The sequence below is a fragment of the Halomonas sp. AOP22-C1-8 genome, assembly GCF_052378905.1.
GTDB classification, from domain to species: domain Bacteria; phylum Pseudomonadota; class Gammaproteobacteria; order Pseudomonadales; family Halomonadaceae; genus Vreelandella; species Vreelandella citrativorans.
Window position 1 is genome coordinate 57672 of sequence record NZ_JBQSYD010000014.1, and the last position, 42916, is coordinate 100587.

A 42916-nucleotide genomic window follows, 5' to 3' on the forward strand; every position below is an offset into this window, starting at 1 on the left:
ACGCACGTTATCAACTACGATCTTCCGCAAGATGCAGAAGCGTATACGCACCGTATCGGCCGTACTGGTCGTGCTGGTCGTAGCGGCATCGCGATTACCTTTGCTGGTTTCCGTGAAGGCCGTAAAGTAGGTTGGATGGAGCAGGCAACTGGTCAGAAAATGGCCGAAATGCCGCTGCCTGACGAAGCTGCTATTCGCGCTCACCGTGACGAAGTGTTCCACCACCGTGTGGTGGCAGCGCTTACCAAAGGTGCCGAAGAGCAGCAGGCACTGGTAGAGCGTCTGGTAGAAGAAGGTCATGACGCTATTCAACTGGCCTGCGCCTTTGCTGCCATGGCTCGTGCTGATGAAGCGCCGATTGGCCGCTTGCAAGCGCCGCGTAAAGAGCGTGCCCCGCGTGAAGGTGGCAGTGCCAAGCCTGGTGCTCGCCGTGAGCGTGGCGAACGTGGTGAGCGTCCGCGCGCACCTAGCGAAGGCATGACTCGCTACCGTGTATCCGTTGGCCATAAAGACGGCGTTAAGCCAGGCCAGCTGGTTGGCGCGTTAGCGAATGAAGGCGGCATTGAAGGTGCGCGTATCGGTCGTATCGATATCCGTAACGCCTTCTCAGTGGTTGAGCTGCCTAGCGGTTTGCCTTCCACTATTCTGACCAAGATGGCCCGTGCTCGTGTCGCCGGTCGTCCGTTGGAAATCAGCGAAGACCGTGCGCCTGAGCGTGCTCCGCGCCGTCGTCGTGATGATGGCGATGCGCCGATCCGTCGCCGCGAAGCGTAATCGCTTAAGCATGCGATAGCGGTATTAACCGCGCCTAAAATGCCCTCGTACCGGTTTCCGGTGCGGGGGCATTTTTTTGCTACGCTAAAAGATGACACGCCAAAAAAGCGACAGGGAGTCGACAGTGAAAGCAGCCTTGCATGAATGGAACCTGGCGCCTAAAGAGGCTATCGCGCTTCAGAAAGAGCTTGCTACACGGTTAGAGTCTGATGACCGTATTGCGCCGGTAACGCACATCGCCGGGATGGATATTGGCTTTGAAGACAACGGGGATACCACGCGGGCAGCCGTGGTGGTGCTCAAGTGGGACCCACAAACAGCACCTGACTTAACGCTTGTTGAGCGCGTTGTTCATCGTGAGCCGACGCGAATGCCGTATATTCCAGGGCTGCTCTCTTTTCGCGAAATACCGGCGGCTCTGGGCGCCTTTGAGCAGCTCAATATACTGCCCGAATTAATCATGGTGGATGGACAAGGGATCGCCCACCCCAGAAGGCTCGGGATCGCCGCGCACTTGGGGTTATGGCTGGACTTGCCTACCATCGGCGTTGCCAAGTCACGCCTTTACGGCAAGCACGATGAGGTAGGCGAGGTACGTGGGGATTGGGTGCCACTGCGAGCCGGTAATGAGACGATTGGTGCCGTACTGCGCTCGCGTGACAAGGTGAAGCCGGTATTTGTCTCGCCTGGCCACCGAATTAGTCTTGAAACATCGCTTGATTGGGTAATGCGTTGCCTGGGGCGTACCAAGTTGCCAGAGCCTACCCGCTTGGCCGACAGGTTGGCTTCAAGGCGCGACCAGCATGTCAAAAAGCCACAGAATTCGCTGTTTTAAGATGTCTGGCTCACGTGACCATGTGATGAGCGTTTTATAAAAGCGTGATAAAGCGCTTGAGTAAGCTTGTAGCCTCCTGTGTTTCAACCACCTGAGCGGCAATTGCCTCTGCGTCTTGTTGCTGTTCAAGCAGCACTTCGCGCTGATGCGCTATATAAGCGCGCATGAGAGGTACAGTGAACTCAGGGTGAAACTGCACGCTCCACTGGCGCGGTCCGTAACGCAGTGCCTGGTGCGCATCGTGGGAATTACAGGCCAGCACCTGGGTATTGGAAGGCAACCCTAACACAGACTGCGCATGAGTCAGGTGGGCCATAAAATGCGCGGGTAGCTGGCTAAATAGGGGGTCTTGAAGGCCCGCATCCGTCAGCGTAACGCTATGCGTACCCAGCTCACGCCCCTTGGGGTGGAAGTCGCTGACACCTCCAAAAGCCGCTGCCATTAACTGATGACCGTAGCAAACGCCTAACATGGGAATGTCCGCTTGAAGCGCCTCCTGTAGCCAGGGTTTTAAGCGTTCGCTCCAGGGCTCTTGGTGGCTCACCATGCTATGTGAGCCAGTAATGAGAATACCTGCCAGCGCGTTTAGCGGTAGCGGTGCAGTTTCCTTTCGGGCATCCCATACGCGAAGTGTTAAATGCTCAGGCAGCGTATCGCTTAGCTGTTGCTCAAAGAGGGTTTCAAAGTCACCGTGCTGTTCGGCAACGTCAGAAAATGCATCGCCGGTTTTAATAATGACGACAGAGGCCATATTGATTCCTGTGAAAAAAGGCAGCCTGGTGCGCACACTGTTGATGCGAGCACCAAGGGGATAAAGCATGTCATTATGCGACAGGGCGAATAGGATGTAACCGCCATTCAGTGAGTAACGCCAATAATGAGCGATCCTGCTCATTAAGCTTTAATAAGGAGATGACAATGCAACACGTGACGCGTGCCGGTGAACCGATGGGTGTGGCCGGGGTAATACCTTCCGTTGATCAAACCGCGCCAGAGATGGTATTAACCGATGGCAATCTTCAAGACGTAACGCTGGATACCTACGCAGGCAAGCGGAAAGTCCTCAATATAATTCCCAGCGTCGACACGCCGACCTGCGCCATGTCGACACGGCGTTTTAATGAGCTTGCCTCTAATTTGGACGATACCGTGGTGTTGGTAGTATCAGCTGATTTGCCCTTTGCCGCTCAGCGATTTTGCGGTGCGGAAGGGTTGGATAATGTTAAAACGCTTTCCACCTTCCGCCATCCCGAGTTTTTAGAAGCCTGGGGTGTCGCGCTGCGTAATAACCCTATGGAGGGCTTATGTGCACGTGCCGTGGTGGTGCTGGATAGCGATAATCGCGTACTGCATAGCGAGCTGGTCAGCGAAATTAAAAACGAACCGAACTACGATGCGGCGCTGGCCGTACTTACGGCGTAGCTGACTGCTGACAACGTTTAGCGGCCTCCAGCAGCGCACTAATCAGGCGTTGCTGGGGGCGGTTAAATATCAGCCATTCGGGGTGCCATTGAACCCCGATTAAAAAATCATGTTCGCGCGATTCGATGCCTTGCACCAGGCCATCACGGTCACGCGCGACAATCTCTATCCCTTGGCCCGCTTGGTTAACGGCCTGATGATGAAGGCTATTTACCCGGCACCAAGTGACGCCGAGTAGTTGATACAGTTGGCTTGCCCCCACGATATCGACCGTCTTACGGGGAAGCACCGTGCGTCGACGTTTTAAGCCTTCGTGGGTGGTGTAAATATCGGGGTCCAGCGTGCCGCCTAAATGCACGTTGATTAATTGCGCACCTCGGCAAATACCCAAAACGGGTGTGTTTAAGGGAATGAATCGTTCGAGTAAGGCAAGTTCCAGGGCGTCGCGTGCTGGGTCAAGGCGTACATCCAACTGGAGTTCACCGCCGTAAAGGGTCGCCTGAATATCATCACCACCGCCAATAATTAACCCATCCAGATACGCTGGTAACGGGCGGGAAGGAGATAGCCGTAAGGGTTTTCCGCCATGCCGCCATACGGCAAACCAGTCAAACCACCAGGCAAGGTGGCTTTTATAATCCGAGGTGGTAATTCCAATAAGCGGCCGTTGCATTCAGGTAAGTTCTCTTGAGTCGTCAAAAATAGCCGTGCTGCTGACATGGAACGCTGTCTTAACGGCGCATCCACGTTGTCAGTTTGTCTTTTAAGCGCATCATGAACGGTCGATTTTGCTTGGCGATATATTCATCGCAGCGTGTTTGAAGAAGCTGAGTGTCCGCCGCGAGTTGTTCCACTTCAACCCAGCGGTTCCATTCCACTACTGCCCCCCAGCCTGGCTGAGAGAGCTGTGCATTGGGTAATCGGTAATGAAACGCGGGACGCGGCTTTATAAGTTTGGTATGCAGCAGCGCGTGAGGATGCTCTGGACACAAATAGGCAAATAATGGCAGTAGGTCAAACTCACGATTGCGCGTGGCGTTATAGTGCAGGTAATCGTTAATAAACGCTGCAAGGTCTGGCTGGTAGCGCCTATCCAGCACCTTTAACGCGTACTCCTTGGGGAAAGGATTAGCATGGGGCAGCACTTCACGGGTGATATCCACTTTGATCTCATCGCGCAGCCAATGGGCCAGCAAGAGATAAGCACGCAGCACCGCCAGCAGGTAGTCAACGTCCAGACGCGCTACCTCCAAATTAAGATGCAAACCAAAACCATACAGCAGGCTAGCATCTGTGCCTTTTGCACCCTGGTCGCGTAATGCCTGAAAAATAGTATCCAGCTCTTCAAGTTCATTCCACGGCACCGGCGGACAAATAAGCTCGGTGGGCACCAGGCCTGTTACCATGTCGCCAATAAATTCGCGGGTCTTTTGGTGAAACTCCAGGCGGCGCTGGTGCCGATGGCGCTCCCATTCGCTATCCTGGTTGGCCTGCTCTTCAAGCAATGCCTGATCGGGGTGGGCATACTGGGTATCAAGCTCAATGCCAAATACACCCCAGCGGGTTCCCTCAACCAGTAGCCGGTGGGGGCTTACCACGTTAAGCTCACCTTTAAACAGATCGCGGACCACTAATGCAGTGTCGTGGGGGGGCAAGCCGGCAAATTCGATCTCAATGCCCACACGGCGTACCTTACCGTCGCTATTTAACCGGTTCGGGGGAGCTTGCAGCGTCATCTCGGCATCCTGTGAGGTGAACGTTTAGACTATCAGCCTATCATAGTCGCGCAGATAGGCTGAGCGGATTCCGGGAGGCGAGAGGGAGTAGGCGCGGTGTCATTTTTGAGTCCATTTTAGGAGCATGGTGTGCGACAGCACTGGATAATTAACACTGCCATTTACATTGCGTTAACGGTACTGGTCAGCGTAATGGCGGCTCAGGTTCAGGCCCAGGTCGTCTCGCTTTCCGGTTTAAGTGGAAATGAGCCTAACCAGGAAGAAGAGGTCAGCAGTGATGAATTCCAACGCTCGCTGAATGATGTTATCGCCATGCTCGACAATGAAGAGCAGCGTACGGCGCTGCTTAACTCGCTGCGCGAGCTACAGGTAACAACGGATGCTACTCAAGAGGAAGGCATCGTACGCCAAGGGCTGCTGGGCGCGCTTGCCGACACGCTAACGGATCTCGGTGAGCAGGCCCAGGCAGGCAACTCACCGATTGATGAGTGGTCACGGCAACTGGTGCAAGGGGCCGCTGATCTGCGTGCCTTAAATGCTGGCACGGACCGCGGGCAGGCGATCCGTGAAGTTGTTGACGGCGCAGTGATGGGGATTATCTGGGTCACGCTGCTGGTACTGATGATTGCCTTTGGCCGCTTGGTTGCGACGCGCCGAGAGTGGCCCCTGGATTTGCCTCGTGACCCCAAGGCGTGGCTGCTGGCGGCGCATTTTCTACGCCGCATGCTGCCTTGGGCACTGGCCTTTGCGATTATCCTGGGCATTGCCCAACTGCTGCCCTACAGCCCAGGGCGCACGGTGGTGTTGGTTATTGCGTATGTCTGCCTGTTTGGGCGTGCGTTATCGGTAGTGTTCGAGACCGTCATTGCCTTCTTTAGTCGAGGGCACCGCTTTACCGCTGTGCAGCTGTTGCAGCAGCAGGCACTGCGTGGGCTGTTTGTGATCGGGGCGTTGATCGCTTTGGGCGATGCGGTAAATTCAGCACGCTTGGTGGATCTACTGGGGACCGAACTCTCAAGCCTTGTCTCGATGTTGTCCAATATGCTGGCCGCGCTGCTGGCTGCGCGCTTTATTATCAAGTTCAAGCAGCCAGTACGCCATCTCATTTGTAATCGGCCCTATAAGCAGCGCCGGGAGGCCAGCACGGCCGTTGAGATGGTTCGTACCCTGGGCGGCTTATGGCATATCCCGGCACTGCTACTGGTGGGCGGCTCGTTATTGGCGATTTTTATCACCGTGGGCGATGTCGGGACCGCGCTGGCACGTTCGATAATTTCTGCGAGCTTGCTGGTACTTACCCTGGTGGTTACCGGGTTGATACGCCGTCAATCCGAGCGCTTGAGTAAGCGTCGTCGTCGGCGCTTTAGCCAGTACCGAAAACGCCTCGAGCGCTTTGGGTTTGTGTTGGCGCATATCTGTTCATGGATGGTATTTGCTGAACTCTCCATGCAAGTGTGGGGAGGATCGCTGTTTGGGCTAGGTCAAGAAGCGGTGGCCAGTACGCGTATCGGCCAAGCGCTGGTTAGCCTTGGGGCGACAATTTTGTTGGCATGGCTGGTGTGGATATTTGCCGACACGGCCATCCAGCGGGCGCTGACTTCCTCGGGCCGCGCTCGCGGTCGGCGGGTTAACCAGGCGCGGGCGCAAACCATCACGCCGATGATTCGCAACGTAATCTTTGTCGCCATTTTGATTATCGCGTTTATTGTCGGGCTGGCTAACCTGGGGGTGAACGTGACACCGCTGCTGGCGGGTGCCGGTGTGATCGGTTTGGCGATAGGCTTTGGCGCACAGACGTTGGTTCAGGATTTGATTACCGGCATCTTTATTCTGATTGAAGATTCGTTGGCGGTAGATGATTTTGTGCGCATCAACAACCATATGGGGACGGTAGAAGGGCTGACTCTGCGTACCGTGCGGTTACGCGACCTGGATGGCGTGGTACATATTATTACCTTTAGTCGTATTGAATCGATCCACAATATGTCGCGTCAGTTTGGTATTGCGCTAATGCGGATACGCATTCCCTATGACATGAAAATTGATGATGCCATTACGCTAATGCAGGAAACCGCCCTGGAGCTGCGCAATGACCCGATGATGCGTCATTACATCTGGTCGCCGCTTGAAATGCAGGGGGTCCAGGGATTTGAAGAGGGCTGCCCTATCTTGCGCATGCGCTTTCGGACCGCTCCTGAAATGCAGTGGGATGTTTCGCGGGCTTTTAATCTACTGCTTAAACAGAGGATGGAAGCGCAGTCCATCGATTTGGGTGTGCCGCGTCTAAGTGTCAGCATGGAAGCGCGCTCAGAAGACCATATGGAGCCGACCGGAGGCACCGACCTATCGCTTGATAATGGGGAAGCCACAACGGGTGAGTACGAGGCCAATAAAAAGCCTGCACCGCCCAAGCCCGCCCCGCAGCCTACTCAAGCAGAGATAGAGCGTGATGAGGGGAGGACGTATCGCGGCTCACCTTAAGCCGCAATCGTCTGGCTTAAGGTGAGCCCCAAAGCAATCCCCAAGCCTGTACCGATGGTGAAAATCGCAATGAGTAGCCAAGCGCCGCGCAAGCCACGCCAACGGTTGTAGAGTTTTACGACGTGGCTGACGCGGTCGACCAATTTATCGTGACGGGAAACTATCTCGTCAGGCGGTACTGAAAAATCGTTGGCAACATCATCCTGCCAATGGGCGCCGTGGGTTAGCCCAAGCTGAGTACGCAGCTGCCCAATGTCGCTCAGCGTGGCGTGCAGCTTATCGTAGTCTGCACGCCGCTTGGCGATGGCGAATGCAGCTTCCGCATCCTGGCGCAAAGCGCTGTTGGGGCAGCGAGCAACGGCTTGCTGTAGCTCTTCATCGTTTGCTTGGGGTGGAACGTTGAGGCGTTGGTACAAATCCCGCATAGGTGCATTGTTCTTTTAGGGTTGGAGGTTAACACCAGAGAGTGTGCCTATTTTACCGATAGGTTTGCATCAAGTAATCATAGGCGCTTTTTATACGTTGAAAACGTGCTGAAGCAAGGGCAATTTGATGTTCACTTTGGGTATAGAAGCGATCCGGATGGTGTAGCTGTGCCATGCGCCGGTAGGCACGGCGCACTTCTGCTTGGGTAACGCCAGGTGATAACTCCAGTACCGCCAAAGCGCGGGTGGTGCGATCAGGTGGCGGCGGTGTGGACGAGCGCTGTTGATGGCTGTGCTGATAGCCGTTCTGATAGCCCTGGTGTGAACTCTGGTATGAACCCTGCTGTGAGCCTTTTTGTGAACCGCTTTTCGAGTTTTGTTGCTGGCGCTTTGTGCGCTCACGCTCTTCTTTGCGTCGAGCACGTTCCTGCTGCTGTCGGGCCTTGTCGTTATGAGCTTGGTCTTTACGCGCCTTGTCGTTGCGAGATTTGTCGCTGCGGGCTCTCTCACGCTCGGCCTTTTCCTGGGCTTTCGAATGCGCGCGTTGGGCTTCTTCTTCCTGGCGCCTTTTTTCCTGCTGTTCGGCTTCTTCCTGCGCCTCGCGGGCCTGGCGGGCAGCCTCTTCAGCCTTGCGTGCTTGCTGCGCGTAATAGTCAGCGTCATGGACACGCCAATAGGCATCGCGACTGGGATCTTCCGGCAGAGCGAGCGCGCGTCCTGTAAGCTCTTTAAATAGCGTGCCAAGTGTTGTGGGCAGCACATTGAGCAAATCTGCCACGAACCGCAATATATAATGGTTCGACAGAGAAAGATCGCCATTGTCGGTTGCCACTGTGATGGCTTGATGCATGACGCCAAGGCTATGCTCTTCAGAGCACTCCTTGCGAATGACTTCAGCGGCAAGCTGAATAGCCTTGAGGTCGCGCTGCCGCGCAATATGCATGACTGGCGCCAGTTCATGCCCATGACGAAAGTGCGCACACACCTGGGCCAAACGGCGTCGCCGTTGACCTTCTGAAACGTGTTGGCGGTGTACCAATATCCAGGCCAACAGCAGTAGCTTTGCCGTATCCACTTGGCTGCGGCTTTGCAGTAGCAGCAGCTCAAAGGGGGAGAAACGGGCAATGGGCATTCCCAGGCTCCAAAGGGTAAAAGTAAACCATCCCCGCACGAAGCGGACCACCATGACAATTGGTGTCATGGTATATCATCGCTCAAGGCAATGAAGTAGGAGATTGACCAGGTGATTAACGTCGAGCGTAAAAATAGCTACCAGCTACGCCTTACACGGCGGCTCAAGGAAGAGACATCGCATAGGCTTGACGTCTATCTTTTTGTACCTGGCGAGCTGGGTTTAAATGCTCACGTCATCTCGGAAGAGGCATTTTATCACTCATCCATTAGTGTCTCGCGGACGTACTATAGCGATGCCTACCACCTGCCGCTAGTGCATAGCCGGCTCGCCAGCCGTAATCAGTTGGGCAGCGAATCCTACCGATTAAGCTTAAGTCTTTATGCGTATCAGTATGTGACTGCCATGGAGCGGACGACTCAAAAAATGCTGGTCCGCGAGCGCAAACTGCGTAGCGAGCGGCAAAAAGAGTCCAGCGATGTGCAGACGCTAAGAGAAGAGCTGTGTGAGCAACTGAATGAAATGCAGAAGCTCAGCGAAAGCATTTTAAGGAAGATGCGCCGCAACCAACCCACGGACGAGCGCTTATACAAATATTTTGCCAATATCGACAACTATCTCTCCTGGTTTACTGAGCAGCAGCTGCTTTCACTAGTGGCCTATATGCCAAGAGGTGGCGAGTTTAGTGATATCAAGCGCCAGTTTATCAATGTGTGCGAACGTGAAAGTGAGTATCGACGCGAACAGAAGTACAACTCAGAGCGTGTGATGGAAGACCCGACACGCATGTCGAATAAAATGCGCTTGCTACGCCGCTTGATTGAATATCCGATTACCTTGAAGCAGGAGGCGCTGGAGTTAGGCGGCGGTGAGCAAAAAGCCGTAAAAGCGTTGGCAACCGCACTGGTAATGGCCTGTGTCACGCTGGGAGTATTGCGCGTACGCGAAGTCGTTGGCGATATTACGGCGCTGTTTGTGCTTGCCATGGCGCTGCTGTATGCCTTGCGTGAAGTGTTTAAGGATGACCTGCGCAATACGCTTTGGCGCCTGCTGCGTCGGGGACGGCCAAAATGGCGTCGCCAATACGTTGACCCCACGCGTAATGCACTGGTGGGGCGTCAGCTTGAATGGTTTGATTACAAGCGCTACACCGCCCTGAATGAAGACATCAAGCAGATGCGAAGACGGACCGTGGCTGAGCGGGAAGAGGATGTGCTGCATTACCGCTCCAGTTCGCGTATGTCGCCCACGCGGTTTTTGAGTGGTTACGAGCATACGCGAGAGACGCTGTATATTGATCTCTTGATGCTGACCCGCTTAATGAGCAAAGAGAAGCATCATATCTTTCGGTTAAAAGATGGCCAGGCCGTACGTGAAAGCGTTGAGCGGCGCCATTTGTTCAACCTGGTGGTGCGTGAAACCGGCAGTGAAGATGCCCCCTACCTGGCGCGCTGGAAGGTGGTGGTTAGTCGTTCGGGCATTGTCGATGTCGAAAAAGTTGCTGAAAGTGGCGTCTCAGAAGGCACATCCAGTGAGCTCAGTCCTTAAGTGCAGCCTCTGCGCATACGAGTGCCAGCCAGCTGCAAGCGATTCACTCAGAGGCGCCCGAAAAGACGCTTCTGAGTGGAATAGTCAGTGTTAAGCAACATGTAATGGCTGATTAATTGAACGAATTAAGGGCCTTTTCCAGGTTGTCCACACTGCGTTTAGTATGATGCAGCTTATCCAGCCCAAACAGGCCGATACGAAAGGTCTGGAAGTTATCACCTTCATCGCACATTAAGGGCACACCGCCCGCCACTTGAATGCCCGCTTGGGCAAACTTGCCGACAAGCCCGGCGTCGTTGGTGTAGCTGACCACGACACCCGGCGCTTCGAAGCCGTTGGCGGCGACACTGATAAAGCCATGGCGCGAGAGCATATCCCGTACGCCCTGACCAATCGCCTGCTGCTCTTGCTTCACCTTGGCAAAGCCGTATTCGCGGGTTTCCTGCATGATATCGCGCAGCTGGCGCAAGGCATCCGTTGGCATGGTGGCGTGGTAGGCATGCCCACCGTTTTCATAGGCCTGCATGATCGCGTGCCATTTGGCTAAATCGCAGGCAAAGCTGTTGCTTTGCGTTTCGCTTAAGCGCTGTGTGGCGCGCTCGGAAAGCATGACCATGGCGCAGCAGGGTGAACCGCTCCAGCCCTTTTGCGGAGCGCTTACCACCACATCGATGCCCAAATTCTGCATATCTACCCATAGGGTGCCTGCGGCAATGGCGTCCAACACAAACAGGCCACCCACCTCGCGCGTCGCTTGCGCCACGGTACGAATGTAGTCATCGGGCAGCAGTAGACCCGCAGAGGTTTCTACCTGGGGGGCAAACACCACGGCGGGTTTTTCCTGGCGGATACGCTCGGCGGCTTCTTCCGCAGGTACGGGCATAAACGGCGACTGCGGGTCATCGGCAGTCACGCGGCGTGCTTTGAGTACCGTGTGTTGGTCGGTTAAACGGCCCATCTCGATGATCTGCGTCCAGCGGTAGCTGAACCAGCCGTTACGAATCACCAGGGTTTTCTGATCCAGGGCGAACTGACGTGCGACCGCTTCCATGCCAAACGTCCCGCTACCGGGAACAATGGCCGTTGCATGGGCGTTATAGACCTCTTTCAGCGTGGTCGAAATATCGCGCATGACGCCTTGAAACTGCTGCGACATGTGATTGAGCGAACGGTCGGTATACACCACCGAGTATTCAAGCAGTCCGGTGGGATCAACGTTGGGCAGTAGGGCCGCCATGGCGTTCTCCTTAATAAGTAAGCGTGCGAGATAAAGTGCCTTACAGGGTTTGGGGAATTAGAGCCCGAGGAAATAGAGTACGAGGAATTGTTAGGCGAGGCCAGTGCTGGCAGTGTGGTTCGCAAGGCAATAAAAAACCGCCGTCATGAAGACGGCGGCAGAGTGACAACCAGCCTGATGCGGCTAACCGCAGTAATGAATGCGGCCTAGCGTTGAGGCAATTGCTCGGGGCCAAAGGCGTCCGGCAGTAATGTTTCCATGGTGTAGGTTTTGAGCACCTCACCCTGGCGGGAGATAACCATGATTTGCGTATCGGGGGTAGCGAACTCACGAATACGCTGACGGCAATCCCCACAGGGCGTGCACAGGTGCTCGCCTGGCCCCATTACATACACCTTGGCAAGCTCGCGCTGGCCAGCGGTTACCATCGCGCTAATGGCCGATGCTTCCGCACAAAGCCCCTTGTAGTGAGCGACTTCGACGTTAGCGCCTACGAACTGCTGGCCGTCCGGGCACTCCATGATGGATGCCACCGGGTGGTCGGAGTAAGGGACATAGGCATTATTCAATGCATCAAGCAGCGTGTTGACCAGCGCAGAGTCTGCTTGGCTCATAGATGATTCCTCGGTTTAACCCACTTAGGCATTGTGAACCACTTGGGCATTGTGACCCACTTAGGCGTTGGCGGCGTCATCACGCAGGACGGTATCCAGCGCGATGATCATCATATCGTTGAACGTCGTTTGACGATCGGCGCTGGAGAGCGCTTCACCTTTCAAAATATGATCCGATACGGTGCAGATGGTCAGCGCGCGGGCACCGAACTCGGCGGCAACGCCGTAAAGGCCAGCCGCTTCCATCTCAACGCCTACAATGCCGTAGCGCTTCATCAGCTCGGCCATATCGGTCTGCGGGTTGTAAAACAGATCGGCGGAGAAAATGTTACCCACTTTCACTGGCACGTGTTGCGCTTTGGCGGCGGCCACGGCGTGGCTTGTCAGCTCAAAATCCGCAATCGCGGCAAAGTCGTGGTCGTTAAAGCGCATGCGGTTCACCTTGGAGTCCGTGCACGCACCCATGCCGATCACCACATCACGAACGTTAACGTCGTCGCGTACCGCGCCGCAGGAGCCTACTCGAATAATCGACTTAACGCCGTAATCGGTAATCAGCTCTTTGGCATAGATGGACACTGATGGAATACCCATGCCGTGGCCCATCACGGAAATTTTGCGGCCTTTATAGGTGCCGGTATAGCCCAGCATGCCACGCACGTCGTTCACCTGACGCACGTCATCAAGGTAAGTTTCGGCAATGTACTTGGCGCGCAGCGGGTCGCCGGGCATCAACACCGTATCCGCGAAATCACCCTGTTCAGCATTAATATGCGGAGTAGCCATGTGGTTTCCTTATGTCTTGTTAAATAGCGCCATCAGGCAGCATAAGAGAGAAAGCTTTTGCCATCGTCCATTGCGGGAAGGGCGAAGTAATCCGCCAGTGTCTGGCCAATATCGGCAAACGTATCGCGTGCGCCCATCGGCCCTGGCGCAAACCCCGCGCCGCTGACCATCACAGGAATGTATTCGCGCGTGTGCTCAGTACCTTCCCAGCTTGGGTCGCAGCCGTGATCGGCGGTAAGAATCAGCAGATCGTCACTGTTCAACGCAGCCAGCAGCTCCGGCAGGCGAGCATCAAAGTGCTCAAGGGCGGCCGCGTAGCCCGGCACGTCACGGCGATGGCCGTAGACCGAGTCGAAATCGACAAAGTTGGTCATGATCATGGTCGGGCGGTCGCTGGTTTCAGCAGCGGTGCGCGCCACTTCACCCAATGTCGCGTCCATCAGCGCATCGTGGCCGCTGGCTTTGACCTTGTGGGTAATGCCGCAGTGGGCGTAGATATCGGCAATCTTGCCAATCGATACCATTTCACCACCGGCATCGGCGAGCTTTTGCAGTACCGTGGGCGAAGGCGGCTCTATGCTGTAATCGCGACGGTTACCGGTACGCGCAAAGCTTGCGCTGTCTTCACCTATAAACGGGCGGGCAATTACCCGGCCGATATTGTAAGGCTCCAGCAGCTCACGCACGGTTTCGCACAGCGCGTAAAGGCGATCCAGGCCAAAGTGCTCTTCGTGAGCGGCAATCTGGAAGACCGAATCCGCTGAGGTATACACAATCGGTTTGCCGGTTTGCACATGCTCATCACCCAGCCGGGCGATGATCTCGGTGCCTGAAGCATGGCAGTTGCCGATCACGCCGGGCAGGTCGGCTGCCTGAACAATCTTGTCCAGTAGCTCTTGTGGAAAGCTTTCAGCCTTGTCGCTGAAGTAGCCCCAGTCAAAACGTACCGGCACGCCAGCGATTTCCCAGTGGCCGGACGGGGTGTCCTTGCCGCTGGAAATTTCCTGGGCGTGGGCGTAGGCGCCTTCAAGCACCTCGGGGAGGGCAACGCCTTCGGCAACCGTGCTGGTGCTATCCCGGTGGGCGTGAAACAGGCCAAGTTTGGCCATGTTGGGCAGCTTCAAGGGGCCTGAGCGTTCAGCCGTATCGGCGTCGCCACGCGCGCAGGCAGCGGCAATATGGCCCAGGGTGTCCGAGCCTTCATCGCCAAAGGCGGCAGCATCGGCAGCGCTGCCAATGCCGAAGGAGTCTAGTACCAGCACAATTGCACGTTTCATGGCGTTTTCCTCGTCAGGCGGTGCTCATTAAAGCGCTTCACCGCGATAGGTTTCCTGGAGCAGTGAATCAATCGTCGCTTCGCCCGTGCCAATGGTGATGGTAGCACGCAGCTGGGCAGCGGCGCGGTCAGCCTCTTCAGCGCTACGCGCGTGAACGAAGGCTAGCGGCTGCTGGCTATCCACTTGGGTGCCCAGCTCGGCAATCGCACTAAAGCCCACGCTATGATCGATACTGGCGTCATTACGCAGGCGGCCACCGCCCAGCTCGACAACGCTCATGCCCACTGCGCGAGTATCGATGCGCAGCACATTGCCCGACTGCTCGGCATATACGGGTTTAACCACGTTGGCTTTGGCAAGATAGCTGTCAGAGCGCTCCATAAAGTCACCCGGGCCGCCCAGCTCACGTACCATGCGCGCGAATACTTCGGCTGCGGCACCCGAGGTCAGGGCTTTTTCAAGCTGGCTCAGGGCATCTTCACGGCTCTTGGCCAGTTTGCCCGCCATAAGCATTTCAACCGCCAGCTCACGAGTGACTTGCATCACGCGGCTGTTGGGGCGCTCACCGCGCAGCAGTTCCAGCGTTTCGACGATTTCAACCGCATTGCCCGCGCACGGTGCCAGCGGCTGGCTCATGTCGGTCAATAGGGCTGTCGTCGGCGTACCGGCCTGGGTGGCCACCGAGGCGATGCTTTTGGCAAGCTCGTGGGATTTTTCGGTGGTGGGCATAAACGCGCCACTGCCGACTTTGACATCCATAACCAGTGCATCGAGGCCGGAAGCAAGCTTCTTACCCAGAATGGACGCGGTAATCAGCGGAATGGACTCAACCGTGGCGGTAACGTCACGCACGCCGTAAATGCGCTTATCCGCCGGTGCCAGGTTGCCGGTCTGGCCGATGATCGCCACACCAGTGGACTTCACCACATCACTGAAGCGCTCAGGAGCCGGGTAGGGGTCGTAGCCGGGGATCGACTCAAGCTTGTCCAGCGTACCGCCGGTGTGACCAAGGCCACGGCCTGAAATCATCGGCACGAATGCGCCACATGCTGCGACCCACGGGCCGAGTACCAGAGACACTAGATCACCCACGCCGCCGGTGGAGTGCTTGTCGACCACCGGGCCTGGCAGGTTTAAGGAGTCCCACTGCATCACATGGCCGGAGTCACGCGTGGCGGTGGTTAGGGCTACGACTTCCTCACGGCTCATGCCGTTAAGAAATACCGCCATGGTGAAGGCGCCAATCTGAGCATCGCTGATACGGTCATCGGCAATGCCCTGGACAAACGTTTTGATGTCCGCTGCTGCCAGCGGGTTGCCATCACGTTTTTCGCGAATTAATTCCTGTGGGAGCATATTAGTAGCCTTCCTGTGGTGCTGCGCTTTCTACGCCGCCCAGTGTGTTTAATAAATTGGCTAAAAGACTCGATGCACCAAAGCGAAAATGTGCTGGTGTAATCCATGCACTGCCCATGATGTTGCTTGCCAGTGCCAGGTACTCAGCGGCTTCTTCTGTGGTGCGCACGCCGCCTGCGGCTTTAAAGCCAACGTCTTTGCCGCTTGCCTTAATCGCGTTCAGCATAATTTCGGCGGCTTCCAGCGTGGCGTTGGTGGCCACTTTGCCGGTAGAGGTTTTAATAAAGTCGGCGCCGCCTTCAATAGCAAGCTCGCTAGCACGTTTGATAAGCGCTGGGTCTTTGAGTTCGCCTGACTCGATAATGACTTTTAACAGGGCCTGGTCTGCGCAGGCGGCTTTACACATTTCAACCAGCTCAAGGCCGGTTTCTTCGTCACCTGCCATCAGCGTGCGGTAGGGGAACACCACATCGACTTCGTGGGCGCCAGAGGCAACGGCATCGCGGGTTTCACGGGCAGCCGCCATAATGTCATCGCCGCCATTCGGGAAGTTGGTGACGGTCGCGATTTTTACCAGCTCGTTGAGTTTGTGGGCAGTTAGCGCACGCTGAGCGGTAACAATAAACTGCGGATAGACGCAAACGGCGGCCGGATTGCCGTAAGGCGTTTTAAGCTGCTGGCAAAGCGCTTCAATCGTGCTGTCGGTGTCGCTGTCATTCAGGCTGGTCAAATCCATTAAGCTCAGCGCTTGGCGGGCGGCCTGGATGGCGTGGGGAGAGGCTGTCGCGGTCATTGGATTCTCACAAAATTGATAAAAGACAAAACGGGCACTGCGAGATCAAACAGCAGCGCCCGTTGCATGGTGTCGTACTCGCTGTGTTATGTCGTAATACTGCTCAGCGAGATGAAGAAGCCAGCAATAGTGGCTGACATTAAATTGGACAGTGTACCGGCCAGAACGGCTTTGCCCCCAAAGCGGGCAATTTCAGCGCGACGGCTCGGTGCAATACTGCCTAAACCGCCCAACAAAATAGCGATTGAGGACAGGTTGGCAAAGCCGCACAGGGCGAAAGACAAGAAGGCCGTGGTATGAGGCGTCATTAATTGACCCGTCGCGGCAACCACCTGCTCCCCATCAATGTAGGGGGCCAGGTTAATAAAGGCGACGAACTCATTAACCACTAGCTTCTGGCCAATAAAGGAGCCCGCAACGGTGGCTTCAGCCCACGGTACACCCAGCATGAAAGCCAGCGGGGCAAACAGCCAGCCCAGGATCATTTCAAGGCTCAGCGACTCAAATCCAAACCAGCCGCCAACGCCTCCTAAAATGCCGTTGATCAGTGCGATCAAGGCAATAAAGGCTAGTAGCATGGCGCCAACATTGGCCGCCAGCATCAGGCCAGAGGTGGCGCCTGAGGCAGCAGCATCCAGCACGTTGGCGGGTTTGTTTTCCTGCTCTTGGAGCTCTTCCTCGACTTTAGAGATGCTGTCGCTGTCAGTTGCGTCCTGGGTTTCCGGCATGATCAGCTTGGCGAACAGCAGACCCCCCGGGGCTGCCATAAACGACGCCGCGACCAGATACTCCATGGGAATGCCCAGCTGCGCGTAACCGGCAAGTACCGAACCCGCTACCGAGGCAAGGCCGCCGCACATAACGGCGAAGAGCTGAGAAGGGGTCATGCGAGCAATAAACGGGCGTACCACCAGCGGCGCTTCGGTTTGGCCTACGAAGATATTGGCGGTCGCAGAAAGCGACTCCGTACGCGACGTGCCGAGCGCCTTTTGCAGCCCGCCACCCAGAATACGAATCACCCACTGCATGATGCCCATGTAGTAAAGCACGGCGATCAGCGAGGAGAAGAAGATAATGACCGGCAGGACCTTGATCGCGAAGATAAAGCCAACGTTATCCACATCAGCCAGGCCACCAAACAGAAAGCCAATACCATCGTTGGCGTAAACCAGTACCTGGCTCACTCCCATGGAAATGGTTTGCAAAATGGTTTGTCCAAACGGCACATAGAGGACAAACGCCCCGATGGCTGCCTGGATGCCAAAAGCGCCCAGCACGGTACGCAAGCGAATTGACTTGCGGTCGTAAGAAAAAATCAGAGCGATAGCCACCAGAGTGACCATGCCAACCAAGCTCATAAGGAGGGTCATATGAAAATCCTTTGAGTCCGCTAAGGGGGCTCGTTTAAAGTAAGTTGAGCCTGCTTAAAGTATGTTGAGCTTGATAGAGTAAATCATCGCGTTTTGATAAGCATTCGGCGTGCCGAGCTTATTCTCCGAGTAGCGATACTGAACGCCCGTTGTGATCAAATCGCTGGGGTGCCACCACAGGCTCAGCGCACCGTTGGTGCCTACGCTTCCGGCTTTGCCACCTACATAGTTCTGTTCCAAGTAGTCACTGTCGCGGCCAAACGTTTGCTCGTGCCAGTTGGTGACGCTGAAGTTTTGATTAAGGGCGGCGAAGTCATAGCCCGCGACCCAGCCAGCCATGTAGCCGTTCATGCCAGTATAGCTTTCGCTCTGAACGCGTGCTGCGCCAATAAAGGGTTTAAACCATAAACCGTTGGCGAACGTGGTGCGGTAGCCCAGGCCCAGGATTTGGTCTTGTTCGCGGCTGTTATAGCCGTAGTCACGGAAGTCGTACACGTGGGCGTAAAGCGACAGCGGGGTATCCCCCAGATAAATGTGTGACGTTACCTTGCCTGCCGTGCGGAAGTTATCTTTACCGCCGCTTGATTCATCGAACTGGTCATTGGTCGGGTTTTCGAAATCAAAGAAACCGTAGAACTCGCCCCAGCTAAAGCCCGCGCCGCCTTCTATCTCTACGTAGGTGAAGTCACTTTTTGCCGCGTTGGAGGCCGTGCGGCGCTCGGTACCGTTAGACCAGTCGAGGTAGTTAACCGAGACATTGGCAAAGGACCAAAGAGGTGTCGTCGGCTGGGGCGGCGCATCGGCAGCCATTGCCGGTGTTGCCAGTGCCAAGCCAGCGGCTAAAACGCCAACGCTGGTGGTGAATGAAAACGTACGCATTGAGATCGGAGCAGTCATGTAAGCCTCAAGAGGGGTTGCCACAGTTTGGCCGTCGTTAGAATTATGTGGGCTGGCGGAAATGTTATAATTATAACATTGCATGTTATTTTTTTAACGCCCATTTGCAATAAACTCACACCAACGCTTATTGGATGCTGCTATCGGGGTATCGCAGGAGGGCTTGCATGTTCCAGGCGTTAAGCTTGTGGCTTTAATGTCACGGCCATAGGCTAAGCACGCCGTTGGGTAACAAGGGTCATGGCACCCGCCATGCACGACACATTATAAAGTGAATAATAATGGAATTGAGGAGACGCCTGGTATGAGTGACCGTAGCGTCCAGCGGTTGGCATTGCTTCAGGAAACGCTTGCCGGTGGTGGTACGTTGCATTTACGTGACGCCGCTAGTTTATGCGGTGTTTCAGAAATGACCATACGCCGCGACCTTTCAATGCAGCCTTCTGCGTTAACGCTGCTGGGCGGAAGGTTGGTAATGGCAAGTTACCCAAGTAACACTCCTGCGTACGATTTGGCGGAGCAGCAAGCCAACGACTATCCGTTAAAGCACTTGCTCTGCAAGCGGGCCGCAAGCTTTATTGAAGAGGGCGATACGCTGTTTATTGATTGCGGCTCAACGCTGGTGCCGCTTTTGGGGCAGCTGGGGAATTTTCATGAGCTAACGGTGGTGACCTATGCGTTAAATGTCGCCACGGTGGTATCGACGCTACCCAATGTGCGTTTGGTGCTATTGGGCGGGCTATTTTATGCGTCATCACAATCATTTGGCAGCGATGACATGCGCGCCGCCATTGAGCGTATCGGTATCAATAAGGCATTTATTTCCGCTGCTGGGGTTGATTGCACGCGAGGCGTTAGTTGTTTTCACTTTCATGAAGTAGCCCCCAAGCAGGCGGCTATTGCCTGTGCTGCGCAGCGCTTATTAGTGATCGACGCGAGTAAAATCGGCATGATTCGCCCCGCTTATTTCGCATCATTGAACGATTTTGACATTGTTGTGACTAATGAGGGTGCTGCGCCCGCATTATTTACCCATTTTACGGGGCGTGTGCTTACCCACCTTTCTGTTTCATCTACTTATGAACAACCGCGTTAAGAGATTGCGGCTAGGTGCGTCAAATCGTCGCTTTGATTCGTTGCCTGGATCAAAGGAAGATACGCCGGTTAGAGCGGGCCTCCTTCATGTTAGGATGTCGGTTCAATCCGCTACCTGCTTCTAATCCCGGTAGCGCATGTTTTTCCCGGAGCACAGGCAGTACCTTTGGCAGAGTGTTTTGGGAAGAGTATGGGGTGTTAGTTAGCTGACATATGGCATATCGTTTGGCTTGCTGTTTGACGGCTAGTTTTGTAACGCAACTCTGACGAGATCGCACCATGCAACAACCTTCCTACTGGCGCAGGTCAGGCACTCTGGTGCTCATTGCGCTGTGCTTGCTGCTTGCAGGCTGTAGCTCGGCCTTGATGGACCCAAAAGGTGTCGTTGGTGAAACCCAGCGTTCACTGATCCTGAGTTCATTTGGCTTGATGCTGATCGTGGTCATCCCCGTTATTGTTATGACGATAGTGTTTGGCTGGTACTATCGCCGTAGCAATACGATGGCTGAATACCTTCCTGACTGGGCGCACTCTAACTGGATCGAGGGCATTGTTTGGCTAGTTCCTGTCGTAATCGTCGCTATTTTGGGCGTAATTACCTGGAAAAGTTCACACGACCTTGACCCCCATCGCGCACTAGAAAGTGATACACCTGAGCTTGAAATCCAGGTCGTGGCACTTGATTGGAAATGGCTGTTCATTTATCCCGAGCAAGGTATTGCAACGGTAAATGAAGTGGCGTTCCCGGTTGATACGCCCGTCCGCTTCCGAGTGAGCTCCGGTTCGGTGATGAACTCTTTCTTCATTCCTCGACTAGGCAGCCAGATTTATGCCATGGCAGGAATGGATAATGACGTTTATCTCGAAGCTAATGAGATCGGTACCTATAGCGGTCGTTCGACCAACTATAGCGGTGCAGGTTTCTCTGGAATGATCTTCGATGCTCACGCGACATCAGATGAAGACTTTGATGCGTGGGTAGAAGAGGTTCGGCAGTCACCACAAACGCTGACCTACCCAGAAGGCTACTCACAATTGGCTGAGCGCTCTTCGTTCAACCCCGTTGAGTACTTCGCAAGTGTTACACCTGAGTTCTATGAGCGTCTGGTCTCCAGCTTCCGTACTGGCAGCGATCCTGAAACCGACACTCAAGATGCGCCTCGCGCACCAGCTATCGATAGCAATGAAGCCTATCAAACGACCGACAACCAAGCGAGTGGCGAGGCTGAAGAAGGCCAACCTGTGAGCAATGAGGCGGGAGAGTAACCGTGTTCGGTAAATTAACCCTAGAAGCAATTCCCCTTCACGAACCCATTCTGGTTCTTGCGGGTCTCGTGGGGATTCTAGGCGGCGCGGCATTGTTAGGCGCGCTGACCTATTTCCGTAAGTGGGGCTGGCTATGGAACGAGTGGTTCACCTCCGTTGACCATAAAAAGCTCGGTATCATGTATTTCATCGTGGCGCTTATCATGCTGCTGCGCGGTTTTGCTGATGCCTTGATGATGCGTGTGCAGCAGGCGGTCGCCGCAGGTGGTTCGATGGGCATTTTGCCGCCTGACCACTACGACCAGATCTTTACCGCCCACGGCGTTATCATGATCTTCTTCGTGGCCATGCCTATGGTTATCGGCCTGATGAACCTGGTTGTTCCGTTACAGATCGGTGCGCGCGATGTTGCGTTCCCGTTCCTGAACAACCTGAGTTTCTGGCTGTTCGCGGTTTCGGCGCTGCTGGTCAACATTTCTCTGTTCGTGGGTGAGTTCGCTACCACTGGTTGGTTGGCTTACGCGCCATTGTCGGGGATAGAGTACAGTCCCGGGGTCGGGGTCGATTACTGGATATGGGCGTTGCAGATATCCGGGATAGGTACCACGTTAACCGGTATTAACTTCTTCGTTACTATTTTGAAAATGCGTACCAAGGGCATGACCCTGTTCCGCATGCCGATCTTTACCTGGACGTCGCTGTGCGCCAACGTACTGATCATTGCCTCTTTCCCGATTTTGACCGCAACTATTGCGATGTTGACCCTTGATCGTTACCTGGGGATGAATTTCTTCACGAACGATATGGGCGGCAACGTAATGATGTACGTCAACCTTATCTGGGCGTGGGGTCACCCCGAGGTGTACATCCTGATTCTGCCGGCCTTCGGTGTGTTCTCGGAAGTTATTGCCACCTTTGCCCGCAAGCGCTTGTTCGGTTACCACACGATGGTATGGGCAACGATTGCGATCACGATTCTGTCGTTCATCGTATGGCTGCACCACTTCTTCACCATGGGCGCAGGTGCCAACGTCAATGCCTTCTTCGGCATTATGACGATGATCATTGCGATCCCGACCGGTGTGAAAGTCTTTAACTGGCTGTTCACTATCTTCCGTGGTCGTCTGGAAATGACGTCACCAGTACTGTGGACGCTGGGCTTCATCATCACCTTTACGATCGGTGGTATGACGGGCGTTATGTTAGCGTTGCCAGCAGCCAACTTTGTACTGCACAACAGTCTGTTCGTTATTGCTCACTTCCATAACGTTATCGTTGGTGGCGTGGTCTTCGGCATGATGGCGGGTCTGACCTACTGGTTCCCGAAAGCCTTTGGCTTCACGCTGGACGAGAAGTGGGGCAAGCGTTCCTTCTGGTGCTGGATAACCGGTTTCTACGTGGCGTTCATGCCGCTGTATGTTCTGAGCTTCTACGGTGCTGCGCGCCGCATGAACTCTTACCCGAACGCTGAATGGCAGCCCTGGTTTATCGTTGCTTTGCTCGGTGCACTGCTGATCGCTGCGGGGATCGCTTGTACACTTATTCAGTTCTACGTAAGCGTGCGTAACCGCGAAAAGTATGCGGATGTGACGGGCGACCCATGGGATGGCCGTACGTTGGAGTGGTCAGCTTCATCGCCGCCCCCGTTCTACAACTTTGCGCGTCTGCCCGTCGTTGGTGATATCGACAGCTTCTGGTCACAAAAGCAGCGTGGCAACGAGCAGTTGGACAATGCGCCTTACACGGATATCCATATGCCGAGGAACACGGTGGCCGGCCCCGTCATCAGTGTCTTTGCGATGATCTTTGGTTTCGCCATGGTATGGCACATCTGGTGGCTGGCTGGGTTCAGTGCCATTGGCATGCTGGTGAGCTTCCTGATGCGTGTATCTAACGACGATATCGATTACTACGTGCCTGCTGCAGAGGTCGAGCGAATCGAGCGTGCTCATCAACAACGTGTGGAGGCCCAAGCGTAATGGCTACTGAATCCCTACATCATGATGCTCATGCTGAGGAGCATGAGCACCACGATGCCGGTCCTACCAAGGTATTTGGTTTCTGGGTCTACCTAATGAGCGACTTGGTGATCTTCGGAACACTATTCGCTACCTACGCCGTGCTCATGAAGGGCACGGCAGGTGGGCCGACCGGCGCGGATATTTTTGAACTACCTTTGATTCTTTTCGGCACCTTTGCACTACTGATCAGTAGTTTTACCTTCGGCATGGGCGTTCTGGCGATGAACGCCAATCGTGTCGGTCAGGTGAAGATGTGGCTGGGCATTACGTTCGTGCTGGGCCTAATGTTCCTGGGGATGGAAATCTATGAATTCTATCACCTGATCCATGAAGGTTTCGGACCAGATCGTAGCGCCTTTTTATCTGCCTTCTTTACGCTGGTAGGTACTCACGGTCTGCACGTGACCTTCGGTATGATCTGGATTTTGGTCATGCTGGTTCAGCTTTCGACTAAAGGTCTGAATGATAAAACGCGTCCGCGTATCCTGTGCTTGAGTCTGTTCTGGCACTTCCTGGATATCGTCTGGATCTGTGTATTCTCCTTCGTCTACTTGATGGGAGTGCTGGTATGAGTTCTTCTAGCCAACCGTCCGGTCACGGCACCGTAAAGTCTTATGTAACGGGGCTTGTACTGTCGTTAGTCCTGACTGTCATTCCATTTGGCGCGGTTATGCTGGGTTCGTTCAGCTTGCCCGTGAACGTGGGAATCATCGTTGTGACGGCTGTTCTGCAGGTTCTGGTTCAGCTTGTGATGTTCATGCACTTGGACTTCAAGACAGAAGATGGCTGGAACATGCTTTCCTTCGTCTTCACGGTGCTGATTCTCGGCCTAGTGGTAGGAGGTTCGCTGTGGATCATGCAGCATCTACATCTCAACATGATGATCGGCTAACCAGCATGCCCAATAGGTGGCACGATCTGCTTGAGCTAACCAAGCCAGGCATCATTGGCGGCAATCTAATTGCCGCCCTTGGCGGCTACTTTCTAGCCGCGCATGGTGAATTCGATCTGGTGACGTTTGCTTCGGTCATGTTGGGGATCGCATTAGTGATCGCCTCAGGCTGTGCCTGTAACAACGTGATTGATAGGGACATTGATGCTCTGATGGCGCGCACGCGCCATCGTCCTCTGGTGAGGGGAAGCGTCTCTATCACGCAAGCATTGGGCTTGTCGGCGTTTCTGGGTATCAGTGGTGTGGTCTGCCTGGCATTAGGCACTAATGGGTTGACGGTGGCCTTGGCTGTTATCGGATGGGGCGTGTATGTGGGGGTGTATAGCCTCTATATGAAGCGCAACTCCGAATACGGCACGGTAGTAGGCAGCCTGTCAGGCGCTATGCCGCCCGTGATCGGGTACTGCGCCGTGACGGGGACCTTTGACAGTGGAGCGATGGTTCTGCTGTTAATCTTCTGCCTCTGGCAGATGCCTCACTCCTATGCCATTGCGATTTTCCGCTATGCCGATTACCAACGCGCTTCGATTCCCGTTCTGCCTGTTGTTCACGGGATCAAGCGCGCAAAGCATCACATCCTTGGCTACATTGTGGCGTTTATTCCCGCCTCATTGGCTTTGGTACTGGCGAGTCAGGCAGGTACTGGCTACCTGTGTGTCGCACTGACCATGGGGGGCTACTGGCTCTACCTGGCGATTTGCGGCTACCGGCTGGATGATGATGTACGCTGGGCCAAACGCGTATTTGGCGTATCGATTTTGACCATCACCGCGATGAGCCTGGTGATTGTGTTGGAATCCATGGTGCCAATAATGTGGGCGTGATTGACCCACACCGCTAAGTGGTTGAATGAGAAAAGCCCCGGGCAGTTAAACTGACCGGGGCTTTTTCTTGTCTTAACGCTTACTTACCATTGGTCGCACCTGCGAAGTTTATCAGGTGCGATGACGGGGTTACGCTTCTCGCTGGCTTGCCTGAATAGCGGTCAGCGCGATGGTATAGACGATATCATCCACCAGCGCGCCTCGGGAAAGATCATTCACTGGCTTGTTTAAGCCTTGCAGCATGGGGCCAACACTGACTACGCGAGCACTACGCTGCACCGCTTTGTAGGTCGTATTGCCGGTGTTCAGGTCCGGGAAGACAAAGACGGTGGCGCGGCCCGCTACGGGCGAATCTGGCGCTTTCTGTTTGCCCACGCTCTCAATGGCGGCTGCATCGTACTGAAGCGGGCCATCGATCAATAAGTGCGGGGCACGCTCTTTGGCGATGCGCGTAGCTTCACGCACTTTATCGACATCCGCGCCGGTGCCTGAATCTCCCGTTGAGTAGCTGATCATGGCCACGCGCGGCTCAATGCCAAACGCTTCTGCGGAGCGAGCGCTTTGCAGGGCTATTTCAGCCAGCGTTTCGGCATCCGGGTCCGGGTTCACCGCACAATCGCCATACACCACTACCTGCTCGGGCAGCAGCATAAAGAAAATTGACGATACCTGGCTATATTCTGGCGCGGTCTTTATCAGTTGAAACGCCGGGCGCACAGTGTTAGCGGTGGTGTGGATAGCACCCGAGACAAGGCCATCGACTTCATCCAGCTGGAGCATCATGGTGCCAAGCACCACGTTATCCTGTAGCTGGGCCTCAGCGGTGAGTTCGTTAAGCTTGCCACGCCGACGTTCTACCATGGGCGCGATATAGTGGGCACGCGTGCTTTCGGGGTCGATAATCGTCAACTCGTCGGGCAGTGCTAAACCGCGGTTACGCGCCACTTCCTCGATGTTTTCACGACTGCCCAACAGCACGCAGTTGGCAATGCCGCGCCGCTGACAAATAATCGCTGCCTCCACCGTGCGGGGTTCGTCGCCCTCCGGCAGTACGATTCGTTTTTTGGCGTGCTGCGCCTGCTTGACCAACTGATAGCGAAACGCCGAAGGCGATAAGCGCCGTGCATAGCCGTGGCTTAACTTGTCTTTTAGCCATTCAAGGTCGATATGGGCAGCGACAAAGCGCGCCACCTGCTCGGCACGCTCGAAATCATCAACGGGGATTTCGCTGCTAAGCTGGCTCAAGTTTTGAGCCGTGGTCAGGCTGTCGGTTTCAACCGCCAGCACGGGCAGGCCGGTTCTAAGCGCTGGGCGACACATCTCAATCATATTGTCGTTAGGCAAAAAACCATTGGTCAGCAATATGCCCGCCAACTGAGTGCCGTTCATGGTCGCGAGGGCGGATGCCAGCACGACGTCGTCACGGTCGCCAGACGCCACCACCAGACTACCGGGTGTAAAGATATGCAGGGCATTCGCCGCGCTACGCGCGCACAGGCTTGTCGACATTACCCGGCGGCTCGCCGCATCGCCTTCATTCAGCACCTTGGCACTCAGTGCCCGTGCCACGTCCAGCGTGCGGGGGGCATTGAGTGTTTTGCTGTAAGGCACAATGCCGATTAGGTGAAAACTGTCGGTGGCCAGTGACGGTGAATAGCCGCGAAGCTCGTTAAGTACCGACTCTTCAAGCTGCGGCTTAATGGTGCCCGGCGCTGCCGAAAGGTCATCTTCCTGGCCGTAAGGCAGGTTTTTCATGCGCATCAGGATGCCGCCCAACGTGCGGGTCGAGCTAACCCCGCCAAAGCTTCTGGCGTGCATATCAAGCTCTTCAGCAAGTGCCTGTGGCTCGTTTAAATCCCCGGTGCCCACCAGGATGATGCGGGCATTAAGTGCATGCGCCAGTTGAGCATTGGTTTGCGTCGCGTACGTGGTGTACTGGGTAGGCACTACGCCTTCCACTACGACTAAATCCAGCGCGTTACCGTCCCGCTCAGCCTGCTGCGTTACCTGTTCATAAAGCTCGACCACATTCTCCAATAGCTCATCGGTTTGGTCATCGCGCAGCAAGCGCTCCAGCCGGGTTTGTGAGATCGGCGAAGGCGGGCGCAGGTTGAGCGTGCGAGACACCAGTGCCGTTGAGCGATCAAGGCCTGGGCCGTTCAGCTCTTTTTGCATAAACGGCTTCAAAAAACCGGCTTTAAGGCCAATGGTGTCGAGCGCCTGAATCAGGCCTAAGCAGGCCGAGGTTAACCCGGCCCCCATGCTTGTGGGCACTAGAAGGATGGCTTGGGGTTGAGAAGGGGACGAACTCATGCGTGGGCCTCCAGGCATTGACGTGTTTCCATTGCGATACGGCCTTCTTCGTCGGTAGGAATGACCCAGGCTTCGGGACCCTGATGATTTTCCCTGTCCAGCTTGCCCTCTTTGCCGCGAATCATCACGTTATTGCTCGCCTCATCAAGAGCAAAGCCAAAGTGAGGCAGCAGGCTGATAACGCGGCGGCGTACAAGAGGAGAGTTCTCACCGATGCCGCCGGTAAAAATGACGCCATCAAGCGTCGGCAGTGCGCAAGAGAGAGCAGCAAGCGACTTGGCAATGCGGTAGCAAAACACGTCGAGCGCCAGCATGGCTCTTGCATGACCCTGCTCGGCTGCTTCCTCGACTTCGCGCATGTCGTTGGTTAAGCCAGAAAGCCCCAATAGCCCGCTTTGCTTATTCAGCACATCATCAATCTTGTCCATCGACCAGCCCAGCTGGCGGTGTAAATGGGCGTGCAAGCCTGGGTCGACGTCGCCGCTGCGCGTGCCCATCACCAGGCCTTCCAGCGGGGTAAGTCCCATGCTGGTGTCCAGGCTTTGATTATTCCACACCGCTGCGGTGGAACAGCCGTTGCCCAAGTGGGCTGTTAACCAACCGCCCGCGCCGCGAGGGCTAAGCTCGGCCGCACGCTGGCTAACAAAGGCGTGGCTAGTGCCATGAAACCCGTAGCGACGAATGCCGTGTTCAGCGTAGAGGTTCTCTGGCAGGGCATAGCGGTAAGCTTTTACGGGGAGGGTTTGGTGAAACGCGGTATCGAATACCGCAACCTGAGGTAGTGCTGGAAATATCTTTTGAGTAGCGCTGATGCCTGCCAGGTTGGCAGGGTTATGCAGAGGCGCCAACGCGGCGGTGGCCTTAATCGCACTGATAATATCACTATCAACCAAGGCGGCCTGAGTAAACTTCTCTCCGCCATGAACAATACGATGCCCAATAGCGCCCGGAATGCGTCCTTCCAGGCTGTTTAAAATGGCGTTGAGCGCTTGAGTATGATCAGCATTGGGGAGTGCATGGCTAAAACTTCCCCCCGCGCTATTTATTCCTTTTAAACGGGCATCGGCGCTGCCTAAGCGCTCTGCCAAGCCTGCTAAGCGCGGGGCATCAGGGGCCGGATCGATCAGTGCGTATTTAATAGAGGATGAACCACAATTAATAACCAGCACCGGTGCATCCATAAAGAATCTACCAAAAGAGTAAAGGTTTAGTTTGTACGTTAGTGTGGCAGGCGGCAAGGGGCATTAACGTAGGCGGATATTTGTTTAGCCATTCGACTCAAATCCGGGCATGCTTGGCGGTTAACGTTCTTTTGCTGCCTGGAGCCTATGACTACGTCCTCGTTACCCAACCACCTGCCGCGCCACTTGGCCATTTTGCTGCTAATGACCGTTGGCACCATGTTCGCTGCCAACCATGTATCGGCCAGGCTTGCCTTTGATAACGGTACAGGGTTACTGCTGGCCGTATTAACGCGTTCCGGGGTAGCCTGTTTGATCCTGCTCGCCCTTGTGATCGTTCAGAAGAAACGCTTATGGCTGCCTTCGGGCACTTGGCCCTGGCAACTGGTGGTAGGTCTTCTTATCACCATTCAAAGTGTCAGCCTTTATTCAGCGGTTGCGCGGCTTCCTGTCGTTATTGCGCTACTGTTGGTCAATACTTTCCCCATTCAGTTAGCACTATTGAGCTGGGCGTTGGGCGGGCCGCGTCCGTCGCTTCGCAGTTGCCTTATTATGGGGACCATTTTAATCGGGCTGTTGGTCGTGCTGGATATTCCAGCGTGGCTTTCCAGTGCTGACAGTATGGGGCCAGAGTGGGTCGCCGGTATTGGATTTGGGTTACTGGCCGCGTTCGTTTTCGCCTGCGCGCTATGGGTTACCGAGCACCGTTTATCCCAGGTAGGCAGCACGCTGCGCAGTCTTTTAACCATGCAAACCGTGTTTTTCGCCATGGTAATCGGTGGGGCTTTAGGTGTTGTGCCCGGTGGCATGAGCCTACCTGACAATAGTCAAGGCTGGGTGGGTTTGGGGCTTTTGGCGCTGCTCTACGCCACCGCGTTCTCGACACTGTTTATTTTTGTGCCGCGCTTGGATATGGCGCGCAACGCCCCGGTCATGAATATCGAACCTGTCGCCTCTTTGGTGATCGGCTATTTCGTATTAGGGCAAACGCTAAGCCCCGGCCAGTTATTGGGTGGGGCGGTCGTGGTGGGTGGTATTGTCGCACTTAGCCTATCCAAAGGGCGGTAAACGTTGCGTTCTTTTCGGACATGTACCACAATGAATCTGTGTAAGGAAACACTGTTTTTTAACGGAGGTACAAGACGATGAAGATGACCGTATTATCACTCACTTCTGCGGCACTCTTGGTCGGCGCAGGTGCATTCGCTGCATCAGCACAGGCACAGCAATCATTGGGTTACCCTGAAGGTTACGTGGCGGGCGACGCCATGTTTTGGAACCTTGACCCTGACCGCGGTTCCTCACGTAACGACGTAGGCCTGCGTTTACGCGGCGGCGCGCAGTTCAATGATTACTTCGCGCTCGAAGGGCATCTGGGTACCGGTGGCTCCGATGGTGATACCAAGCTGGATTACCTGGTAGGTGCTTACGCAAAAGGCATCGCGCCTATTACCCCCAATGCACGCCTTTATGGTCTGGTCGGTGTCACTGAAGTGGATTTCGACCACGACAGAGAAAGCGGTTTCTCCTATGGCGCGGGCGGTGAAATTGATGTCGCCAACAATCTGGCCATCAGCGCTGATTACATGCGTTATCTGGACAAGTCTGCCTACGATTTCGATGCCGCAAGTGTGGGCTTAAAATACCGTTTTTAATGATTAACGCTTAAAACGCGTTAGTGGTGTATCCAACCCTAGGGCCTTTTGGCTCTGGGGTTTTTTTATGGGATTTTTTCTGCAGGCAGCCAAGGGGGCTACTCAATAACGCTCATAAAGCAGAAGCGTGGATCATTGTTAGCTTGCTAATCATTTGCTAAAATACGCTATTCCATTAAGCATGCGCTGGCCATAAGCGCTCTGCGCGTACGCAGAAGGTGCGCAAATCAACGAGTAAAACTTCATGTCCCCTGATCAAAAATTCGCCCGCTGGGTGAAGGTAGCGCTGACTGCCTTTGCACTGCTGTTTATCTATTTCTTGATAGCTGACAGCTTCATGCCCATGACGCCCGAGGCCAGGATAATGCGCCCGGTTGCCCGTGTAGCGCCAGAGCTCAGCGCGCCAGTGAAAGAAGTGACCGTGCGTGACCATCAACAGGTTGCCAAAGGCGATGTACTGTTTCGTCTAGACCCCGAGCCCTTTCAACTTGCCCTTGATCAAGCGCGGCTAAACCGTGAGCAGGCTGAGCGCGAAAACACGCGCCTTGAAGCAGAGCTTGCCGCCGCCCGGGCGGTGCTGGCCTCTGCCCAGGCAGTTGCGGAGGAGCGCAGCAGCGAGCGGCGCCGTGGCGAAGCCCTGGTGGGGCGGCAGAGTATCTCACGCCAGCAGTACGAGCAGCAGGTGGCGGCTGAGCATACCGCCCTGGCAGACGTGGTTTCCGCCGAGGCGAACATACAGAGCCTGGAAGTACAGCTAGGCGAGAACGGAAATACCAACCTGCGCTTGCGCCAAGCCGACAACGCCCTTGAGAAAGCGCAGTTGGACGTCGAACGTACCGAAGTGCGGGCGGCAGAGTCAGGCCAGGTGACGAACTTGCAGCTTCAGGTGGGCGACTATGTTCAGGCAGGGCAGCCAGTGATTGCACTGGTGACTCAGAACATGGATATCGTTGCCGACTTCCGTGAAAAAAGCCTACGCCACGTACTGCCCGGCGATTCGGCTGCGGTGATCTTTGATGCCATGCCTGGGCATATCTTTGAAGGGCAGGTCAGTGCTTTTGATGCTGGCATACGGGAAGGGCAACTGACCGCTGATGGGCAGCTGGCGGATATTCCTACCTCTGACCGCTGGGTGCGCGATGCGCAGCGTTTGCGTATTCATATTGCCCTCAACGAACCCATTGCGGCGCTGCTGCCAAGCGGTGCCCGGGCAACGGTGCAACTGCTGCCGGGGGAACATGCGCTGGCGCACCCCTTTGCATGGCTACAAACGCATCTGATCAGTTGGCTACATTATGTCTACTGATGCGGGTTCTACTACTGCAGGGCCCGCTGGTACAAAATCGGCGGATGCCAGCACGTGGTCAATCAGTCACGTGTTGCGTAGTTTTTTTAAGCGCACGCCCCGCCGTAGCGGCGCTGCCCCAGAGGCACCTGCCTACCATCGCCTGAGTGAGAATGCCCTGCGCCAGTGTTTGCGGGTGGCCGGTGGCGGCACGCTCGGATTTATTATCAGTCAGTTAATGGGTTGGAACTACGGCGTTTTCTTTACCGTTTTTCCGATGTTTTTGCTGGGTATGGTGCCCATTCTGAATATCAGCATTATTCGCCAGTTTTTAGGTAACGTATCGGTGAATGCGCTGGAAGTCAGCCTGGTGGTCGGCCTGCTTAAACATATGCCAGTGGTGATGACGCTGGTCGTGTTGGGTATGTTCCTGTTTCGGTTTAGCTTGATGGCAAAAGGCCCGCTGTTTCTGTTTGGGGCCAATGGCGTATTAACCTTAAGCATTCTGCTGCATTTTGCGAGCTACCCCAGCGTCGATCTAGCAGATTTGTTGGCCTCCAATTTTGTGGCCAGCGTGCTCGCCGTGTTCATCGCCATGCTGATGTACACTCTTTTCCCTGATGTTGAGCCCCGCCAACCGCCGCCCAAAAGCACCAAGACTAAAGCGCAGATGCGCCATGAAACGCTGATGGGCGGCATTACCGCGACACTTTCCTTTGTCGTTTTTCAGGTGCTTGACCTGCAGGGGTCGCTCTCGGCACAAATGGCGACCATTCTGGTACTGTTCGCGATGGGCTATGCCGGTGCACGCGTATCCGCTCGCAAACGCGCCATCGGCACGCTATTGGGATGTAATCTGGCGCTGATAATGCAGCTTCTGCTTTACACACAAAGCAATCACTTCCTGCTGGCGATTGTGCTTTATTGGTTGGGGCTATTGCTGTTTGGGCGCGAACACATACTTGAAGGTGGCGGTTCCGGCATCGGGTTTGGCGGGATGACCACTTTAGGCATTCTGTTTGGGCAATCATTAGGACCGAATCAGGACCTTGTCTATAGCGCCCTGTATCGCTTTTCATCCATGAGTGTGGCGCTGGTAGTAACGCTGCTGTTCATGGCTTGCCTGCATTATGTGCTCAACCTTTGGGAGCCTACGCGACTACCAGAAAGAAAGTGAGGTAACTTTTTTAACAAGGGCTACTCTAATAAGGCAGCTGTGATGTGAAGGGCAATATGTTCTTCTCTCCAGCGTGTTTCCTGCTAACGGATTAGAGGTGTATGTCATGAGTGGAAAAGACGATAAAGTAAAAGGCGCCGCTAACAAAGCCGCTGGTAAAGTGAAAGAAGCGGCTGGCAAAGTAACGGGCAGCGAAAAAACGGAAGCCAAAGGCAAAATGCAGCAGGCTAAAGGCGAAGCTCAAAAAGGTAAAGGCGAGGTGAAAGAGAGCCTCAAGAAAAAATAGCCTTGCTACGCACGTTAGCGTAACACGTCGATAACAGGGGCCTTCAGGCCCCTGTTTGCGTTTATGCCTTTCGTTTTCAAACCGTTTTACACTTCCTGATACAGCCGGCTTCCCGTTTGGCGAAACTTCTCCGCCTGCTCTTCCATACCGCGCTTAACCGACTCCGCGTCGTTAGTGCTTTCTGGCGTGCGGTCGCGGTAGGTGTCGCGTACTTCCTGGCTAATCTTCATCGAGCAGAACTTCGGCCCACACATGGAGCAAAAATGGGCGACCTTTGCGGAATCCTTGGGCAGAGTTTCGTCATGGAATTCCCGCGCGGTGTCTGGGTCTAGCCCCAGGTTGAACTGATCTTCCCAGCGAAATTCAAACCGCGCCTTGGAAAGCGCATTGTCACGCCGCTGTGCTGCCGGGTGGCCCTTGGCGAGATCCGCCGCGTGGGCGGCAATTTTGTAGGTAATAATACCGGTCTTTACGTCATCTTTGTTGGGCAGGCCCAGGTGCTCCTTCGGCGTGACGTAGCAGAGCATGGCACATCCAAACCAGCCGATCATCGCGGCCCCAATGCCCGAGGTAATATGGTCGTAGCCTGGTGCGATATCCGTGACCAACGGGCCGAGTGTGTAGAAGGGCGCTTCATCGCAGTACTCCAACTGCTTGTCCATGTTCTCCTTCACAAGGTGCATGGGCACGTGACCGGGCCCTTCAATCATTACTTGCACGTCGTGCTTCCAGGCAATGTGGGTCAGCTCGCCCAGGGTTTTAAGCTCGGCCATCTGCGCTTCGTCGTTGGCATCGGCGATAGAGCCAGGGCGCAGGCCGTCACCCAGCGAAAATGCCACATCGTACTGCTTGCAGATCTCGCAGATTTCCTCGAAGTGGGTATACAGAAAGCTCTCCTGATGATGATACAAACACCATTTGGCCATGATCGAGCCGCCGCGCGAGACGATGCCCGTCACCCGGTTGGCGGTCAGCGGCACATAGCGCAGCAAAACGCCTGCGTGAATGGTGAAGTAATCCACACCCTGTTCGGCCTGCTCAATCAACGTATCGCGAAACACCTCCCAGGTCAGGTTTTCGGCCACGCCGTTGACCTTCTCCAGCGCCTGATAGATGGGCACCGTACCGATAGGCACTGGCGAATTACGCAAAATCCATTCGCGGGTTTCGTGGATATTCTGCCCGGTGGAGAGATCCATGATGGTATCCGCACCCCAGCGAATGCCCCAGGTCATTTTGTCGACTTCTTCTTCAATCGACGAGGTGACGGCCGAGTTGCCCAGATTGCCGTTAATCTTGACCAGAAAGTTACGCCCGATAATCATCGGCTCACTTTCGGGGTGATTGATGTTATTGGGAATAATCGCCCGCCCACGAGCAACTTCATCGCGCACAAACGCCGGCGTAATCTCTTCTGGGATGCTGGCGCCAAAGCTCTGGCCGCGATGCTGGTGGCCCAAAATTCGCTCTACCTCGGCATTGCCCAGCGCTTGGCGGCGCTGGTTCTCGCGCAGGGCGATAAACTCCATTTCCGGAGTGATAATCCCTTGGCGGGCGTAGTGCAGCTGGGTAACGTTTTTGCCTTCTTTTGCCCGGCGCGGCGTGCGTTTCAAATCAAAGCGCAGTTGGGCCAGCATGGGGTCGTTGGCGCGGCGTTTGCCGTACTCAGACGTATGGCCTTCTAAAAACTCGGTGTCGTCGCGCTCCTCAATCCACGCCCGGCGAAGCGCGGGAAGCCCACGGCGTAGATCAATCTGGGCGTTGGGGTCGGTGTAGGGGCCTGAGGTGTCGTACACCAGCAGCGGCGGGTTCTGTTCATCCACGCTGGTCGTTTTGGTCGGCGAGAGGCTGATTTCCCGAAACGGCACGCGGATATCCGGGCGCGAGCCTTCAAGATACACCTTGCGTGAACCGGGTAGCGGGGAAATCGCGGCGGCATCCACTTGGGCGGTTTCGGCTAGAAAGCGGGCTGTCTTCTGGGTAACGGTTTTGTTCACGGTTATATCCTTGTTATTGGAATTAATGGGAAAGGTCCAGGCCCATCTGCCAGAAGTCGATTTCCAGGCGCGTAGCATCGCGGAAAATTTTGCTGAGCTCATTAAAGCGGGCAGGGGTGACGTCGGCGAGGCGAGCATCAAGCCATTCAAGCTCGGCCTGCATGGCCGCTTGAAACTCCTCGCTTTCGTACATCGCAATCCAGGCATCAAACGGGTTGTGTGTGCCGCGTAGCGTTGTGGATTTTGCGTTCAACCAGTTGGCAATCTCGCCATAGCCCACCAGGCAAGGAGCAAGTGCTACGTGTAAATCCAGCAGGTCGCCACGGCTACCGGTATCCAACACGTAGCGGGTGTAGGCCATGGTCGCCCGAGCTTCTTGTAGCTCGGCAAGCGCCTCCTCGGAAATACCCCATTCGCGACAAAAGCCCACGTGTAAGCCCAGTTCCACATCCACAATGGTTTTCAACCCTTCGTGGGCCTGGCGCAAATCGGCAAGTGTAGGGCTTTTGTAGGCGGCCAGCGCATAGGCGCGAGCGAAGTGAATCAGAAACAGATAATCCTGCTTCAGGTAGTGGCGAAATGACGCTTCAGGCAACGTGGCGTTGCCCAGCTGGCGCACGAAATCGTGCTCAATGTAGGCGCGCCAATCGTCATGGCAGGCAGTGGTTAAATCAGTAAAGCGGTAGCCCATACATCCTCCGGTGGTGGTGATCCGAAGGGCAGGCGAAAAGATCGAGGAAATGGCACGGAAGGGGGCGAGCGATCATGGGAGAGAGCTAGCCGGCGCCATCGCTTGATCCCTACGCCGGTACCCGCGCTACATCAAAAGTAGCGCATTAGCCGGATCAGGTTCAGCGGGACCAGCACTTGGCAGCAACATTGCTACGCCCTGCGCCATCTCAGCCGGATATCACCGGCACCCCGTCAAGCATTCAACTCAGCGAGTCTAGGTGGCGGTGGAGGGAGATGCAAGGGGGCGAACGGTGGTGCTCCGTGTTAATTTGAATCGATTATGTCTATCAACACTCACCACCACAGCATGATGCGATCAGGAAGTACCGACATTGACCACCGATAACAAAACGGGTTGGGAAGCCTTCTATCGCGCCAATCAAACGCGAGCCGCCTCGCCGCTGTTACGCCGCGCTTTGGGGGATGAGTGCTTAGCCAAAGGCAACGGCCATGCTATCGATTTAGGGTGTGGAGGCGGCATTGAAACCGCTCTACTGCTGACGTCGGGGTGGAAGGTCTTGGCGATCGACAAAGCGCCCAACGCCATTGCGCGAGTTGAAACATTAAAAGCTGCATTACCCAGCGCTGGTCTGACAATTTTGACTTCGAGTTTCGAGGAATTGAAAGGCTTGCCATCGTCTGCCCTGATCCACGCCGGGCTAAGCCTGCCGTTCTGCGAGCCAACGCACTTTCCCATACTGTGGAGCATGATCCTTTCAGCGCTTGAGCCGGGAGGGTTATTTGTCGGACACCTTTTCGGTAATCGGCACGATTGGGCCAGGCATCCAACAATGAGCTTTCACTCGAAGCAAGCAGTAGAAGCGCTGTGCGATGGTCTGAAAATTGAGCTTTTACGCGAAAGCGAAGGAGAGGGCGGGCTGGTACCGCATCACTGGCATCGGTTTGATCTTATCTTGAGAAAACATGCGGCTTGATTGAATCGGTTTGTTTAAAGCAGCGGCTGCCACGTGCCTTGATTTACTACAGGTGTTGCCTCACTTCGGCGCCCGTTATCGCAGCAGCGTGTCTTGTTCCATGAAAACGAATGAAGAAGCGAATCCAATAGAAATACGTTTTCTCAGTGCGAAGGCCATAACGTTTTACCCACAAGGTGGCCCGGACCCTATCCATTAGCTTCATGGGGGTATCCCTTTGTATTCATCTTGGCGTGTATTTATATACAGTGTTATTGAGAATGGCAAATCGTGCCAGCATGCGAATTTTGGATAGGCAGCCAAAATTTGCTTTGCTAGCAATAGAATCAATGAGGTAGATTTGGTTTAGGCGGCTAGATAACCACTGTTGACCCAAATAGGATCGTTGATGCCACAACCCGTAATGGAATTAAAAATGGCGCCGGCAAGGAGCGCAGTTCGTGACCTTCGCAGCAATCTGCGTTGGATTATCGTCATCGCTGCTGTTTGGGTACTTTATACACTTGCCAGTTCTGCTGTAATCCGTATATGGGAGGATTGGGGGTATTGGCACTCGTGCTATTTCACCTTGATCAATATGACGACCGTTGGCTTCGGTGATGTCACTCCTTTAACGCAGCAAGGGAAGATAGTGGCGGGGGTGAATTCCGTCGTTGGCTTGATGCTTTTTGGTGTCTTCATAGCGTCGATTACGATGGCGCTTCAGCCATCTTCGTTCGATGGCACAGCAGAGTTGAAAGATGTTGCAGTGCCTAGAAATAAGAGTGTCGAAGATGAGGGGGTAAAAGAAGAGAAAGTAGGTCGCTTTCTTGAGGCTGTGAACGGACTTGTTTCACTTGGTGACGAGATGGGTGAAGGTCGCCACCGGGACTATCCGAAGATTGTTGACATTCTTGTTGATGTGGAAGGTGATACCGGTAGAAGCAAGTACATACATCTACACGTCAGAATCAGAAATGGCTAACAAAGCCATTAAATTCGCCCCCCGCGGTCGCCGGACGCTCGTTCCTCGCGCCGTTTATGGCAGGCGTTATGTGCCAAGCAAACTTCGAACGGCTTCGGTCAAATTCAAAGTGAGGACGCAAAATGAAAAATGATAAATTAAGTAATCTGATTCTTTCGATAAAGCTTCAAGTGAAAGATGATGTTCAGGCAGGTGCTACAACTACTCGGTATAAATTACCGGAGGCGGCGCTAGCTGATGATGTCATTGAGGCACTGGATGCACATTTTAAACATTATAAAAGCTGCTCCATAGATGATGGTATTTTGGTTTTGGTACACCCTGATCCGGAAGACTAGTGAAAACACATAGCAAGTGCAGGCAAGGGACGCTCCTAACGTAGCGCCCTTGCTGCAAGTGTTATCAATACAAAATCGGAGAGAGTATGGGATATCTGGAACCTTTGTACTTGAATGAGAAAATGGTTTTGAATGCTGCTGCATACTTGTTTAAAGGTGTTGGCTCAGAATCAGAGGAGAGGGTTTCTTCTTCGGCAAATAGTCAGGCCAATGCGAAAATAGGAATTTCATTCTTGCAAGGCTTGCTTGGAAAAGCAGAATTAGGCGTTGAAGGGAAAAGTGCAAGCGCAAACGAGGTTACAACTATCAAGCGGTATACATTGGGTGGCTTGCATATGACCGTCGTTGATGAATTGGAAGAGAGGAAAGATATAAAAGATTTCTCAAGTGCTGATATGGACAAAGGTCAATACATTAAAGCAAAGGCCATATTGCAACCGGTTGACATTTTTCAGCTTGTGGAGACACTTCAAACATCGGCCCCCTTGATTGTTCAAGGTTTAAAGCACTTCGGCGTAAAACTTGGACTTCAGAAGAAGTCTCTTGACGAGTTTCTTAAATATGAAAAGCCACTCGTTCAATTAATTGATGCGATAGAACAGGACTACTTGAAGTCCAAGCAGCTTGAAATGCTTTTGTGCAACCCTGAGACTGGAACCCCATTTGGGGTTGTTGATTTAGATGTCACGGACTATGACGCAAAGGAAATTAAGGCCAAGCTTACTGATGGTGAGTTTGCTGTCATTGGAAAGTTAACAAAGCGTATTGGTGATGGAGAAACGTTGAGCTTAGTTCAAAGAACCTTCTTGTCATATGTGATGAGTGTTTTGGATACGTTAATGGTAGTGACCAATGACATGAATCGCTTAAATAGTTATAGAAACTCAATAGATTCGGCAAAGCCATTTGTCGAGCGGTTTTGTCGCCTTTCGATAGATGGGCCTGCTTACAGAATGACAGCGATGTCGGTATGTGCATAGTTGCTATCAATCGCAGGCACAGGGACAAAATTTCCGCTGCGCTACAATTTTGCGCGTGCTGCGGGCGTTATGCTTCTAGGGAGTTCCAATGAAATACTACTGGGTCAATCAAGCAAAATTTGTACCGGAGGCCGGGCAAGGCATTATTCAAGCTGATGTTAATAGCGATGATCACGCTAGAAAAAGAATACTTGAAGTTGAAAGTGGCGATATAATATTTTCGTTTACCCCTAATGGGTTGGGGGCGATCTTGATTGCAGAAGAGAACGTAAGAACTAACGCTAGCCTCTGCATAGTGAAATGTGATTATAATCACTTAGAAAGTTCGATTAGCATTCCATCGGTAGTTGAATCTCTTTCGGGGCATCTTGGCAACCTGTATTCTCCTATTAACGTAAATGGAACAAGAAACCAAGGTTATTTGTACCCTTTAAATGATGCCGCAGGCATTATTCTATTAGATATGGCTGGCTTTACTCTTGATAGCTTAACCGCAGGAGATAATGGTAACTCTGTGCCTGGAAGAAAGTCTGTGCTTATAAGTAGAGTTGTCAGAGACACAAAAGTATCAAGGGAAATAAAAAAACTTTATAGCCACGTATGCCAGGTATGTAACACCCCACTGGAAACATTATCTGGGGCCTACGCTGAAGGGGCTCACATTATTCCATTGGGAAAACCTCATGATGGTTCAGACATAGCTTCAAATATACTATGCCTATGTCCTAATCATCACGTTTTGTTCGATAGCTTTTCATTTTCTATATCAGATAGTGGAGATCTGATTGGCTTAGAAGGTGTGTTGCATCTAAAGCAAGGTCACTCAATATCGAATGAAAGTTTGAAGTGGCATAGGGAACAGCATAACAAAGCATTACAGCGGATAAACCGCTGAATGCGGCGTTATCAGAAAAATCTAAAGCTCGATCCTGAGTAGAGTCTATGGGATCTATAATAATCGGAAAAAGAATGAAAGAAGCAGTAGACGATACTCCTTATTTAATATCTCTCCAGAGTTGTAATCGAATTGCGAGAGAAGAATATATAGCCGTACAAGGTTATTTTGAGCGTTGCGATACTATCATTGAGGCACTGAGCAAAAAACTGCAGGACGTGATTGGGCGTGGTTGCCAGGCTCTATCCGAAGACAAAATGTTGGAGGATGGCCTGACCGGCATGTTGCAGGATCTTGAGAGAGACTACGGAAAACTTCTTTCTAAACGAAATGCTAATCTCGCCAAGCAGAAAAGAAGCCTTGACTGTTTCAATGTCATGCTCTTTGGTCGAACGATGGCTGGCAAGAGCACTATTCGTGAGGCCATAACTCGAGGTGATGGCCAGACCATTGGCAAAGGAGCGCAAAGAACAACGCGCGACGTTAAAGAGTATGAATGGAACAACTTGAGGATAATCGATACCCCTGGCTTCGGAGCCTATAACGGTCAGGAGGACTCGCAGATTGCCCACGAGATTCTTGAACAGTCAGATGTCGTGCTGTTCATGCTCAACAGCGACAGCATCCAAGAGTCGACCTTTGTTGAGCTTGAGCAAGTTCATAAGCTTAACAAGCCGTTGATCTTCGTGTTGAACATGAAAAAAGATCTAGAGAATGATGGTAACCGGCGACGGGCATTGAGGAATCCGGAAAAGTATATTTTCAAAGAAGAAGATATCCAGGGACATACTGACCGATTAAAGAAACTTGCCGGCCGTGCAGGCATAAATCCGAGCACAGTCCGAATCATCCCAATTCATGCCCAGGCCGCATTCTTGGCGACCACAGATTCGGGGGAAGAAGGTTCGCAATTACACGATCTTAGCCGAATTGATGACGTTCTGAATGCACTTATTGGTGAAGTGGAAGGGAATGGGCCGATCCGAAGAGTCCAGACGTTTCTCGATTCGAGCCTTCATCATGTTGATAAACAGAGCTTGCTCGTCCTAAGCCAAAGGGATCGGCTCACCAAGCTCTTGCAACAGTATGAAAGTAGTTTCACTCGTATATCTCAATGGAGGACAAAAACTCTTCGTGATGCGCCACGGTTGCTCTCCAAGGAAGTGGATGTTGCTTTTAAACCGTTAGTTGACTCTGTTGCAGATTTTGTTGATGACCACATTGAGGATGAAAGTGTAGCAGTAGCTTGGGAGCATCATTACAGGAGTTTTAAAATTACAAAAAAGGTAGAGCGATCGGCACAAGCCTTGGCAGAACAGGTGGTAGAAGAACTTCAGGATTTCAATCGAGAAATGAATGAGGGCTTGGATATCACCTTGTCTTTCGAGGTTGCTCACAATGGGAGAAATTTCAGCGAGTCCGACTTCAAGCGTATAAATGGTTGGGGCTCTGCTATAGCCGGGGCTGTAAGTGCAATTGCATTTTTTAACTCATGGAATCCTGTAGGCTGGGTGGCGGTGGGTATCGGCATAGTGTTCACAATATTTTCATTTTTTTCTGATAGCCGTGCTAAAAAGCTAAAAGAGGCCAAGTCTAAACAGCGCCAGGCTTTGCTTGAGGATATCGAGAAAAGTAAGCGAAAAATAAAAGCCAATTTAGAAGGCTGGTTCGACACAAGCCTCCACCGGGCCATTATTTTGCCGACAGTACACAATCTGTCTCTTCTTTGTCAAGCGCTTAATGGGTCTATAAGTGGGTTGGATAGTACTGATAGTCAGCTCGACACTCTAAGGCATGAGGTTAATTTTCGCCTACTTAATCGAGTTGCTTATATCATCACAAGGCAGCACTTTATTCTGCCGAAAGCTTTAAAGATAGTGAGGCTTCCTGGCTATGCTTGTTATTTTATGATCTCGAATTATTTTCGAAATTCTGAACTTCTTCGGGCTATGAGTAAAGCCATGAGGGAGAAAGTAGTCGTAGTGTATGACACTGATTTGGATAAAAAAATTTCCCACCTTTATAGGGGGCTTGTAGAAAAAGTCGAGCTTTCCGAACAAGACAAAGTGTCCGTGTTTGCCCAGAAGCAAAATATTAGCAAGATCATTGGAAAAGATCACCGCCGAATAAAAATGGTGGCTGCGCTTTGTTCCTGTGAAATTACCCTTGTCACTATTTAGGAATGAATTATGACTGAAATTGGTTACAGTGCTCTCAAAGATAAGGTTGAAAGCCTTTACCAGCGCTCTAATGAGCTATGGAGCGCCAGCAACTTCAAGGCATCCGAGGCAGGGTTTGATATTGATTTGGCGCCTTTAAATCTTGTTTTTGCCGGTCAGTACAGTTCTGGGAAGTCTTCTCTTATTAAAATGTTGACAGGTATTGAGGACATTAAGATTGGGGCTGGGGTAACAACAGGTGTGGTCACTCAATACCAACATGAGTCGTTAACTATCTGGGATACCCCAGGGATTCTTGCGGGTGAGTGCGAGCAGCATGACGCCGAAGCGCTTGAGGCCATAGCGAAAGCAGACCTGCTGATATACGTAATTACCAATGAACTGTTCGACGATGTCGTGGGCGCCGCCTTCCGCAACCTTTGCTTTAACCATGGCCGCGCCAAGGAGATGATGATTGTTATCAACAAATTTGAAAGTGACTCGGCCGACAAGGAGACCAAGATCGCGGGCATCACCCAAGTGCTTGAGCCCAAAATCCCAGAGGACTTTCCCATCGTCTTCACTGACGCCCAGTCATTCTTTGACTCCTTGGATGAGGAAGACGAGCAGGAACGCCAAGAGTTGTTGGCGCTTTCCAACGCTGAAGAGTTCAACAACGCCATTGATGGTTTTGTCGCGCAACGTGGCCTATACGCCAGACTGACGACGCCGCTCCAGCTGCTTCAAATCACGTTGGAATCAAAAATTGACGAGCTAACCATTTCTGACCCGCTTCAAAAAGGCTTGGTTAGCTTACTCAATCAAAACAAGCGCGTTTTTCAAGTCAACAGACGCGACCTCATCAAAAAGGTCGGGACGGACCTGGACAAGCTTAACGGCCAGATTGTTGAGCAAGGAAACCAGCTTGCTGATGCTTTGGGTGGAGAGCAGGAAGAATTTGAAAAGGTACAGGACAGCTCAACATATGAATGTGAGCGACTCATAAACTCTGCCTTGGAGGATCTGCAGGTCACTGTGAGCGAATGCCTATCAGATCTTGAGGCTGAGTTAGTTGAGTTGGCGAATACTCCTGCTAGTTTGAAGATCAATGAAGCTTTGGATGCTGCAAAGAATTTCAATCCTGAAGCCGAACAAGGGAAAGTCGGCAGCTTCTCTAA

General features: G+C 53.6%; 41 protein-coding genes and 1 riboswitch (1 of these 42 running past the window's edge). Of the genes, 23 read left to right on the plus strand and 18 right to left on the minus strand.

The genetic code is table 11. The features are described 5' to 3' along the window. Window positions 1-774 carry the end of a DEAD/DEAH box helicase gene (locus tag ACT3TY_RS09550; RefSeq protein ID WP_172118031.1) on the plus strand. 951 nt of this gene lie to the left of the window's left edge, so the window shows 774 of its 1725 coding nt (coding positions 952-1725); its start codon lies off the left edge, out of view; it ends in the stop codon at window positions 772-774. Window positions 775-898: 124 nt separating this feature from the next. Further along, window positions 899-1609, plus strand: coding sequence for a deoxyribonuclease V (nfi, locus tag ACT3TY_RS09555; protein ID WP_444628021.1), 711 nt, complete (start codon window positions 899-901; stop codon window positions 1607-1609). Window positions 1610-1643: 34 nt separating this feature from the next. Here the strand turns inward: nfi and ACT3TY_RS09560 are convergent, their stop codons facing one another. Beyond that, a complete protein-coding gene (locus tag ACT3TY_RS09560) occupies window positions 1644-2360 on the minus strand; it encodes a glutamine amidotransferase (RefSeq protein ID WP_444628022.1) in 717 nt (238 codons plus the stop codon). Window positions 2361-2527: 167 nt separating this feature from the next. Here ACT3TY_RS09560 and tpx point away from each other — a divergent pair, with 167 nt between their 5' ends. Beyond that, on the plus strand, window positions 2528-3031 hold the full coding sequence (gene tpx / locus ACT3TY_RS09565) for a thiol peroxidase (protein ID WP_444628023.1): 504 nt from the start codon (window positions 2528-2530) through the stop codon (window positions 3029-3031). On the opposite strand, the gene ACT3TY_RS09570 is transcribed toward tpx, so the two are convergent. After that, entirely contained in the window at window positions 3021-3704 is a 684-nt protein-coding gene (locus tag ACT3TY_RS09570) for a gamma-glutamyl-gamma-aminobutyrate hydrolase family protein (RefSeq protein ID WP_087108347.1), read from the minus strand. The genes tpx and ACT3TY_RS09570 overlap by 11 nt on opposite strands. 58 nt (window positions 3705-3762) lie before the next feature. Then, window positions 3763-4767, minus strand: a complete 1005-nt coding sequence (locus tag ACT3TY_RS09575) for an amidoligase family protein (protein WP_444628024.1) — start codon at window positions 4765-4767, stop codon at window positions 3763-3765. Between the two features lie 129 nt (window positions 4768-4896). Between ACT3TY_RS09575 and ACT3TY_RS09580 the strand changes: the two genes are divergently transcribed. Next, entirely contained in the window at window positions 4897-7248 is a 2352-nt protein-coding gene (locus tag ACT3TY_RS09580) for a mechanosensitive ion channel family protein (protein WP_444628025.1), read from the plus strand. On the opposite strand, the gene ACT3TY_RS09585 is transcribed toward ACT3TY_RS09580, so the two are convergent. Both ACT3TY_RS09585 and ACT3TY_RS09590 read right to left on the minus strand, forming a co-directional pair. Beyond that, the gene (locus tag ACT3TY_RS09585; protein WP_444628026.1) at window positions 7245-7673 is read right to left on the minus strand and encodes a hypothetical protein; all 429 of its coding nucleotides are present in this window, start codon (window positions 7671-7673) and stop codon (window positions 7245-7247) included. The two genes, ACT3TY_RS09580 and ACT3TY_RS09585, sit on opposite strands and share 4 nt — an antisense overlap. A 52-nt stretch (window positions 7674-7725) precedes the next feature. Further along, window positions 7726-8805 (minus strand): J domain-containing protein, encoded by a 1080-nt coding sequence (locus ACT3TY_RS09590; RefSeq protein WP_444628044.1) that lies wholly within the window; start codon window positions 8803-8805, stop codon window positions 7726-7728. A gap of 111 nt (window positions 8806-8916) precedes the next feature. On the opposite strand from ACT3TY_RS09590, the gene ACT3TY_RS09595 reads away from it, so the two are divergent. Beyond that, window positions 8917-10353: a hypothetical protein gene (locus ACT3TY_RS09595; protein ID WP_193053998.1), complete on the plus strand. Its 1437-nt coding sequence runs from the start codon at window positions 8917-8919 to the stop codon at window positions 10351-10353. A gap of 112 nt (window positions 10354-10465) precedes the next feature. Here the strand turns inward: ACT3TY_RS09595 and ACT3TY_RS09600 are convergent, their stop codons facing one another. The 8 genes from ACT3TY_RS09600 to ACT3TY_RS09635 all read right to left on the minus strand — a co-directional run bounded on the left by ACT3TY_RS09600 (window position 10466) and on the right by ACT3TY_RS09635 (window position 18683). Next, window positions 10466-11590: an aminotransferase class V-fold PLP-dependent enzyme gene (locus tag ACT3TY_RS09600; protein WP_444628027.1), complete on the minus strand. Its 1125-nt coding sequence runs from the start codon at window positions 11588-11590 to the stop codon at window positions 10466-10468. 206 nt (window positions 11591-11796) lie between these two features. Next, the gene (gene cdd, locus ACT3TY_RS09605) at window positions 11797-12204 is read right to left on the minus strand and encodes a cytidine deaminase (protein WP_018919042.1); all 408 of its coding nucleotides are present in this window, start codon (window positions 12202-12204) and stop codon (window positions 11797-11799) included. Window positions 12205-12264: 60 nt separating this feature from the next. Then, window positions 12265-12990: a purine-nucleoside phosphorylase gene (gene deoD, locus ACT3TY_RS09610; protein ID WP_441678438.1), complete on the minus strand. Its 726-nt coding sequence runs from the start codon at window positions 12988-12990 to the stop codon at window positions 12265-12267. Window positions 12991-13022: 32 nt separating this feature from the next. Then, window positions 13023-14267: a phosphopentomutase gene (locus tag ACT3TY_RS09615; protein ID WP_444628028.1), complete on the minus strand. Its 1245-nt coding sequence runs from the start codon at window positions 14265-14267 to the stop codon at window positions 13023-13025. Window positions 14268-14294: 27 nt separating this feature from the next. Further along, window positions 14295-15623: a thymidine phosphorylase gene (deoA, locus tag ACT3TY_RS09620; protein WP_444628029.1), complete on the minus strand. Its 1329-nt coding sequence runs from the start codon at window positions 15621-15623 to the stop codon at window positions 14295-14297. Window position 15624: 1 nt separating this feature from the next. Beyond that, complete coding sequence (deoC, locus tag ACT3TY_RS09625; protein ID WP_172118018.1) at window positions 15625-16416, minus strand: deoxyribose-phosphate aldolase; 792 nt, start codon at window positions 16414-16416, stop codon at window positions 15625-15627. Between the two features lie 86 nt (window positions 16417-16502). Continuing rightward, complete coding sequence (locus tag ACT3TY_RS09630) at window positions 16503-17786, minus strand: NupC/NupG family nucleoside CNT transporter (protein WP_172118017.1); 1284 nt, start codon at window positions 17784-17786, stop codon at window positions 16503-16505. Between the two features lie 54 nt (window positions 17787-17840). Further along, complete coding sequence (locus ACT3TY_RS09635) at window positions 17841-18683, minus strand: outer membrane protein OmpK (RefSeq protein ID WP_441678430.1); 843 nt, start codon at window positions 18681-18683, stop codon at window positions 17841-17843. 304 nt (window positions 18684-18987) lie between these two features. Here ACT3TY_RS09635 and ACT3TY_RS09640 point away from each other — a divergent pair, with 304 nt between their 5' ends. The 6 genes from ACT3TY_RS09640 to cyoE all read left to right on the plus strand — a co-directional run bounded on the left by ACT3TY_RS09640 (window position 18988) and on the right by cyoE (window position 24841). Continuing rightward, window positions 18988-19779 carry a DeoR/GlpR family DNA-binding transcription regulator gene (locus ACT3TY_RS09640; RefSeq protein ID WP_441678428.1) on the plus strand — a complete coding sequence of 264 codons (792 nt, stop codon included), beginning with the start codon at window positions 18988-18990 and terminating at the stop codon, window positions 19777-19779. 278 nt (window positions 19780-20057) lie between these two features. After that, a complete protein-coding gene (cyoA, locus tag ACT3TY_RS09645; RefSeq protein ID WP_193054003.1) occupies window positions 20058-21044 on the plus strand; it encodes a ubiquinol oxidase subunit II in 987 nt (328 codons plus the stop codon). Window positions 21045-21046: 2 nt separating this feature from the next. Beyond that, window positions 21047-23023 carry a cytochrome o ubiquinol oxidase subunit I gene (gene cyoB / locus ACT3TY_RS09650; protein ID WP_441678424.1) on the plus strand — a complete coding sequence of 659 codons (1977 nt, stop codon included), beginning with the start codon at window positions 21047-21049 and terminating at the stop codon, window positions 23021-23023. Next, window positions 23023-23637 carry a cytochrome o ubiquinol oxidase subunit III gene (gene cyoC, locus ACT3TY_RS09655; protein WP_441678422.1) on the plus strand — a complete coding sequence of 205 codons (615 nt, stop codon included), beginning with the start codon at window positions 23023-23025 and terminating at the stop codon, window positions 23635-23637. The genes cyoB and cyoC overlap by 1 nt, the downstream gene beginning before the upstream one ends. Beyond that, on the plus strand, window positions 23634-23957 hold the full coding sequence (cyoD, locus tag ACT3TY_RS09660; protein WP_018919031.1) for a cytochrome o ubiquinol oxidase subunit IV: 324 nt from the start codon (window positions 23634-23636) through the stop codon (window positions 23955-23957). The genes cyoC and cyoD overlap by 4 nt, the downstream gene beginning before the upstream one ends. Then, window positions 23915-24841 (plus strand): heme o synthase, encoded by a 927-nt coding sequence (gene cyoE / locus ACT3TY_RS09665; protein WP_444628030.1) that lies wholly within the window; start codon window positions 23915-23917, stop codon window positions 24839-24841. Before cyoD ends, cyoE begins: the two co-directional genes overlap by 43 nt. Window positions 24842-24970: 129 nt before the next feature. Here the strand turns inward: cyoE and pta are convergent, their stop codons facing one another. Further along, window positions 24971-27154, minus strand: coding sequence for a phosphate acetyltransferase (gene pta, locus ACT3TY_RS09670; RefSeq protein ID WP_444628031.1), 2184 nt, complete (start codon window positions 27152-27154; stop codon window positions 24971-24973). After that, window positions 27151-28335, minus strand: a complete 1185-nt coding sequence (locus tag ACT3TY_RS09675; RefSeq protein ID WP_441678418.1) for an acetate/propionate family kinase — start codon at window positions 28333-28335, stop codon at window positions 27151-27153. Before ACT3TY_RS09675 ends, pta begins: the two co-directional genes overlap by 4 nt. A gap of 147 nt (window positions 28336-28482) precedes the next feature. Between ACT3TY_RS09675 and ACT3TY_RS09680 the strand changes: the two genes are divergently transcribed. The 5 genes from ACT3TY_RS09680 (at window position 28483) to ACT3TY_RS09700 (ending at window position 32738) form a co-directional block, all read left to right on the plus strand. Then, window positions 28483-29403, plus strand: a complete 921-nt coding sequence (locus ACT3TY_RS09680) for an EamA family transporter (RefSeq protein WP_441678416.1) — start codon at window positions 28483-28485, stop codon at window positions 29401-29403. A gap of 77 nt (window positions 29404-29480) precedes the next feature. Further along, window positions 29481-29990 (plus strand): porin family protein, encoded by a 510-nt coding sequence (locus ACT3TY_RS09685; RefSeq protein WP_441678414.1) that lies wholly within the window; start codon window positions 29481-29483, stop codon window positions 29988-29990. A 244-nt stretch (window positions 29991-30234) separates the two neighbouring features. Beyond that, on the plus strand, window positions 30235-31296 hold the full coding sequence (locus tag ACT3TY_RS09690) for an HlyD family secretion protein (protein ID WP_444628032.1): 1062 nt from the start codon (window positions 30235-30237) through the stop codon (window positions 31294-31296). Then, window positions 31286-32452: a DUF2955 domain-containing protein gene (locus tag ACT3TY_RS09695; protein WP_444628033.1), complete on the plus strand. Its 1167-nt coding sequence runs from the start codon at window positions 31286-31288 to the stop codon at window positions 32450-32452. Before ACT3TY_RS09690 ends, ACT3TY_RS09695 begins: the two co-directional genes overlap by 11 nt. 106 nt (window positions 32453-32558) lie before the next feature. After that, window positions 32559-32738, plus strand: coding sequence for a CsbD family protein (locus ACT3TY_RS09700; RefSeq protein ID WP_087105804.1), 180 nt, complete (start codon window positions 32559-32561; stop codon window positions 32736-32738). An 86-nt stretch (window positions 32739-32824) separates the two neighbouring features. Here ACT3TY_RS09700 and thiC read toward each other — a convergent pair whose 3' ends face one another. After that, complete coding sequence (thiC, locus tag ACT3TY_RS09705; RefSeq protein WP_444628034.1) at window positions 32825-34735, minus strand: phosphomethylpyrimidine synthase ThiC; 1911 nt, start codon at window positions 34733-34735, stop codon at window positions 32825-32827. A gap of 22 nt (window positions 34736-34757) precedes the next feature. Further along, the gene (gene tenA / locus ACT3TY_RS09710; RefSeq protein WP_444628035.1) at window positions 34758-35426 is read right to left on the minus strand and encodes a thiaminase II; all 669 of its coding nucleotides are present in this window, start codon (window positions 35424-35426) and stop codon (window positions 34758-34760) included. Window positions 35427-35515: 89 nt separating this feature from the next. Then, window positions 35516-35669, minus strand: a riboswitch (TPP riboswitch). 130 nt (window positions 35670-35799) lie between these two features. Between tenA and ACT3TY_RS09715 the strand changes: the two genes are divergently transcribed. Next, window positions 35800-36402 (plus strand): class I SAM-dependent methyltransferase, encoded by a 603-nt coding sequence (locus ACT3TY_RS09715; RefSeq protein ID WP_444628036.1) that lies wholly within the window; start codon window positions 35800-35802, stop codon window positions 36400-36402. Between the two features lie 46 nt (window positions 36403-36448). Here the strand turns inward: ACT3TY_RS09715 and ACT3TY_RS09720 are convergent, their stop codons facing one another. Beyond that, entirely contained in the window at window positions 36449-36607 is a 159-nt protein-coding gene (locus ACT3TY_RS09720; protein WP_444628037.1) for a phage integrase N-terminal SAM-like domain-containing protein, read from the minus strand. 183 nt (window positions 36608-36790) lie between these two features. On the opposite strand from ACT3TY_RS09720, the gene ACT3TY_RS09725 reads away from it, so the two are divergent. From ACT3TY_RS09725 to ACT3TY_RS09750, 6 genes are all read left to right on the plus strand, one after another. Then, window positions 36791-37366: a potassium channel family protein gene (locus ACT3TY_RS09725; protein ID WP_444628038.1), complete on the plus strand. Its 576-nt coding sequence runs from the start codon at window positions 36791-36793 to the stop codon at window positions 37364-37366. A gap of 122 nt (window positions 37367-37488) precedes the next feature. Continuing rightward, window positions 37489-37704 carry a hypothetical protein gene (locus ACT3TY_RS09730; RefSeq protein WP_444628039.1) on the plus strand — a complete coding sequence of 72 codons (216 nt, stop codon included), beginning with the start codon at window positions 37489-37491 and terminating at the stop codon, window positions 37702-37704. Window positions 37705-37790: 86 nt separating this feature from the next. Then, a complete protein-coding gene (locus ACT3TY_RS09735) occupies window positions 37791-38684 on the plus strand; it encodes a DUF6414 family protein (protein WP_444628040.1) in 894 nt (297 codons plus the stop codon). Window positions 38685-38772: 88 nt separating this feature from the next. Further along, window positions 38773-39579: an HNH endonuclease gene (locus ACT3TY_RS09740; RefSeq protein WP_444628041.1), complete on the plus strand. Its 807-nt coding sequence runs from the start codon at window positions 38773-38775 to the stop codon at window positions 39577-39579. Window positions 39580-39653: 74 nt separating this feature from the next. Further along, window positions 39654-41759: a GTPase gene (locus ACT3TY_RS09745; protein WP_444628042.1), complete on the plus strand. Its 2106-nt coding sequence runs from the start codon at window positions 39654-39656 to the stop codon at window positions 41757-41759. A gap of 9 nt (window positions 41760-41768) precedes the next feature. Beyond that, the coding region (locus ACT3TY_RS09750) for a GTPase domain-containing protein (protein WP_444628043.1) at window positions 41769-42916 on the plus strand (1148 nt) is incomplete at its 3' end.

Excerpts from the sequence above, each read along its gene's own strand:
- tenA (WP_444628035.1), bottom strand. The coding sequence starts at position 35,426 with ATGGGCTACCGCTTTACTGATTTAACCACTGCCTGCCATGACGATTGG.
- ACT3TY_RS09725 (WP_444628038.1), top strand. The coding sequence starts at position 36,791 with ATGCCACAACCCGTAATGGAATTAAAAATGGCGCCGGCAAGGAGCGCA.
- tpx (WP_444628023.1), top strand. The coding sequence starts at position 2,528 with ATGCAACACGTGACGCGTGCCGGTGAACCGATGGGTGTGGCCGGGGTA.
- cyoD (WP_018919031.1), top strand. The coding sequence starts at position 23,634 with ATGAGTTCTTCTAGCCAACCGTCCGGTCACGGCACCGTAAAGTCTTAT.
- ACT3TY_RS09615 (WP_444628028.1), bottom strand. The coding sequence starts at position 14,267 with ATGAAACGTGCAATTGTGCTGGTACTAGACTCCTTCGGCATTGGCAGC.
- deoD (WP_441678438.1), bottom strand. The coding sequence starts at position 12,990 with ATGGCTACTCCGCATATTAATGCTGAACAGGGTGATTTCGCGGATACG.
- ACT3TY_RS09745 (WP_444628042.1), top strand. The coding sequence starts at position 39,654 with ATGAAAGAAGCAGTAGACGATACTCCTTATTTAATATCTCTCCAGAGT.
- ACT3TY_RS09570 (WP_087108347.1), bottom strand. The coding sequence starts at position 3,704 with ATGCAACGGCCGCTTATTGGAATTACCACCTCGGATTATAAAAGCCAC.
- ACT3TY_RS09730 (WP_444628039.1), top strand. The coding sequence starts at position 37,489 with ATGAAAAATGATAAATTAAGTAATCTGATTCTTTCGATAAAGCTTCAA.
- ACT3TY_RS09690 (WP_444628032.1), top strand. The coding sequence starts at position 30,235 with ATGTCCCCTGATCAAAAATTCGCCCGCTGGGTGAAGGTAGCGCTGACT.
- deoA (WP_444628029.1), bottom strand. The coding sequence starts at position 15,623 with ATGCTCCCACAGGAATTAATTCGCGAAAAACGTGATGGCAACCCGCTG.
- ACT3TY_RS09585 (WP_444628026.1), bottom strand. The coding sequence starts at position 7,673 with ATGCGGGATTTGTACCAACGCCTCAACGTTCCACCCCAAGCAAACGAT.
- pta (WP_444628031.1), bottom strand. The coding sequence starts at position 27,154 with ATGAGTTCGTCCCCTTCTCAACCCCAAGCCATCCTTCTAGTGCCCACA.
- ACT3TY_RS09720 (WP_444628037.1), bottom strand. The coding sequence starts at position 36,607 with ATGAAGCTAATGGATAGGGTCCGGGCCACCTTGTGGGTAAAACGTTAT.
- cdd (WP_018919042.1), bottom strand. The coding sequence starts at position 12,204 with ATGAGCCAAGCAGACTCTGCGCTGGTCAACACGCTGCTTGATGCATTG.
- ACT3TY_RS09675 (WP_441678418.1), bottom strand. The coding sequence starts at position 28,335 with ATGGATGCACCGGTGCTGGTTATTAATTGTGGTTCATCCTCTATTAAA.
- ACT3TY_RS09685 (WP_441678414.1), top strand. The coding sequence starts at position 29,481 with ATGAAGATGACCGTATTATCACTCACTTCTGCGGCACTCTTGGTCGGC.
- ACT3TY_RS09640 (WP_441678428.1), top strand. The coding sequence starts at position 18,988 with ATGAGTGACCGTAGCGTCCAGCGGTTGGCATTGCTTCAGGAAACGCTT.
- ACT3TY_RS09635 (WP_441678430.1), bottom strand. The coding sequence starts at position 18,683 with ATGACTGCTCCGATCTCAATGCGTACGTTTTCATTCACCACCAGCGTT.
- ACT3TY_RS09700 (WP_087105804.1), top strand. The coding sequence starts at position 32,559 with ATGAGTGGAAAAGACGATAAAGTAAAAGGCGCCGCTAACAAAGCCGCT.
- deoC (WP_172118018.1), bottom strand. The coding sequence starts at position 16,416 with ATGACCGCGACAGCCTCTCCCCACGCCATCCAGGCCGCCCGCCAAGCG.
- ACT3TY_RS09630 (WP_172118017.1), bottom strand. The coding sequence starts at position 17,786 with ATGACCCTCCTTATGAGCTTGGTTGGCATGGTCACTCTGGTGGCTATC.
- ACT3TY_RS09590 (WP_444628044.1), bottom strand. The coding sequence starts at position 8,805 with ATGCCCATTGCCCGTTTCTCCCCCTTTGAGCTGCTGCTACTGCAAAGC.
- ACT3TY_RS09560 (WP_444628022.1), bottom strand. The coding sequence starts at position 2,360 with ATGGCCTCTGTCGTCATTATTAAAACCGGCGATGCATTTTCTGACGTT.
- ACT3TY_RS09575 (WP_444628024.1), bottom strand. The coding sequence starts at position 4,767 with ATGACGCTGCAAGCTCCCCCGAACCGGTTAAATAGCGACGGTAAGGTA.
- cyoC (WP_441678422.1), top strand. The coding sequence starts at position 23,023 with ATGGCTACTGAATCCCTACATCATGATGCTCATGCTGAGGAGCATGAG.
- ACT3TY_RS09600 (WP_444628027.1), bottom strand. The coding sequence starts at position 11,590 with ATGGCGGCCCTACTGCCCAACGTTGATCCCACCGGACTGCTTGAATAC.
- ACT3TY_RS09695 (WP_444628033.1), top strand. The coding sequence starts at position 31,286 with ATGTCTACTGATGCGGGTTCTACTACTGCAGGGCCCGCTGGTACAAAA.
- cyoA (WP_193054003.1), top strand. The coding sequence starts at position 20,058 with ATGCAACAACCTTCCTACTGGCGCAGGTCAGGCACTCTGGTGCTCATT.
- ACT3TY_RS09740 (WP_444628041.1), top strand. The coding sequence starts at position 38,773 with ATGAAATACTACTGGGTCAATCAAGCAAAATTTGTACCGGAGGCCGGG.
- ACT3TY_RS09680 (WP_441678416.1), top strand. The coding sequence starts at position 28,483 with ATGACTACGTCCTCGTTACCCAACCACCTGCCGCGCCACTTGGCCATT.
- ACT3TY_RS09735 (WP_444628040.1), top strand. The coding sequence starts at position 37,791 with ATGGGATATCTGGAACCTTTGTACTTGAATGAGAAAATGGTTTTGAAT.